The 57176-nt window shown below is 66.5% G+C and carries 50 protein-coding genes (2 of these 50 cut by a window edge); 29 read left to right on the top strand and 21 right to left on the bottom strand.

What is annotated here, in order from left to right:
• From ACZ522_RS15835 to ACZ522_RS15810, 6 genes are all read left to right on the top strand, one after another.
• Nucleotides 1-133 carry the 3' portion of a VNG_1110C family protein gene (locus ACZ522_RS15835; RefSeq protein WP_379697473.1) on the top strand. 68 nt of this gene lie to the left of the window's left edge, so only the last 133 of its 201 coding nucleotides appear in the window; its start codon lies off the left edge, out of view; it ends in the stop codon at nucleotides 131-133.
• Between the two features lie 43 nt (nucleotides 134-176).
• Nucleotides 177-542, top strand: a complete 366-nt coding sequence (locus ACZ522_RS15830; protein WP_379697476.1) for a DUF7541 family protein — start codon at nucleotides 177-179, stop codon at nucleotides 540-542.
• Between the two features lie 73 nt (nucleotides 543-615).
• On the top strand, nucleotides 616-999 hold the full coding sequence (locus tag ACZ522_RS15825; RefSeq protein WP_379697479.1) for a DUF6684 family protein: 384 nt from the start codon (nucleotides 616-618) through the stop codon (nucleotides 997-999).
• Nucleotides 1000-1058: 59 nt separating this feature from the next.
• Complete coding sequence (locus tag ACZ522_RS15820; RefSeq protein ID WP_379697482.1) at nucleotides 1059-2828, top strand: cbb3-type cytochrome c oxidase subunit I; 1770 nt, start codon at nucleotides 1059-1061, stop codon at nucleotides 2826-2828.
• A gap of 326 nt (nucleotides 2829-3154) precedes the next feature.
• A complete protein-coding gene (locus tag ACZ522_RS15815) occupies nucleotides 3155-3430 on the top strand; it encodes a DUF7520 family protein (RefSeq protein ID WP_379697485.1) in 276 nt (91 codons plus the stop codon).
• A 99-nt stretch (nucleotides 3431-3529) separates the two neighbouring features.
• On the top strand, nucleotides 3530-3922 hold the full coding sequence (locus ACZ522_RS15810) for a universal stress protein (protein ID WP_379697488.1): 393 nt from the start codon (nucleotides 3530-3532) through the stop codon (nucleotides 3920-3922).
• Nucleotides 3923-4011: 89 nt separating this feature from the next.
• Here the strand turns inward: ACZ522_RS15810 and ACZ522_RS15805 are convergent, their stop codons facing one another.
• The gene (locus ACZ522_RS15805; protein WP_379697491.1) at nucleotides 4012-4161 is read right to left on the bottom strand and encodes a YbbN family protein; all 150 of its coding nucleotides are present in this window, start codon (nucleotides 4159-4161) and stop codon (nucleotides 4012-4014) included.
• Between the two features lie 93 nt (nucleotides 4162-4254).
• On the opposite strand from ACZ522_RS15805, the gene ACZ522_RS15800 reads away from it, so the two are divergent.
• Complete coding sequence (locus ACZ522_RS15800) at nucleotides 4255-5001, top strand: GNAT family N-acetyltransferase (protein WP_379697494.1); 747 nt, start codon at nucleotides 4255-4257, stop codon at nucleotides 4999-5001.
• Here the strand turns inward: ACZ522_RS15800 and ACZ522_RS15795 are convergent.
• Nucleotides 4998-6611 (bottom strand): long-chain-fatty-acid--CoA ligase, encoded by a 1614-nt coding sequence (locus ACZ522_RS15795; RefSeq protein WP_379697497.1) that lies wholly within the window; start codon nucleotides 6609-6611, stop codon nucleotides 4998-5000. The two genes, ACZ522_RS15800 and ACZ522_RS15795, sit on opposite strands and share 4 nt — an antisense overlap.
• A 173-nt stretch (nucleotides 6612-6784) precedes the next feature.
• Here ACZ522_RS15795 and ACZ522_RS15790 point away from each other — a divergent pair, with 173 nt between their 5' ends.
• Nucleotides 6785-7027 carry a hypothetical protein gene (locus ACZ522_RS15790; protein ID WP_379697500.1) on the top strand — a complete coding sequence of 81 codons (243 nt, stop codon included), beginning with the start codon at nucleotides 6785-6787 and terminating at the stop codon, nucleotides 7025-7027.
• A 120-nt stretch (nucleotides 7028-7147) separates the two neighbouring features.
• Here ACZ522_RS15790 and acs read toward each other — a convergent pair whose 3' ends face one another.
• A complete protein-coding gene (gene acs / locus ACZ522_RS15785) occupies nucleotides 7148-9127 on the bottom strand; it encodes an acetate--CoA ligase (protein WP_379697503.1) in 1980 nt (659 codons plus the stop codon).
• Between the two features lie 130 nt (nucleotides 9128-9257).
• Nucleotides 9258-10070 carry a mycofactocin-coupled SDR family oxidoreductase gene (locus tag ACZ522_RS15780; RefSeq protein ID WP_379697505.1) on the bottom strand — a complete coding sequence of 271 codons (813 nt, stop codon included), beginning with the start codon at nucleotides 10068-10070 and terminating at the stop codon, nucleotides 9258-9260.
• 128 nt (nucleotides 10071-10198) lie between these two features.
• Between ACZ522_RS15780 and ACZ522_RS15775 the strand changes: the two genes are divergently transcribed.
• The 5 genes from ACZ522_RS15775 to ACZ522_RS15755 all read left to right on the top strand — a co-directional run bounded on the left by ACZ522_RS15775 (nucleotide 10199) and on the right by ACZ522_RS15755 (nucleotide 14855).
• Nucleotides 10199-11407, top strand: coding sequence for a glycosyltransferase family 4 protein (locus tag ACZ522_RS15775; RefSeq protein ID WP_379697507.1), 1209 nt, complete (start codon nucleotides 10199-10201; stop codon nucleotides 11405-11407).
• 76 nt (nucleotides 11408-11483) lie between these two features.
• A complete protein-coding gene (locus ACZ522_RS15770; protein ID WP_379697509.1) occupies nucleotides 11484-11828 on the top strand; it encodes a hypothetical protein in 345 nt (114 codons plus the stop codon).
• On the top strand, nucleotides 11825-11965 hold the full coding sequence (locus ACZ522_RS15765) for a hypothetical protein (protein ID WP_379697512.1): 141 nt from the start codon (nucleotides 11825-11827) through the stop codon (nucleotides 11963-11965). The genes ACZ522_RS15770 and ACZ522_RS15765 overlap by 4 nt, the downstream gene beginning before the upstream one ends.
• Nucleotides 11966-12058: 93 nt before the next feature.
• Nucleotides 12059-13495, top strand: coding sequence for a glycosyltransferase family protein (locus tag ACZ522_RS15760; protein WP_379697514.1), 1437 nt, complete (start codon nucleotides 12059-12061; stop codon nucleotides 13493-13495).
• Between the two features lie 76 nt (nucleotides 13496-13571).
• Complete coding sequence (locus tag ACZ522_RS15755; RefSeq protein WP_379697517.1) at nucleotides 13572-14855, top strand: glycosyltransferase family 4 protein; 1284 nt, start codon at nucleotides 13572-13574, stop codon at nucleotides 14853-14855.
• Nucleotides 14856-14878: 23 nt separating this feature from the next.
• Here ACZ522_RS15755 and ACZ522_RS15750 read toward each other — a convergent pair whose 3' ends face one another.
• The 3 genes from ACZ522_RS15750 to ACZ522_RS15740 all read right to left on the bottom strand — a co-directional run bounded on the left by ACZ522_RS15750 (nucleotide 14879) and on the right by ACZ522_RS15740 (nucleotide 18515).
• On the bottom strand, nucleotides 14879-16024 hold the full coding sequence (locus ACZ522_RS15750) for an acyl-CoA dehydrogenase family protein (protein WP_379697520.1): 1146 nt from the start codon (nucleotides 16022-16024) through the stop codon (nucleotides 14879-14881).
• Between the two features lie 52 nt (nucleotides 16025-16076).
• Nucleotides 16077-17777: an acyl-CoA mutase large subunit family protein gene (locus ACZ522_RS15745; RefSeq protein ID WP_379697523.1), complete on the bottom strand. Its 1701-nt coding sequence runs from the start codon at nucleotides 17775-17777 to the stop codon at nucleotides 16077-16079.
• A 99-nt stretch (nucleotides 17778-17876) separates the two neighbouring features.
• Nucleotides 17877-18515 (bottom strand): FAD-dependent oxidoreductase, encoded by a 639-nt coding sequence (locus tag ACZ522_RS15740; RefSeq protein WP_379697526.1) that lies wholly within the window; start codon nucleotides 18513-18515, stop codon nucleotides 17877-17879.
• 281 nt (nucleotides 18516-18796) lie between these two features.
• Here ACZ522_RS15740 and ACZ522_RS15735 point away from each other — a divergent pair, with 281 nt between their 5' ends.
• Both ACZ522_RS15735 and ACZ522_RS15730 read left to right on the top strand, forming a co-directional pair.
• Nucleotides 18797-20554: a 2-oxoacid:acceptor oxidoreductase subunit alpha gene (locus ACZ522_RS15735; RefSeq protein ID WP_379697529.1), complete on the top strand. Its 1758-nt coding sequence runs from the start codon at nucleotides 18797-18799 to the stop codon at nucleotides 20552-20554.
• Between the two features lie 3 nt (nucleotides 20555-20557).
• Nucleotides 20558-21421, top strand: a complete 864-nt coding sequence (locus ACZ522_RS15730) for a 2-oxoacid:ferredoxin oxidoreductase subunit beta (protein WP_379697532.1) — start codon at nucleotides 20558-20560, stop codon at nucleotides 21419-21421.
• A gap of 114 nt (nucleotides 21422-21535) precedes the next feature.
• On the opposite strand, the gene ACZ522_RS15725 is transcribed toward ACZ522_RS15730, so the two are convergent.
• Nucleotides 21536-21736 carry a hypothetical protein gene (locus ACZ522_RS15725; RefSeq protein ID WP_379697534.1) on the bottom strand — a complete coding sequence of 67 codons (201 nt, stop codon included), beginning with the start codon at nucleotides 21734-21736 and terminating at the stop codon, nucleotides 21536-21538.
• A gap of 147 nt (nucleotides 21737-21883) precedes the next feature.
• Here ACZ522_RS15725 and ACZ522_RS15720 point away from each other — a divergent pair, with 147 nt between their 5' ends.
• The 3 genes from ACZ522_RS15720 to ACZ522_RS15710 all read left to right on the top strand — a co-directional run bounded on the left by ACZ522_RS15720 (nucleotide 21884) and on the right by ACZ522_RS15710 (nucleotide 24486).
• Complete coding sequence (locus ACZ522_RS15720) at nucleotides 21884-23251, top strand: geranylgeranyl reductase family protein (RefSeq protein ID WP_379697537.1); 1368 nt, start codon at nucleotides 21884-21886, stop codon at nucleotides 23249-23251.
• 132 nt (nucleotides 23252-23383) lie between these two features.
• On the top strand, nucleotides 23384-24166 hold the full coding sequence (locus ACZ522_RS15715; RefSeq protein ID WP_379699892.1) for an aldo/keto reductase: 783 nt from the start codon (nucleotides 23384-23386) through the stop codon (nucleotides 24164-24166).
• Nucleotides 24167-24288: 122 nt separating this feature from the next.
• Entirely contained in the window at nucleotides 24289-24486 is a 198-nt protein-coding gene (locus ACZ522_RS15710) for a DUF7333 family protein (RefSeq protein ID WP_379697540.1), read from the top strand.
• A 9-nt stretch (nucleotides 24487-24495) separates the two neighbouring features.
• Here ACZ522_RS15710 and ACZ522_RS15705 read toward each other — a convergent pair whose 3' ends face one another.
• Complete coding sequence (locus tag ACZ522_RS15705) at nucleotides 24496-25605, bottom strand: DUF373 family protein (protein ID WP_379697542.1); 1110 nt, start codon at nucleotides 25603-25605, stop codon at nucleotides 24496-24498.
• 83 nt (nucleotides 25606-25688) lie between these two features.
• Between ACZ522_RS15705 and ACZ522_RS15700 the strand changes: the two genes are divergently transcribed.
• Nucleotides 25689-26093: a RidA family protein gene (locus ACZ522_RS15700; RefSeq protein ID WP_379697545.1), complete on the top strand. Its 405-nt coding sequence runs from the start codon at nucleotides 25689-25691 to the stop codon at nucleotides 26091-26093.
• A 6-nt stretch (nucleotides 26094-26099) separates the two neighbouring features.
• Here ACZ522_RS15700 and sppA read toward each other — a convergent pair whose 3' ends face one another.
• Both sppA and ACZ522_RS15690 read right to left on the bottom strand, forming a co-directional pair.
• The gene (gene sppA / locus ACZ522_RS15695; RefSeq protein WP_379697548.1) at nucleotides 26100-27110 is read right to left on the bottom strand and encodes a signal peptide peptidase SppA; all 1011 of its coding nucleotides are present in this window, start codon (nucleotides 27108-27110) and stop codon (nucleotides 26100-26102) included.
• 90 nt (nucleotides 27111-27200) lie between these two features.
• On the bottom strand, nucleotides 27201-28124 hold the full coding sequence (locus ACZ522_RS15690) for a coiled-coil protein (RefSeq protein ID WP_379697551.1): 924 nt from the start codon (nucleotides 28122-28124) through the stop codon (nucleotides 27201-27203).
• Nucleotides 28125-28525: 401 nt separating this feature from the next.
• Here ACZ522_RS15690 and ACZ522_RS15685 point away from each other — a divergent pair, with 401 nt between their 5' ends.
• The 3 genes from ACZ522_RS15685 (at nucleotide 28526) to ACZ522_RS15675 (ending at nucleotide 30561) form a co-directional block, all read left to right on the top strand.
• Entirely contained in the window at nucleotides 28526-28963 is a 438-nt protein-coding gene (locus ACZ522_RS15685; protein ID WP_379697554.1) for a DUF371 domain-containing protein, read from the top strand.
• Between the two features lie 213 nt (nucleotides 28964-29176).
• On the top strand, nucleotides 29177-29986 hold the full coding sequence (locus ACZ522_RS15680) for an endonuclease III domain-containing protein (RefSeq protein WP_379697556.1): 810 nt from the start codon (nucleotides 29177-29179) through the stop codon (nucleotides 29984-29986).
• Between the two features lie 251 nt (nucleotides 29987-30237).
• Entirely contained in the window at nucleotides 30238-30561 is a 324-nt protein-coding gene (locus ACZ522_RS15675; RefSeq protein WP_379697559.1) for a HalOD1 output domain-containing protein, read from the top strand.
• 10 nt (nucleotides 30562-30571) lie between these two features.
• On the opposite strand, the gene ACZ522_RS15670 is transcribed toward ACZ522_RS15675, so the two are convergent.
• From ACZ522_RS15670 to ACZ522_RS15660, 3 genes are all read right to left on the bottom strand, one after another.
• The gene (locus ACZ522_RS15670; RefSeq protein ID WP_379697562.1) at nucleotides 30572-31039 is read right to left on the bottom strand and encodes a DUF7332 family protein; all 468 of its coding nucleotides are present in this window, start codon (nucleotides 31037-31039) and stop codon (nucleotides 30572-30574) included.
• A 45-nt stretch (nucleotides 31040-31084) separates the two neighbouring features.
• Nucleotides 31085-31480 (bottom strand): methylglyoxal synthase, encoded by a 396-nt coding sequence (locus tag ACZ522_RS15665; RefSeq protein WP_379697565.1) that lies wholly within the window; start codon nucleotides 31478-31480, stop codon nucleotides 31085-31087.
• Between the two features lie 112 nt (nucleotides 31481-31592).
• Nucleotides 31593-33515: a beta-CASP ribonuclease aCPSF1 gene (locus ACZ522_RS15660; protein ID WP_379697568.1), complete on the bottom strand. Its 1923-nt coding sequence runs from the start codon at nucleotides 33513-33515 to the stop codon at nucleotides 31593-31595.
• A 261-nt stretch (nucleotides 33516-33776) separates the two neighbouring features.
• Here ACZ522_RS15660 and ACZ522_RS15655 point away from each other — a divergent pair, with 261 nt between their 5' ends.
• The 4 genes from ACZ522_RS15655 (at nucleotide 33777) to ACZ522_RS15640 (ending at nucleotide 41614) form a co-directional block, all read left to right on the top strand.
• Nucleotides 33777-34259, top strand: a complete 483-nt coding sequence (locus ACZ522_RS15655) for a hypothetical protein (protein WP_379697571.1) — start codon at nucleotides 33777-33779, stop codon at nucleotides 34257-34259.
• A 117-nt stretch (nucleotides 34260-34376) separates the two neighbouring features.
• The gene (proS, locus tag ACZ522_RS15650) at nucleotides 34377-35843 is read left to right on the top strand and encodes a proline--tRNA ligase (RefSeq protein ID WP_379697573.1); all 1467 of its coding nucleotides are present in this window, start codon (nucleotides 34377-34379) and stop codon (nucleotides 35841-35843) included.
• Between the two features lie 180 nt (nucleotides 35844-36023).
• The gene (gltB, locus tag ACZ522_RS15645; protein ID WP_379697576.1) at nucleotides 36024-40553 is read left to right on the top strand and encodes a glutamate synthase large subunit; all 4530 of its coding nucleotides are present in this window, start codon (nucleotides 36024-36026) and stop codon (nucleotides 40551-40553) included.
• Between the two features lie 71 nt (nucleotides 40554-40624).
• On the top strand, nucleotides 40625-41614 hold the full coding sequence (locus ACZ522_RS15640) for an NAD-dependent epimerase/dehydratase family protein (RefSeq protein ID WP_379697579.1): 990 nt from the start codon (nucleotides 40625-40627) through the stop codon (nucleotides 41612-41614).
• A 67-nt stretch (nucleotides 41615-41681) separates the two neighbouring features.
• Here ACZ522_RS15640 and ACZ522_RS15635 read toward each other — a convergent pair whose 3' ends face one another.
• Nucleotides 41682-42371 carry an HD domain-containing protein gene (locus tag ACZ522_RS15635; RefSeq protein ID WP_379697581.1) on the bottom strand — a complete coding sequence of 230 codons (690 nt, stop codon included), beginning with the start codon at nucleotides 42369-42371 and terminating at the stop codon, nucleotides 41682-41684.
• Nucleotides 42372-42590: 219 nt separating this feature from the next.
• Here ACZ522_RS15635 and ACZ522_RS15630 point away from each other — a divergent pair, with 219 nt between their 5' ends.
• Entirely contained in the window at nucleotides 42591-43538 is a 948-nt protein-coding gene (locus ACZ522_RS15630) for an ADP-ribosylglycohydrolase family protein (protein WP_379697584.1), read from the top strand.
• A 159-nt stretch (nucleotides 43539-43697) separates the two neighbouring features.
• Nucleotides 43698-44588: an esterase/lipase family protein gene (locus tag ACZ522_RS15625; protein ID WP_379697587.1), complete on the top strand. Its 891-nt coding sequence runs from the start codon at nucleotides 43698-43700 to the stop codon at nucleotides 44586-44588.
• 137 nt (nucleotides 44589-44725) lie between these two features.
• Here the strand turns inward: ACZ522_RS15625 and ACZ522_RS15620 are convergent, their stop codons facing one another.
• Nucleotides 44726-45040 (bottom strand): hypothetical protein, encoded by a 315-nt coding sequence (locus ACZ522_RS15620; RefSeq protein ID WP_379697590.1) that lies wholly within the window; start codon nucleotides 45038-45040, stop codon nucleotides 44726-44728.
• 691 nt (nucleotides 45041-45731) lie between these two features.
• Entirely contained in the window at nucleotides 45732-46046 is a 315-nt protein-coding gene (locus ACZ522_RS15615; RefSeq protein ID WP_379697593.1) for a DUF7344 domain-containing protein, read from the bottom strand.
• Nucleotides 46047-46296: 250 nt separating this feature from the next.
• Between ACZ522_RS15615 and ACZ522_RS15610 the strand changes: the two genes are divergently transcribed.
• Nucleotides 46297-50226 carry a PAS domain S-box protein gene (locus ACZ522_RS15610; protein WP_379697595.1) on the top strand — a complete coding sequence of 1310 codons (3930 nt, stop codon included), beginning with the start codon at nucleotides 46297-46299 and terminating at the stop codon, nucleotides 50224-50226.
• A 19-nt stretch (nucleotides 50227-50245) separates the two neighbouring features.
• On the opposite strand, the gene ACZ522_RS15605 is transcribed toward ACZ522_RS15610, so the two are convergent.
• The 4 genes from ACZ522_RS15605 to ACZ522_RS15590 form a co-directional block, all read right to left on the bottom strand.
• The gene (locus ACZ522_RS15605; protein WP_379697597.1) at nucleotides 50246-53614 is read right to left on the bottom strand and encodes an MEDS domain-containing protein; all 3369 of its coding nucleotides are present in this window, start codon (nucleotides 53612-53614) and stop codon (nucleotides 50246-50248) included.
• Nucleotides 53615-53800: 186 nt separating this feature from the next.
• The gene (locus tag ACZ522_RS15600) at nucleotides 53801-55639 is read right to left on the bottom strand and encodes an IucA/IucC family protein (RefSeq protein ID WP_379697599.1); all 1839 of its coding nucleotides are present in this window, start codon (nucleotides 55637-55639) and stop codon (nucleotides 53801-53803) included.
• Nucleotide 55640: 1 nt separating this feature from the next.
• Entirely contained in the window at nucleotides 55641-57011 is a 1371-nt protein-coding gene (locus ACZ522_RS15595; protein WP_379697602.1) for a lysine N(6)-hydroxylase/L-ornithine N(5)-oxygenase family protein, read from the bottom strand.
• A protein-coding gene (locus ACZ522_RS15590; RefSeq protein ID WP_379697604.1) for a GNAT family N-acetyltransferase crosses the window boundary here: on the bottom strand, nucleotides 57008-57176 show its 3' portion. The gene runs 467 nt beyond the window's last position; 169 of the gene's 636 nt are visible here — the last part of the coding sequence; its start codon lies beyond the right edge, outside the window — the gene reads right to left on this strand; its stop codon occupies nucleotides 57008-57010. The genes ACZ522_RS15595 and ACZ522_RS15590 overlap by 4 nt, the downstream gene beginning before the upstream one ends.

Genomic DNA, 57176 nt, shown 5'->3' with positions numbered 1-57176 from the left:
TCGGAACGAACTCGAATCGGAGTTCACCGTCACCGTCTTCCCGAGGGACGGCGTCTGCCGCATCATCGCCAGCCCGGTGGAGATTCGGGCGGTCGAGCAGTTTCTCACGAACCACGGCGTCACCGTCCCCTGATCCGTTCCGAAGCGCTTTGTACCCCGCGCGACCAACCTCCGGTATGGACGAAACGCCGGGACTCTCCGACCAGTACCGGATGGCCAGCCCGTGGCCCCTGTTCGTTGCGCTCGGAATTCCCATCTCCGAAATCGGCATCCTGTTCGACCTCTTCCCCGTGGCGGTCGGCGGACTGCTCCTCTTCTCCGGGAGCGTCGCCGGGATGTCCCACGAGTCGGGGTACGCGAAGACGCCGTGGCGGGCGCTGGTCGTCCTCGCGGCGATTCTGCTCGTCTCCGGCGGCGTACTGGCGTTCGCCGGCGTGGGCCTCGTCACCCGCGGGTACGCCATCGCCGTCGCGGGAGCGATACTCCTCGTCGCCGGCGTCGTCGGCGAACTGGTCGCGGACGAGGGCACGGAACCGTACTGAGGGCGCGACGTTCGCCCGTTCCGACCGGTAGCGAACCAACAACCTATTTGATTCCGGCCGAGAAGACACTACCATGGCGAACAAGATCTTCGACAGGGACACGGTGTTGGACCTGACGGTCAACGTCATCCCGTTGTTCATCATCGTCTTCTTCATCGTCGGATTCGCGGTGTACCCGGCGTTCGGAACCGACCTGCTCCCGTCCGCGATTCAGTTCGGCCTGCTCGTCGTGCCGTTCGTGATGCTGACGGTGCTGACGTACCTCTCGGGGAAGGCCGTCTCCTCCGCCGAAAAGACGGCGACCGTCTTCCCGCCCGGACAGGCGACCGTCCCGGGAACGAAGCCGCTTCACGAGGCGGAGCACGAGGCCGAAGCGGTCCCGGCGGAACCCGACGCTTCGACCGGCGAAGAATCCGTCGCGGCGGGCGCCGAAGCGGCCGAGTCCGACAGACAGTAGCGACCTCGCGTCGACCCATACCCGCACCTTTCATTACCCTCCGTTCCTGAGAAGCACGCATGGAGATCAACGGACAGTTGGCGCTGACGGTCCTCATGGGGGTCTTCCTCGTGGCCGTCGCCGCGTGGCTCGCGCGGATCGAAAACTGGCGCTCCTACACGCCGCTTGCCGGCGGCGGTGGCGTCGGCGGGCACGAGCAGCACGTCCACCAGGAGAAACCGTCCGGGCTCATCCGATGGTTGACCACGGTAGACCACAAGGACATCGGCATCCTGTACGGCACCTACGGACTCATCGCGTTCGCCGTCGGCGGGTTGATGGTCGTCCTCATGCGGGCCGAACTCGCGGACCCGAACGCGACCCTGATGTCGAACACCTTCTACAACTCGCTGATGACGAGCCACGGCATCACGATGCTGTTCCTGTTCGGGACGCCGATCATCGCGGCGTTCGCGAACTACTTCATCCCGCTTCTCATCGGCGCGGACGACATGGCGTTCCCGCGCATCAACGCCATCGCGTTCTGGTTACTGCCGCCGGGTGCGCTCCTCATCTGGGCCGGCTTCTTCCCCATCCCGGAGGTCATCCCGGCGCAGACGGGGTGGACGATGTACACGCCGCTTTCTGCGGGCGTCGGAAACGGCAATCAGGCCAACGCCGGTACTGACCTGATGCTCCTCGGCCTGCACCTCACCGGCGTCTCCGCGACGATGGGCGCTATCAACTTCATCGCGACCATCTTCACGGAACGCGCCAAGGAGGTCACGTGGGCGAACCTCGACATCTTCTCGTGGACGATACTCACCCAGTCGGGGCTCATCCTCTTCGCGTTCCCCCTGCTGGGGAGCGCGCTCATGATGCTGATTTTCGACCGTAACTTCGGAACGTCGTTCTTCGTCAACGGCGGCGGGCCGATACTCTGGCAGCACATCTTCTGGTTCTTCGGCCACCCGGAGGTGTACGTGTTGGTGCTGCCGCCGATGGGCATCGTCAGCCTCGTGTTGCCGCGCTTCACGGGCCGTCGGCTGTTCGGCTTCAAGTTCGTCGTCTACTCGACGCTGGCCATCGGCGTCCTCTCGTTCGGCGTCTGGGCGCACCACATGTTCGCGACGGGTATCGACCCGCGCCTCCGCGCCTCGTTCATGGCCGTCTCGTTGGCGATCGCCATCCCCTCTGCGGTGAAGACGTTCAACTGGATAACGACGATGTGGAACGGCAACGTTCGGCTCACCACGCCGATGCTGTTCTGCATCGGATTCGTCTCCAACTTCATCATCGGCGGCGTCACCGGCGTCTTCCTCGCGTCGATTCCGGTCGACCTCGTCCTCCACGACACCTACTACGTCGTGGGTCACTTCCACTACATCGTCATGGGCGCCATCGCCTTCGCGGGCTTCGCGGGCATCTACTACTGGTTCCCCCTCTACACGGGGCGGATGTACCAGCGCACCCTCGGGAAGGCGCACTTCTGGCTCTCGATGGTCGGGACGAACCTGACGTTCTTTGCGATGATTCTGCTCGGCTACGGCGGCATGCCGCGCCGGTACGCGACGTACCTGCCGCAGTTCACCGACCTGCACCTTCTGGCGACGGCCGGGGCGTTCACCCTGCTCGTTGGTCAGATAATCTTCGTCGGAAACATCGTCCAGTCGTGGCTCGAAGGTCCCCACATCACGGACGGCGACCCGTGGAACCTCAAGGAGAACAACCTTTACACCTCCGAGTGGGACTGGTTCAGCCGCAAACTCGAAACCGCAATCGCCGACGGCGGCGAGGAGGAGGAGACTCCCCTCACCGACGGCGGCTGTCCGTCCGACGCGGACGAGTAATTCCGGTCGCGCAGTTCGCTTTTCGTTCTTTTTCGCGTCTCAGCGTCGTCTCTCACCGCTCGCCGAAATCGAAGAGTCGGGCGCGGCGTCGCACGGGCGCGTGCGGTCGCTCAGGCGCCGTTCGTCGGAGGGTGCGGCCGAGACGGCCGCCGGTCAGAACACGAGGACGATACCGGTCAGGAACATCAGCGCCGCCACCGCGGCGAGAACGATGCCGAGGAGGTCCTTGTCGGACATATCCGAACGTTGGCGTCGAGGGACAAAGACTCGTCGGTGTCGCGAGGGGAGAGCGGAACCCCTAACCCGAACCGGTCGTAGGTTCGAACGTGAGTCAGTCCGTCTCCCAGTCCGACGGTTCGGGCGTCGACGGTCCGCGGTTCGTCGGCTACCTCTACGTGCTTCTCGTCTGTTTCGCCGGCACCGCCGGATTCCTGCTCGGTACGTTCGTCGAGAACCTCCAAGCGCCGCGCTTTCTCTTCGTGATACCGTTCCCGCCGACGCCGTTCGGCTTCGCGGCCTACGGCGCGTTGACCATCGCCGTCGCGTTGGGGATTCCGCTGCTCCTCGTGGTCTACGTCTCCGAGAACGTGGTCGAGGAGTGACTCCGACTCCGAAGCGAGTCGGCGCGTCGGGAGGTGTGTGGGCCGAATCCCGCCGCCGTCCCCCAAAAGACTAAGCCTCGGGGGCAGTCATCTGTGCCTATGTATCACGTGGTAGTCGGCGTCGACGACGAGGAGGAACACGCGCTCCGGTGCGTGGAAGAGGTCGTCGAACTCCCCGGCGGACCCGAGGAGAAGAGGGTGACGCTCATCCACACGTTCGTCGACAACCCCAGCGGTGCGTCGGCGACGCAGGTCCAGTCGGTTCGGGAGGCGGCGGACTACCTCGAGGAACGCGGCGTCGAGTACCAAATCGAGGAGTCGAGCGGCGACCCCGCGGACGCCATCGTGACCACCGCCGACCGGGAGGAGGCGAACCTCATCGTCGTCGGCGGGCGGAAGCGGTCGCCCGCGGGGAAGGCGTTGTTCGGGAGCGTCACGCAGTCGGTCATCCTCGGCGCGGAGCGACCGGTGATGGTCACCGGCGTCGAGTAGTCGGCGTTCGGCGTCGCGGCGTCGTTTCTCGGGGAGCACTCGTACCGAGCGACGGCAACACAAAAGGAGACGACTGCGACGAGCGGAGCCTACGCGCTCCCGCCGAACGCCTCGTCGAACCGTTCTGCGAGCGTCTCCGGACGGCAGCGTCCCGTCAGCGTCTCCCGCAGTTCGCCGCCGCGGAAGACGAGCACCGCCGGGGCGCTATCGACGCCGAACTCGCGGCGGGCGGCGTCCACACCGACGCCGTCGGAGCGTCGCAGTCACCGATAACCGAATTCACCCCGTGCGAACCCCACGAGCGTGAAGTGAGGAACTCCCGTAGGGAACCCATGGACGTGAGGGATGCTAACAAGGATGACGCCGAACAGATACGCTCCGTCGCCCGCCAGTCGCTTCTGGCCTCGTACGGGCACGCCTTCGACGAGGAGACGCTATCGGAGGCGGTATCGGAGTGGTACGACCGAGAGCAGGTGACCGCCACAGTGAGCGACGACGACGCGGTGTTGGTCGTCGGAGAAGACGACGGCGACGTCGTGGCGTTCGCCGAGAGTTACATCGCCGAGAGCGAGGTGGCCGTCGGCGAGATAGACTGGCTCCACGTCCTCCCCGACTACCGGGGGGAGGGCCACGGGACGCGGTTGCTCCGACACGTCGAGCAACGACTGGTGGACGAGGGGGTCGAGCGAATCCAGGGCCGCGTGCTGACCGAGAACGAGGCGGGGACGACGTTCTACGAGGACCACGGGTTCTCGGAGGGGCACGAACGGGAACTCGACATCGGCGACGAGACGTTCGTCGAGCGGATATACACGAAGCCGATCGACGACAGTCCGGCGCTGGAACCGCACGAGACGCCCGACGGCGAACGCCTCTTCGTCGCCTACGACGAGGCGTCTCGGGGGTCGAAGTCGCCGTTCGTGGCGGCCTACGCCGACGAGAACCGCGAGAACCTGCACGGGTGGATGTGCTCGAACGACGATAGCTTCGACTTGGCGATGGACACGATGGGACGAATCGAGTGCAACACCTGCGGCAACAAGCGGAAGGCCACGCGGTGGGACGCCTCGTACCTCTAACCCTGCCCGACCATCCGGTCTTCGTCCTCCCACTCCTTCTCCCGCAGTTCGTACTTCTGGACCTTCCCGGTGGCCGTCTTCGGCAGTTCGGCGACGAACTCTATCTCCTTCGGTACTTTGAACGTCGCGATGCGCTCCCTGCAGTAGTCGAGCAAGTCGGACTCGGTGACGCCCGGGTCCGCGGGGTCGCCGTTCGCGGGCACGACGAACGCCTTCGGCGACTCGCCCCATTCCTCCGAGGGCGCCGGGATGACCGCCACGTCGCCCACCGCCTCGTGGTCGAACAGGGTGTCCTCCAACTCGATGCTGGAGATGTTCTCGCCGCCGGAGATGATGATGTCCTTCTTCCTGTCCTGAATCGTCACGAAGCCGTTCTCGTCCACGACGGCCAGATCGCCCATGTGGTAGTAGCCCTCCAGACGCTCCGAGAACGCCTCTTCCGTCTCCTCGGGTTTGTTCCAGTAGCGGTCCATCACCTGGTTGCCGCGGACGACTATCTCGCCGATGGTCTGGCCGTCTCGCGGCACGTCCTCGCCGTTCTCGTCCACGACGCGGACGTCCGTCCCGACGTAGCCGATGCCCTGTCGCTTCTTCAGGTCGAACCGCGCCGGGTCGTCGTCGTCGAAGAAGCGGCGGGCGTGCGACGTGGTGATGAGGGGCCCCGTCTCCGTCGCGCCGTAGACGTGCATGAGGTACCAGCCGAACTCCTCCTCGACGGTCCTGATGGTCGCCTCCGGCGGGGCCGCGCCCGCGGTGGCGACGCGAACCGGGTTCGCGCCCGTCGTCTCCACGCCGCCCTCCCGGTCGTAGTGGTCCATCAGCAGGTTCAGCACCGTCGGCGCGGCGCACATGTAGGAGACGCCCTCCCCGCGCACGGCGTCGAAGATGTCCGCCGCGTCCACGCCGCGGGTGCAGACGTGCTTCGCGCCGTGTCCCGTCACGGAGTAGATGTGACCCCACCCGTTGACGTGGAACATCGGGAGCGTCCAGAGGTACACGTCGTCGTCCGCGAGTTCCTGATGCATCGAGACGAGGTAGGCGTGGAGCGTCTCCGTCCGGTGGGTCCGGCAGACGCCCTTCGGGTCGCCCGTCGTCCCGGAGGTGTAGTTGATGGTGACGACGTCGCCCTCGTCCATCTCCGGGCGGTCGTACGCCGCGGAGTCCGCTAGTTCCTCGTCGAACGAGAGCCACTCGCCCTCGACGGCGTCGGCGTCGTTCGTCACGAACGTCTCCGTCGGCACATCGTCGCGTATCGCCTCTATCTTCTCGGCGTACTCGTAGTCGGCGTAGACGACGTCCACGCCCGCGTCGTTCAGGATGTACTCGTAGTCCGCGGGGACGAGTCGGTAGTTCAACGGCGTGTGGACCGCCCCCACCTGCATCGACCCGTAGGCGGCTTCGAGGTGGTAATGCGTGTTCGGGTCGAGGACGGCGACCCTGTCGCCCTTCTCCACCCCGTATCGCTGCAACGCCGCCGAGAACCGGTCCGCCCTGTCCCCCAGTTCGTCGTACGTGTAGCGCTCTCTGGTCGTCGCCACGACGGCCTCTTTCGACCCGTAGTACCGCCGCGCGCGGTCCAAGAAGTCGGTGACGAGGAGTGGTTTCTCCATACCGACCGTACATAATCATCTATCAGTATAAAATTGCGGTTCGCCGGGCTCTCCGTGCGGCTATTGATGTCACGGCAGCGAGAGGTACCGCTCTTTCACTCCCCCCGGACACGGGTTACCTACCTATCAGTTCGCAGAAAGTAACTTACCCGCTCGCCCCGTTAAACCCGGCAATGGCTCTCTCAGACTACGCCGGTCGTTCGCCGAACGGGCGGGACGACGCGACGGTGTTGCGCGTCGCCCCGCACCGCCTGTGGCGGCCGGGAGACGAACGAGTCGAAGCGTGCGCCTACAGCGGCGAGGAGATTCCGCTCTCGGAGAGACACCTCCTCGTCGTCCTCGACGTCGGCGGGAACCGGGTCCGAAAGTACGTCAGGGACGAGTCGTCCCTGGAGGCGTGGCTGAACGGCGAGTGACCGGGCGACGGGCGGACGGAGGCGGCGAATCCGCTCGGCGTTCGGTTCGTCGCGCGAAAAAAGCGTTCGGGGAGTCGAATCACCGCCGTCGGACGACGCCGCGGCGGGCGCGTCGCGCCGTCAGTCGCCCTGCACCTTCGTTTGGATGTCGGTGACGATTTCGGGGTTGCGGAGCGTCGTCGTGTCGCCGATTTCCTCCTCGTTCGCGATCTCCTCCAGCAGACGGCGCATTATCTTGCCGGACCGCGTCTTCGGCAGTTCGGGCGTGAACACGACCTGTTCGGGGCGGGCGATGGGGCCGATGGCGTCCTCGACGCCCTCGACGATTCGCCCGCGCATCTCGTCGTCGCCCTCGTAGCCGTCCTCGGTGATGACGTAGGCGTACACCGCCTCGCCCTTCACCTCGTGGTTGCCGCCGACGACGGCCGCCTCCGCGACGCCCTCGACGCCGACGATGGCGGACTCTATCTCCATCGTGCCGAGGCGGTGCCCGGAGACGTTGATGACGTCGTCCACGCGGCCGAGGATGGTCATGTAGCCGTCCTCGTCTATCTTCGCGCCGTCCTCGGGGAAGTACACCCACTCGTCGGCGTCCTCGTCGGAGTACTCGGCCCAGTACTCGTTGATGAACCGCTCGTCGTTCTTGTAGAGGGTGCGGAGCATCCCGGGCCACGGCTTGTTCACCGTGAGGTAGCCCGCGCGGCCGGGCTCTATCTGCTCGCCCTCGGTGTCGACGATGCGGGCGTCGATGCCCGGAAGCGGCGGGCCGGCGGACCCGGGCTTCATGTTCTTCACGCCGGGCAGGGTCGTTATCATCATCCCGCCCGTCTCGGTCTGCCACCACGTGTCCACGACGGGGCACTCCTCGCTGCCGATGTGCTTGTAGTACCACTTCCACGCGCGGGGGTTGATGGGTTCGCCCACCGTCCCCAGGAGGCGGAGCGACGACAGGTCGCGGCGTTCGGGGAACTTCGAGCCCCACTTCATGAACGCGCGGATGGCCGTCGGCGCGGTGTAGAACACGTCGACCGCGTACTTCTCGACGATGTCCCACAGGCGGTCGCGCTCGGGGAAGTCAGGCGTGCCCTCGTACATCACCGTCGTGGTTCCGAGCGCCAGCGGTCCGTAGACGATGTAGGAGTGGCCCGTGATCCAGCCGATGTCGGCCGAGCACCAGTAGGTGTCCTCGGGCTTCAGGTCGAGGACGGCGTGTGAGGTCCACGCCGTGTACGCGAGGTAGCCGCCGGTGGTGTGTTTGACGCCCTTCGGCTCTCCGGTCGTCCCGGAGGTGTACATGAGAAACAGCATGTCCTCGGCGTCGCGTTCGACGGGGTCGACGCGCTCGCCCCGCTGTTCGTCCATCAGGTCGTCCCAGTCGTGCTGGTTCTCCGCCAACTCGTGGCCGAAGCCGTCGTCGCCGAGGCGGTTCACGACGACGGTGGCTTCGACGTCGTGGTCGACGCCTTCGAGCCCCTCGTTGGCCTTCTCCAAGTGGTCGAGGGCGTCGCCGCGGCGGTAGTATCCGTCGCAGGTGACGAGGTAGTCGGAGTTCGCAGAGTTCATCCGCGTCGCGAGGGCGTCCGCGGAGAACCCGGCGAAGACGACGGAGTGGGGCGCGCCGATGCGGGCGCACGCGAGCATGGCGATGGGGAGTTCGGGCACCATCGGCATGTACAGCGTGACGACTTCGTCCTCCTCGACGCCCATGTCGCGGAGCGCCGCCGCGAACTCGTTGACCTCGCGGTAGAGGTCCTGATAGGTGTACGTCCGCGTCTCGCCGTACTCGCCCTCCCACTTGATGGCGACGCGGTTCTTGTCGCCGTTCTCGACGTGGCGGTCGACGCAGTTGTACGACGCGTTGAGCGTCCCGTCCGAGAACCACTCGTAGAACGGTTCGTTCGAGTCATCCAGAACCGTCTCGTACTCCTCGTCCCAGTCGAGCAAGTCGGCGGCCCGTTCCCAACAGTCGGGCCAGTTCTCCTCGAACTCCTCGTAGATGTCGGGGTCCGAAACGTTCGCCTGCTCGACGAACTCGTCAGAGGGCTCGAATTCTTCCTGTTCAACCAGCCGTGCCTCTAATTCACCGTCACCATCTGACATAGGTCATGGTAATAAACCGAATCCTGCATGATAAATCTATGCCAACCCGCAGCGGGTGGATTCCCGACCCGTCTGCGAATTTTGCCGCTGGCGATACGTAGGCTCGGGGGTCGGTTCCATCGATCCGACCTCAGACGGCGGTCGCACCGGCGGCGACCGGAAGCGCGACGCCGGTGACGAAGCGAGCGTCGTCGCTGGAGAGCCACATGAACGCCGCGCTCACGTCCTCGGGTTGGAGGATGTCCTCGAAGAGGTTGTCCGGCCCCGTCTGCTCCGCGATTTCGGCGATGTCCTCGTCGATGGTCTCGACGATGCCGGAGGTCATCTCCGTGTCCACGGCCGTCGGGCAGACGGCGTTGACGGTGATGTCGTGCGGCGCTAACTCCATCGCCAGCGTCTTCGTGAGGCCGATGACGCCGTGCTTCGCGGCGGTGTAGTGGCCGAGGCCGGGCGACGCGCCGAGGCCGGCGGTCGAGGAGGTGTTGACGATTCGTCCCCCGTCGCCGCGCTCTATCATGTGGCCGCCGACGTGCTTCGCGCAGAGCCACATCCCCTTGAGGTTCACGTCGAGCGCGAGGTCCCACGTCCGTTCGTCCAGTTCCATCAGCCCGGAGACGGGCGCGACGCCTGCGTTGTTCGCCAAGATGTCGATGCGGCCGAACTCCTCGACCGCCTCCCCGACGGCGCTCTCCACGTCGCCCTCGTCCGAGACGTCCATCTCGACGCCGAGGGCGTCCTGCCCGCGTTCCTCGACGAGTTCGACCGTCTTCTCCATCTGCTCTCGGCCGGAGAGTTCGTACTTCGACTCCTCTTTCGTCTCGCAGATGTCCGTCACGACGACGTCCGCGCCGTTCTCGGCGTAGTGGAGCGCGTGCGACCGACCCTGCCCGCGGGCCGCACCCGTGACGAACGCTACCTTCCCGTCGAAGTCGTACGTGGCCATACGGCCGACGACCGACGGCTACGTTATCACCCCTCTGCCTGCACGTTCGGCGTCGCGCGCCGAGACGCGGCGACGGTCGCCGAGAACGGCAACAGCCCTTTTCTCCGTCGGCGGAGGACGGTAGGATAATGCGAATCCTCGTCGCCGCTCACGACTTCTACCCCGACCCGGGGTCCGGCGGAAGCGGTCGCTACGTCTACGAGACGGCGCGGCGACTCGTCAGCCGGGGCCACGAGGTGTCCGTCGTCACCCGACGGCGCGGAGACGTCCCCGCGCGCGAGACGGTGGACGGCGTGGACGTCCGCCGCTACGACCTCTCCGTGGCGAACCGGTCCGCCCCCGAGATCCTCCGGCAGTTACCGGACGCCGCCGGGGCGGTGAACGCCGCCTGCAAGGGAATCGACCCGGACGTGCTGAGCCTCCAAGGCCCCGTCACGGGCGTCCTCTCGGACCGCGCCGTGCCCGACGACGTCCCCCGGTCCTGCACCTTCCACAGCCCGTGGCCGACGGAGTACCTCCTCAGAACGCGGGACGGCGACCTCCCTCGGTGGCGGCGGGAACTGAACGCGAGCCTGCGCCGGCAACTCGAACGCCGCCTCCTCGAACGCGCCGACGACGTGGTCACCCTCAGTCGGTTCATGGACGACCAGCTGTGCGGCGTCTACGGCCCGGTCCACGACGCCTCCGTCGTCCCGGGCGGGGTGGACACCGAGACGTACCGCCCGGACGCGGGAACGTACGACCGCATGGAGGGGGGAGCCGACGCCGACGGCACCGCGTTCCTCACGGTGCGGCGGTTGTCCCCCCGGATGGGCCACGAACTCCTCTTGGACGCCTTCGCCGACCACGCCCCCGACCACCCCGACGACCGCCTGTACGTCGCGGGCGACGGCCCACTCCGCGAGGAGTTGGAGGCGCGGGCGGCGCGTCTCGGTATCGACGACCGGGTGACCTTCCTCGGGTACGTCCCCGACGCCGACCTGCCGTCCGTGTACGCCACCGCCGACGCGTTCGTCCTCCCGACGACGCGACTGGAGGGGTTCGGACTCGCCACGTTGGAGGCGCTCTCGTCGGGGACGCCCGCCGTCGGGACGCCCGTCGGCGGCACCGTCGAGATACTCTCGGAGTGCGAACGCTCGCCGGAGATACCCGAACGGATGCTTCTGGCGGGCGTGGACGAGGACGAACTCGCCGCGGCCCTCGGTCGGTGGTCCGCGCTGTCGCCCGCCGAACTGGAACGCGCCGGCGAGGCGTGCCGGCGGCACGTCCGCGAGCGGTACACGTGGGACCGGACGGTGGAGAAGCGGGAGAAGCGGTACGCGGAGCGAGTGGCCTGAGGGCGTCCGACGCGAACGCGGCGGCACCGCCCGCGTTCGCACCTCACTTTTTGCACGCTCCCGGCGATAGCGCCCCATGGGAGAGTTCGACCCGGTCTCGTGGGAGACGAGAGACGCGGTGTTCGGCCGTTTCGGTGCGGAAATCGAGGAGTACGTCGAAGAGATAGACCCGCGAGCACGCGGAGAGGACCCCTACGAGGCGGTGAAAGCCGTCCACGACGCGTTGAGTTCGACCCTCGGAGAGGAGGGCCGGACCGTCTCGGGCCTCGGGGAGGTGTTCGTCACCGCGTACCTGCTGGAGAGGCGGGGCGTCGTCGCGCCCGGGGACGCCGAACGCGAGTACCGTTCGCTGGCGGACCGCCGTCCGACCGACGAACGCCTCGCGGAACTGTTCTGGGAACGAGAGCGGACCCTCTGGTGATAGGCGTCCTATGCGGGGTTCATCCGTCGCTGGTGTCGTACTGGCTCTCCGAGGGCGACATCCCCCTGATGGAGCGGAACTTCACCGAGGAGTCGATGCGGCGGATACGCACGTATCGGGCGGGAAGCGAGGGGTGAGTCGGCGCGGTACGCTCGCGACGGCCCGACGGTGATAAACTGCAGTCGCCTGCAAGCAGGCCCGTTAGTGGCGGAACGGGAGTATCTGACTTCGTGCGCGTACTCGTCGTCCCGGAGGTGTACCGCGCGGACGCCGGGGCGTGCGGAACGCTCCGCGACGCGGCGACGTGGGTCCGCGAGTGGTTGGACCGCGACCCGACCCTGCACGTCTACTGGTTGCTCCCGCCGCGCGAGGAGGCCGGGTACGACCGCAAGGACGTTCTCGCCGACCGGCGGCGCGTCACTCTCCTCGAAGCGCGGACGCTCGGCGGGGTCGAGGACCGCGAGGTGCTGACGGACTGCGGGTACTCGACGGCGCAACTGGCGGTCCTGCGCGACGAGATATTCGCCGAGGGCGCGTACCTCGACGCCGTCGTGGACCAACTCCGCGGCGGTCGGTTCGCGCTCTACGAGTGGTTGCTCGACCACGTGGAGCAGTGGGCGGCGTCCGTCCGCCCGTTCGACGTTATCGCCAACGTCCACGACCTGCAGGTGCCGTTCAAGTACCGGTACTGCTCGCACCGCAACGACTTCCAGATGGTCCACGAACTGTGCGCGGCGACGTTCGCCGACGGCCGGTGGTTCACCGCGGGCGTTGACCGCCGCCAGTTCCGCGAACGCGCGGCGGAGTTCCTCGACTCGGGCGCGGTCGAAGACGCCCTCGAAGACGCCGTGACGACCGGGAGCCCGATTCGCGTCGGGCGGTTCGAGGAGTCCTACGCCGAGGAACCGCGGACGCTCCACCTCGCGGGATCGCTCTGGGACAAGAAGAACGCCGACCGACTGCTCGCCGTCGGAGAGCGGTTGCACGAGGAGTTCGGAATCGAGACTGCGCTGACGAGCATGGAGGAGATACCCGAACGCTACCGCGCCCCCGAGTGGGTGCGGGCGTTCCCGAACGCCGACCGGGAGACGTACGAGCGAATCCTCCGTGAGGGCGACCTGACGGTGTGCGCGAGCGAGTACGAGACGATGGCGCGGACGTGGTTCGAACAGGCCGCCAGCGGACAGGTCCTCGTCGCGCGCGACGAACCGTGGGTCCGCGAGTGCGTCCCCGACGGCTACCGCCTCCTCGCAGACGTGGACGGCCTCGCCGACCGCGCGGCGCGGGCCGTCGAGGACTGGGCCGAAGCCGTCGCGGAGAACCGCCGCCTCGTCGAACACGTCCGGGAGACGCGGAGTCCCGGCGCCGTCGGCGACCGGACGTACGCCGACTTGCGCCGCCGCGTCGACGCGAAGTGCGACGCCTACGAGTCGGACGCCGGCCCCGAACGGGCGGCCGTCGCGGCCGTACTGGACGGAGCGGACGGCCCTCTCTCGCTCGACGCCCTCGTCGAACGCACCGCGGCGTTCACGGACGACGGCAGACCGGTGACCGCGAACTCCGACGTCGCCCGGACGGACGTGCGCTACGCCCTCCGTTCGCTCGGGTACGCCGACACGGGGGACCCCGGGACGCCGGCGTTCGCGTCGACGGAAGAACTGTGGTAATTTATCGCATAGGTACTTAATGCGCCTGCAAAAGTAGCCTGTCGGGTTAGACCGTCACCGTTCGAACGGAGACGGTATGAGCCCCGGAGAGACTGACGCGAGTGTAGCGAGATACGACGAGACGACGTCGGAACCGGGCGATTCGGGATCTGCCTCCGTCGCGGTGATTCACATGGACCTGATGTCGAAGGGCGGCGGAGAGGCCGTGGCGATGAACGCCTTAGAGGCGTTGCAAGCAGAGTACGACGTGACGCTCATCACGCTGACCGACCCCGACATCCCGGCGCTCAACGACTTCTTCAACACCGAGGTGGACGCCGAGGCGTTGACGGTGCGTCGGGCGGGCGTCCTCGCGCCGACGATGCACGAGACGTTCGGGCTGAAGTACTACATCCTCCAGAACGCCCTGCTGGGACGGTACGCCCGCCGTCACGCCGACGAGTTCGATCTCCTCGTGAGCACGATAAACGAGCTCGGCTTGGAGACGGACTCCGTGCAGTACGTCCACTTCCCGTTCGACTGGACGGTGAGTTGCGCCGACAGGGACCACATCTTCCACCCCACCGTCGAGGACGACTCGTGGTACGAACGCCTCTGCACTCGGGTGGCGGGCGTCAGTCGCCGCGACATCCGGGCGAACACGCTGTTCGCGAACTCTCAGTGGACCGCCGACGTCGTCGAGGACGCCTACGGGACCAAACCCGAGGTGCTCCACCCGCCCATCGACACGAGCGAGTTCGTCAACCTGCCGTGGGAGGAACGCGAGGACGGGTTCGTCACCGTCGGCCGCATCGAACGGAGCAAGCGCATCGTCGAGATGATACGCGTCGTGGACGGCGTGCGCGAACGCGGCCACGACGTCCACTTCCACGTCATCGGGCCGACGGTGGACGAGGAGTACCGCGAGGAGGTGGCCGCGATGGCCGCCGAGAGAGAGTACGTCGAACTCGAAGGCGAGGTGCCGCGGAGCGAACTCGTCGAGCGAATCTGCACCCACAAGTACGGCATCCACGGCAAGGAGTACGAGCACTTCGGCATGGCCGTCGCGGAACTCGCCGCGGGCGGCACCGTCCCCTTCATCCCCTCGAACGGCGGGCAACACGCCATCGTCCGCGACGAGGAACTGCTGATGTACGACTCGCCCGAGGACGCCGTCGAGAAGATAGTACACGTCCTCGAAGACGAGTCGCTCCAGCGAGAACTGCGGATGAGCACCCGCGAGATAGAGCGTCGCTTCGGCCGGCGGCGGTTCAAGCGGGAGTTCCGCGGCGCCGTCGCGGGCGCACTCGCGCAGTCCCGCGCGGGCGAACGGGAACGGACGGCCGCCGTCGTCTCGAACCCGGCGTCGAACGAGAACTGACGGCGTTCGCGCCCCGCGCCGCCTCACCCCTCGTTCTCGAACACGGCGTCCGCGAGTGCGTTTTTGTGCGTCTCGTTCGGACCGCCGGCGATGGTGAGCAGTCGGGCGTCGCGGAGGTAGCGTTCGACGCGTCGCTCCGTCGTGTAGCCGACGCCACCGTGCAACTGCACCGCGTCGTTGGCGTTGTCCACCGCGGCCTGCGTCGCGCGTATCTTCGCCATGCTCGTCTCCCGGCGGACGTCCGCGCCCGTCTCCGCTCTCTCGGCCCTGTCCGCGGCCCGGAGCGTCAGGAGTCGGGCGGCGTCGACCCGTTCGGCCATCTTCGCCACCTCCCAGCGGACGCCCTGAAAGTCGGAGATGGTCCCGCCGTGTTGCTCCCGTTCGCTCGTGTACGCCACGGTGTCTTCGAGTGCCGCCCGCGCGATGCCGACGCCGCGCGCGGGGACGTTGACGCTGGTGTGGACCTCCCCCCGCCGGACGTACGCCTCGCCCTCCTCGCCGACCATCCGGTCGTCGCCGACGCGAACGTCCGAGAGCGTCACGCGCGGGGACTTGACGCTCTTGGCCCCGAGCGTCTCCCACACCGTCTCCACCTCGAACTCCTCGGCGGGGACCAGAAACGCGCTGACGTTGTGCGGGGCGTCCCCCTCGGGTCCGGTCTTCGCGTACGTCAGCACCACGTCGGCGTCGAAGAAGTTCGTCACCCACTGCTTGTGGCCGTTCAGCACCCACTCGTCTCCGTCTCTCTCCGCGCGCGTCTCCATCGCGAGTTTGTCGGTGCCGGCGTCCGCCTCGCTGAGACCCAACGCGCCGACGGTGTCGTACGTCGCCATCTCGGGGAGGAAGCGCTCTCTCTGTTCGTCGGTTCCGAACCGTTCGACGACGGCGGCGACGCCGAGGTGCAGGCCGAGTGCGCTGGCGACGGACATCAGCGCCGCCGACAGTTCCTCGACGACGAGTGCCAACTCCACGAGTCCCTCGCCGCGCCCGCCGTACTCCTCGGGGAGGGTGAGTCCGGCGTACCGGCGTTCGCCGAGTTCGGCGAGAATCTCCTCGGGGGACGACTCGCTCTCGTCTAACTCCCCCGCGCGCGGTTCGATTTCCGTCCGCGCGAACTCCCGCGCCTCCTCGCGCAGGGTCCGTTGCGCCGCCGTGAGTTCGAAATCCATGCGCCCCCTACAGAGAGGGCCGACAAAACAGTTCACCGCGCGCCGGGGTCGGTCACATGACGCCGATCTCCTCGCGGTACGTCCCCCACTCGTCGGCGAAGACGTCCATTATCTCGCCCATGGTGGCGTACGCCTTCACCGCCTCGACGAGTGCGGGCATCACGTTCTCGTCGCTCTCGACGGCCTCGCGGACGCGTTCGAGCGATTCGGTCACCGCCTCGTCGTCGCGTTCTTCCTTCACCGACTCCAGTCGGGCGAGTTGTCGGTCCTGCGTCCCCTCGTCCACGTGCAGGAGGTCCGGCTTGGTGTCCTCGTCCATCACGTACTTGTTGACGCCGACGACGACTTCCTCGCCCTCCTCGACGCGTTCTTGGTACTCGTAGGACGCGCCCTGTATCTCGCGGTGGAAGTACCCCTGTTCGATGCCCGCGAGGATGCCGTCCCGAACCGACCCCTCGCCCATCTCGCGGAGTTCCTCGATGTAGGCCGTCGCTTCCGCCTCCACCTCGTCGGTGAGGGCTTCGACGAAGAAACTCCCGCCGAGGGGGTCGATGACGTCCGCCGCGCCGGACTCCTCGGCGATTATCTGCTGGGTGCGGAGGGCGACGCGGACTGCCTCCTCGCCGGGGAGGGCGAACGCCTCGTCGTAGCTGTTCGTGTGGAGGCTCTGCGTCCCGCCGAGGACGCCCGCGAGGGCCTGAATCGTCACGCGGACGACGTTGTTGAGGGGTTGCTGGGCGGTCAGCGACTGCCCGGCGGTCTGGGTGTGGAACTTCAGTCGGGTGGACGCCTCGTCCTCGGCGTCGTACCACTCCCGCATCACGCGCGCGTAGATGCGCCGCGCGGCGCGGAACTTCGCCACCTCCTCGAAGATGGAGTTGTGCGAGTTGAAGAAGAACGACAGGAGGGGACCGACGGTGTCCACGTCCATCCCGCGTTCGAGGGCGTCCTCGACGTACGCGAACCCGTCCGCGAGGGTGAACGCGAGTTCCTGCACCGCCGTCGAACCCGCCTCGCGGATGTGGTAGCCCGACACGGAGATGGGGTGGAACTTCGGCGTCTCCTCGGCGCAGAACTCCACCGTGTCGGTGACGAGTTTCAGGGATGGTTCCGGCGGGACGACCCACTCCTTCTGCGCGATGAACTCCTTCAGCATGTCGTTCTGGAGGGTCCCCCTGAGTTCCTCGCGGGGGACGCCCTGTTGGTCCGCGATGGCGACGTACATCGCGTAGACGACGGGCGCGGAGGGGTTGATGGTGAAGGAGGTGGACACCTCGCCCACGTCGATGCCGTCGAACAGAATCTCCATGTCCCGCAGGGTGTCGACGGCGACGCCTTCCTTTCCGACTTCGCCGTCCGAGAGGGGGTCGTCGGAGTCTTTACCCATCAGGGAGGGCATGTCGAACGCCGTCGAGAGGCCGGTCTGGCCGTGTTCGATGAGGTAGTGGAAGCGCTCGTTCGTCTCCTCGGCGGTGCCGAACCCGGCGAACTGCCGCATCGTCCACGTCCGACCGCGGTACATCGTCGGGTAGACGCCGCGGGTGTAGGGGTACTCGCCGGGGAACCCGAGGTCCTCCTCGTAGTCGATGTCGGCCACGTCCGCGGGCGTGTACAGGTCCTCGACTTCGAGATTCGAGACGGTGGCGAACCGGTCTTTCCGTTCGCCGTGTCGTTCGCGCACCGGGTCGCGCGTCTCCGCCTCCCACTCCTCGCGGGCCTCGCGTATCGCCGCGAGGTCGTCCTCGTCGTACATGGCGCAAGTTTTGCCGGGCTAATGATTAAGGATTCGGGTGAGTCCGGCGACAGTTCGAGGCGAGTCTAAGAGACGGGTGTCCGCGCGCGGACGACCGACTCAGCCGAAGTTCTCGACTTTCGCGTCGTCGGCGTCGCCGCCCGCGGCCTCCACCGCGTCCGTCGCCTCCGCCACGAAGTCGGCGAAGCCGTAGACGAACACCTGTTCGCCCTCCTCGGCGGTCACCGCGTCCGCGACTGCCTCCTCGATATCGCCGTCGGTGACGACGACGGACGCGCCCGACTCGCGGAGGGCGTCGAGTCTCTCCTCGTGCGCGGGCGCGTCCGTCTGGTAGACGATGGCCACCTCGTTTCCGTCCTCGGCGGCCAACTCGCCGATCGCGACGGCGGGGCCGACGCCCGGTCCGCCGGCGAGGACGACGACGCGCGACTCGCCCTCGTAGTGGTCGTCGCCGAACGGACCGGTCATCTCCAGTTCGTCGCCCGCAGAGAGGTCCACGAGGCGTCGGCTGAACGGCCCCGCCTCCTCGGGGTCCGCGCCGACGGTCACCTCGAACGTCTCGGCCACGCCGGGAGAGGAGAGCGTGTAGAACCGGGAGTACTCCTCGCCCTCGACGGTCCCGGAGAGCTTCACGAACTGGCCGGGTTCGGCCTCGAACCCCTCGGGCGACTCGAACTCGATGGCCACCGTGTTCGGTCCGACGTCTCGAACGGCGGTGACGGCGACGGTTGCGTCCATGGGCGACGATTCGGCGGCCCCGGATAAATGACCTTGCTCTCTCGGACGAGCGAACTCCGGTCGGGGGCACTTACTGTCACCGTAATATCTACTGCCGCCGGGCGAACTGTCGGTGGACGGTCGGTCGATTCTGATCCGAATATCGGAGCCATTTCTACTATGTGGGCGATTGATGCCCGATTTTATTGGCTGTACGTCCAGATTTGCCCGCATCTAATTCTTCACCGTTTTCAATGGCTTTCAGAAGGCTTTTCAGCACTCCATGGCAACTCGTTACCCACATGCCTGCGGACTTCAACTGGGCCATCGGCGGCGAAGCCGGCGATGGTATCGATTCGACGGGGAAGATATTCGCTCAGGCACTCTCTCGGGCTGGACGGCACGTGTTCACCTCCAAGGACTTCGCGTCCCGTATCCGCGGCGGATACACGGCGTACAAGGTCCGCACGTCGGTCGACCCGGTGCAGAGCGTCGTCGATAGACTCGACGTGCTCATCGCGCTGACGCCTCGTACCATCGAGGAGAACCTCGAAGAGCTCCACGAGGGTTCCGTCATCGTCTACGATGGCGAGCGAACCACGATGGAGAACATCGAGATACCCGAGGGGATGATTGGGCTGGACGTTCCCCTCAAGCGCCTCGCGGAGGAGGCCGGCGGTGCCATCATGCGAAACGTCGTCGCACTCGGCGCCGCCTGCGAAGTAACGAATTTCCCCATCGAGAACCTCGACAGCGCACTCGAGAAGCGCTTCGGCTCGAAGGGACAGTCGCTCGTCGACAACAACAAGGAGGCCGCCCGTAGCGGCCAAGACTACGTCAAGGAGAACTTCGACCACGAGTTCGAGTACGACCTCGACACCACGGACAACGACTACGTCCTCCTGAACGGCGACGAAGCCATCGGGATGGGCGCGATCGCCGCCGGTTGTAAGTTCTACGCCGGCTACCCCATCACGCCCGCGACGGACGTGATGGAGTACCTCAAGGGCCGCATCGAGCAGTTCGGCGGTCACGTCCTCCAAGCGGAGGACGAACTCTCCGCCATCAACATCGCACTCGGCGCGGCGCGCGCCGGCGCGCGGTCGATGACGGCGACGTCCGGTCCGGGTATCGACCTGATGACCGAGACGTTCGGCCTCGTCGCCCAGTCGGAGACGCCCCTCGTCATCGTGGACGTGATGCGCTCCGGTCCCTCGACGGGGATGCCGACGAAACAGGAGCAGGGCGACCTGAACATGCTGCTTTACGGCGGCCACGGCGAGATTCCGCGCTTCGTCTTCGCGCCGACGACGATTTCGGAGTGCTTCTGGAAGACCGTCGAGGCGTTCAACATGGCCGAGAAGTACCAGACGCCGGTGTACCTCACCGCGGACCTCTCGATGGCGGTCACCGAGCAGACGTTCTCGCCGGAGGAGTTCGACATGGACGACGTCGAAATCGACCGCGGGAAGGTCGTGGACGACGACACCATCGGCGAGTGGCAGAACGAGAAGGGGCAGTTCCAGCCCCACGCTCTCACCGACGACGGCGTCTCGCCGCGCGCGTTCCCCGGCACTGAGGGCGGCGCGCACATGTCCACCGGTCTCGAACACGACGAACTCGGCCGCCGGACCGAGGACACCGACATGCGCGTCAAGCAGGTGGACAAGCGCGAACAGAAGGTCCAGACGGCGCGCGACGAGGAAGACTGGAATCCGCGCGAGTTCGGCGACGAAGACGCCGACACGCTCGTCATCTCGTGGGGGTCCACCGAGGGCGCGATGCGGGAGGCGATAGAGTTCCTCGACGACGACGGCGTCGACGTGCGATTCCTCTCCGTCCCCTACATCTTCCCGCGACCGGACCTCACCGAGGATGTCGAAGCGGCGGACGACGTCATCGTCGTCGAGTGTAACGCGACCGGTCAGTTCGCCGACGTCATCGAGCACGACACACTTACACGCGTCAAGCGCCTCAACAAGTACAACGGTGTCCGGTTCAACGCGGACGAACTGGCAGCGGACATCAAGGAACTCCTCGCAGAGGAGGCTACCGCATAACCAATGAGCTCCGACATTCGCTTCACCGACTTCAAGTCCGACAAACAGCCCACGTGGTGCCCCGGTTGCGGGGACTTCGGGACGATGAACGGCATGATGAAGGCACTCGCGAACACGGGGAACGACCCCGACAACACCTTCGTCGTCGCCGGTATCGGCTGTTCCGGGAAGATAGGTACGTACATGCACTCGTACGCCCTCCACGGCGTCCACGGGCGCGCACTCCCCGTCGGCACGGGCGTCAAACTCGCCAACCCCGACCTCGAAGTGATGGTCGCGGGCGGCGACGGCGACGGCTACTCCATCGGCGCGGGCCACTTCGTCCACGCCGTGCGGCGGAACGTCGACATGACGTACGTCGTCATGGACAACCGCATCTACGGCCTCACGAAGGGGCAGGCCTCGCCCACCTCCCGCGAGGACTTCGAGACGTCCACGACGCCGGACGGTCCGCAGCAACCGCCGGTGAACCCCCTCGCACTCGCACTCGCCGCGGGCGGGACGTTCATCGCGCAGTCGTTCTCGACGGACGCCCAGCGTCACGCCGAAATCGTCCAGAAGGCCATCGAACACGACGGCTTCGGCTTCGTCAACGTGTTCAGCCCGTGCGTCACCTTCAACGACGTGGACACGTACGACTACTTCCGCGACAACCTCGTGGACCTCGCCGACGAGGACCACGACCCCTCCGACTACGACTCCGCGAAGGACAAGATCCTCGACGCGGGCAAGGAGTATCAGGGGATCATCTGGCAGGACGACGAGTCGGTGCCGTACGACCAGAAACACGGCCTCGACTCCAACATGTCCGAAATCGACGAGGGCGCGCCCGAGGGCGCAATGGACCTCGTCCGCGAGTTCTACTAACTCCGGACGGCGGTCGCTCGTCTCCGTTCTTTCCGCCCGCTACCGCCGAGACGGCCACGTCCGACCGGCGGCGTTCGGGCGTCGCGGGTCGCGGACGGCCGAGACGGCCCGGGGTCAGGCGTCGCCGTCGCCGTCGGCCCGTTCGACGTACAGGCGGAACGGAGTGCCGCAGTCGAGACACCGAGACGTGTCGGATTCGATGAGTTCGGTGATGACGACTTCGCCGTACTCGCAGTCCGGACAGTCGTAGACCAACGTGTCCCCGGCGATTCGGTGGGCGAACGCGTTCGTGTTCTCCGTGGAGAGCTCAGGCATATATTGCCACCAGTACTACGCCAACGGCTACCACGGTAAAGCTGACGGCGGGTCGGAGTCCAGCGGGCGACTCGATTTGCCACCGGTGCCCAAAGTTCGGGTGCAGATACGGTTTATTTTTATGACGGGCGACGAAATCAGTAGAGTATGCCTGCGGAAGCCTACGACATGGTCGTCGTCGGGGGGGGAACGGCGGGAGCCTTTGCGGCGGCGACCGGGGCGTCGGAAGGCCTCGACGTCGTCCTCCTCGAACGGAAGTCCGAGGAGGAGGCCGGCCACATCGCCTGTGGGGACGCCATCAAGGGGAAGAGCACGTTTCCGGACGTCATCGACCTCGACCGCCTCAAGGAGGAATCGTTCACCAACCAGAACATCCGTCGCGCCGTCTTCGAGAACCCTCGCGGCGAGACGCTCGACATCCCGTTCGGCAGTTCCGGGGCCGTCATCGACCGGCGACGCTACGGAGAGATAATCTTAGAGGAGGCCGAACGCATCGGCGCGGAACTCCACTTCGACACCGTCGTCCAAGACGTGACGCAGGCCGACGACGGCACCGTCACCGGCGTCCGCGCGAAGCGCAACGGGAGCGTCGTCGAGTACGAGGCGGAGGTCACCATCGACGGCGCGGGAGCGCTGTCGATTCTGCAGGACAAGACCGACTTCACGGGGACGTACTTCGATACGAACGTCTCGTACTCGCAGTTCTGTTCGGCCTACCGCGAGGTCATCGACGTCCCCGACCCCGTCGAGTACGACGACGCCATCGTGTTCAAACCGACCGAGGAACTGGGGTACCTCTGGTACTTCCCCCGGTCTTCGACCGAGATAAACGCCGGACTGGGCTTTCAGATGACCGAGAAACCGATGGAGTTGGTGGACGCGCTGAAACGCGACCTTCGGAATCGCCCGGAGTTCGCGAACGCCACCGTCAAGGACAAACTCGGCGCGGCCCTGCCGACGCGTCGCCCCTACGACTCGGCGGTGGCGAACGGCTTCATCGCCGCGGGCGACTCGGCGGGGCACGTCAACCCCACCACCGGCGGCGGCATCCCCGGCGCGGCGAAGTCCGCCCACTGGGCGGCGAAACGCGCCGTGAAGGCCATCTCCGAGGGCGACGTGAGCGAGGCGAACCTCTGGGAGTACAACCGCGACGTGATGACCGACTTCGGCAGGCGGTTCGCCGCGGTGGACCTGTACAACATCTGGGGCACCGCCCACGAGGTGAACGAACTCGTCGATATCGTCTCGTCGCTCCCGGGTCAGCAACTGGTCGACGCCCTCAGTAGCGGCACCTCCGAGATGAGCCTCAAGCTCAAACTGGAGACGCTCGTGAAGACGTTCGGCCACTGGGACGCCCTCTACGGGCTCTACAAGGTGAGTCGGAAGGCGTCGGAGATTTCGACGCTGTACAACGCCTATCCCTCCTCGCCGCGCGGGTTCGAGACGTGGCAGGAAGGGCGCGACGACATCATGGACGACCTGTACGAGATCAGCGGCGCGGACCCGAAGTACTGACGATAACGGTTCGCACGCTTTCCGGCACGCCGTTCTCCCTTTCACAACGTCTTTCCCGCCGACGCCCCTTCGTTCTTACAACGTATGTCCCACCAAGTACCCGATAGTGACGACGTCCCCGAGACCGACGGGATGCCGATGCTCGGACTCGGCACGTGGCAGAACGACGACCCGGACGACTGCGCCGACGCGGTGGAGACGGCGCTGAACACGGGGTACCGTCACATCGACACGGCGCAGGCGTACGGCAACGAGGAGGCCGTCGGCCGCGGCATCAAGAACGCCGACGTCGACCGCGAGGACATGTTCCTCGCCACCAAGGTGTGGATTGACAATCTCTCGTACGACGACGTCCTCTCGACGACCGAGGAGAGCCTCGATAAACTCGGCGTCGACTACGTGGACCTGCTCTACGTCCACTGGCCCTCCCGGGAGTACGACCCCGAGGAGACGTTCCGCGCGTTCGACGAACTCGTCGAGGACGGGTCGATAGAGCGCATCGGCATCAGCAACTTCGAACCCGAACAGGTGGGCGAGGCCGTCGAGACGGCCGACAACGCCATCTTCGCGAACCAGGTAGAGCTCCACCCCCTCCTCCCGCAGGAGGAACTCCGCGAGCACTGCGCCGACCGGGACATCGAGATCGTCGCGTACTCCCCCCTCGCCCGCGGCGAGGTATTCGACGTGCCCGAACTGTCCGAAGTCGCCGAGAAACACGACGCCAGCGAGGCGCAGGTGTCGCTCGCGTGGCTTCGCGAGAAGGGCGTCACCGCCATCCCGAAGGCGACGGGCGAAGACCACATCCGCGACAACTGGGAGTCGCTGGGCGTCGAACTCGACGACGAGGACGTCGAGAAGATAGACGCCATCGACCGAACCGAGCGTCAGGTGGACCCCGGGTTCGCCCCCTGGTAACGGGGACGTTTCGCGCCGCCGTCTCCCCACCGTTTCCGTTTCCGCTTCTCGCCGTTTTTCGCCGCGTCGGACGCCGAACCGAGAGTAAGCGATTAGTCCCGCCCGTCCGAACGACCCCGCGTATGGAGTTCGACATCACGCGAACGGCCGTGCTGTTTCTCGTCCTCGTCGCCGCGGGCGTCGCCGCCCTCCTCGCGATGGGCGTGATGGCGACGAGTACGGTCCTGATGATGGTCGCCCCCGCGATGTTGGTGTTCGGGGCGGTGTGCCTCGGAATCGGCATCAAACACGGCGAGTACCGCGCCGGGGGAACCCGCTGAGGGGCCGACTCACTGCTCGACGGCGTCTTCCACCGTCTCGTCGCTCACGCTCGCGGCGATTCGGACGCCGACGATGCTGACGACGATGCCGCCGACGATGAAGAGGGCGAGTCGCTGGCGGGCCGACAGAACCACGTCGAACAGCACCGCGTTCCCCAGGACGCCCTCGCGTTGGAGGAACCACCCGGAGAACCCGCGGACGACGAGTCCGAGGGCGACGACGCCGAACGGGAGGTTGAGGTACGGCGTCCGGACGCCGTCGGAGCCGATGAGCTCGTCGATGAGTCGGCCGGCGCTGGCGGTCAACGCGGCGAGCGCCAACCACGGCACCGCGTTGTAGACGAGCTGCATCGCGGGCAGCACCACTCGCTCCGAGCCCGTCGGCGTCGTCACCGAGAGCGCGCCGAGGAAGAGACCGACGAGCGACAACCCCCCGGCGGCGGCGTACGTGACGACGGACACCTGTCCGGAGTACAGCGCGTCCCGGACCATGTCGGGCACGTCCGCGACGAACTCGTCGATGGCGAACCCCTTGTACAGGAGCACCGCCCCGAGGACCGCCGCCAGACCCGCGAGCGCGACGGCGGGCGAAAACTGCGTGAGCAGGAGCGGCATCAGAACCAGCGTCGCCCCGAGGGGGACCAACACCGTCGTCCGAAGCTCCTCGTCCGCGAGGAACTGCTTGAGCAGGTAGTACGTCGATTCGATGTCGTGCGCCTGCCTGACGACCACGCGGTCCACGGAGTCGATTCGGAGGCGACTCTCTATCACCGGCACCACGCGTTCGTCGCCGGCGCTGTCGATGACGACGATGGTCGATTCGGGGTCGTACTCCTCGACGAGGCGGTCAACCTGCGCGGCGAGCGACCGGTCCGCACCGACGAGCGAGTCGCTCCCGCCGGAGACGACGGCGACGACGGCGTCCTCGTCGCCGTCCCGCAGGTCCCTGACGACGCGAAGCGACTCCAGAAGGCAGTTCACGCTCGAATCCTCCGGGTCGGCGAGACCCACCTCCGTCACGAGCGATTGGACGGCCTCCCACCCGACCACGGGCGTCCGGAGACCGGCCTTCCGCCCGATGTCGTTCGACCGGTCGACACAGAGGACGAGCGTGGTCACAACCGTGCGAACGACTCACTTAGTTAAAACGCTCCCGGTCGTCGCGGCCGAACCGTTATCGGCCGGGGGTCCGTGGGTCGGCCATGCGACGAGAGGCGATTTCGAGCGGTACCGAGTGGGAACCGAGAGTCGGCTACTCCCGCGCCGTCCGCACCGGCGACGTGATTCGCGTCTCGGGAACCACGGCGACGGACGAGGAGGGGAACGCGGTGGGGGCCGACGACGCGGGCGCGCAGGCGAAGCGAGCGCTCTCGAACGTGGTTTCCGCGGTGGAGGAACTCGGCGGGGAGAAGGAGGACGTGGTTCGGACGCGGATGTACGTCGCGGATATCGACGACTGGGAGGCCGTCGGCGAGGCGCACGGGTCGTTCTTCCGCGACGTTCCCGTCCGCCCCGCCTCGACGATGGTGGAGGTGAGCCGACTCATCGACCCGAACTTACTGGTCGAAATCGAAGCCGAGGCGGTGGTCGAACCGGACGAAGGCTGAGAGCGGTCAGAACCGGAATCGGAAGTCGGCGGCGTCGTCGGCGTCGAACGCCGAGGCGACGCCCGCGCCGAACGCGTACGCGACGTGCGCCGCGCCGCCGCGGAGGCGAGAGGCGACACCCCGGCGGGGCGTGAACTCCCGGACGCTCACCTCGTCGACGCCGAGAAGCGTCGCGACGCGGTCCTCCACGTCGTCCCGCGTCCCCACCCGGTCCACCAGACCGAGTTCGACGGCGTCCTCGCCGAGGTAGACGCGCGCTTCGGTGTCTCGCACCGTCTGGGGGTCCATCCCTCGGCCGGCCGCGACCCGTTCGACGAAGTCCTCGTAGTAGTCGTCCACGATGCCCTGGAGGTAGTCGCGTTCGTCCTCCGAGACGTCTTTCAGCGCCGTCCCGGCGTCTTTGTACTTGCCCGCGGCGAATCGCTCGTAGGAGACGCCGAGTCGGTCGGCGAGCTCCGAGACGTTCACGGACGACCCGATGACGCCGATGCTCCCGACGACGCTCACGTCGTGCGCCCACAGTTCGTCGCACCCGGTGGCTATCCAGTACCCCCCGCTGGCGCAGACGTCGGTGGCGTACGCCACGGTGGGGCCGTCGAACTCCTCGACCGCCCGCCTGATGTCCTCGCTCGGCAGTACCTCGCCGCCCGGCGTGTTCAGCTTCACCACGAGGGCGTCCACGCCGCCGTCGTCGTCCGCCGCGCGGACGCCGTCCACGATGTCGTCCGCCGGCGTACCGACGCTTCCGCCGGGCGCGGGGCCGGGGCCGCCGTCGCGGGTTATGGGCCCCTCGACGGCCACCTCCGCCACGTCGTAGTCGGGGTGCGTCCTGTCCGCCAGACGCGCCCCGAGGCGGACGCCGACGCCGACAACGCAGACGACGAGGACCGTCCCGAGGAGGTCGGCGAGGTCGTCCGGCGCCGCGACGAAGAGATACCATCCGACCGCGGCGACCACCGCCGCGACGAGGAGAACGACGGCCGCGCGAGCGACCGCGGTCCGTCGGCCGGCCGTCACGATCCGTCACCCGTCAGAGACATACCGACGCCTCTCTCGGGTGAGGTGAAAAACGTATCCGAAACGGAGAGAGAGAAAGAACCGGTCGGCTTAGAGAAGCCCCGTCTTCTGGAGCTTCATCAGGTCCTCGGTGTCGAGGGTCTCGCCTTCCTTGAACTTCTGGTAGATCTCCTCGGCCTCCTCTTTGGCCGCTTCGCGCTCCTCGGCGCGTTCGGCGTCGCGCTCCTGCTCTTCCTGCTTGTCGAGCTCGCGGAGGCGCTTCTGCACGCGGACGAAGTCCTCGTGGTGGCGGTCGGCCGCCTCTTGGGCTTCGACGAAGAGCTCGTGCATCGCGTCGGCCTTGTCGCGGATGTCGTCGGCCTCGCGGTAGGCCTCGATCATCTGGTTGTGGTGCTCTTGGGCCTTGTCGGCGAGCTCCGTCACCTTCTGGTGGTGCTGGGACGCCTCGGAGCGGACCTCCTCGGCCTCCTCGATGAGCTCTTCGAGTTCACCGCTCTCTTCGACCTTGTCCTTCTTCTGACGGAGCTGCTCGCGCTTGTCCTCGATCTTCTCGATGAGTTCGCGCTCGTCTTCCGTCGAGAGAACTTCGGTCTGCTGTCGGAACTCGAGCTGCTCTATCTCCTCTTTGAGCTCGTCGATGTCCTTCCCGTCGTTGAGCTCGAGGTCCTGCTTCATCTCTTCGACCTTGTCGAAGAGTTCGTTGGCCTCGGCGTTGAGCTCGTTGCGCTTGTTCTTGTGCTCCTGAACCTGCTCGTTGAGCGAGTCTCGCTGCTCTCGGTGTTCTTGTGCCTCGTCGACCTTCTCGCGAGTCTTCGCGTTCAGGTCGTCGCGCTTGGACGCGCGCTCGGAGGCCATCTGATTCAGGTCGTTACGACGGTCGCGGAGCTGCCCCGCGAGTTTGATAAGCTCGCCTTTCGAACCGTCTTCGAGCTTGTCGTCTGTGAGTTCGACGTTGTTGGATTCGTCGAGCTCTTGTACGTCGTATTCTTGGAGAACGTCTTGCTTTGTCACCATGCGTAATCAAACCTCGATACCATCACCGCTCCGGACAAGGCGGCCGCTCCTTGTGATGCTGCCGACCGTGGATAAGAATTCCCGATCATTCTGCGTGCGGTTCCGCCGGAACGCCGGAGGCGCTCTGGTACTCTCTACTTGACCCTATCCGGATATAAATCCTTCGGTGGTTGCGGGCGTGAAAAGAGGTACCATACTCCTCGAATACGCCGTGCTACGACGTATCAACCGATGGGGAGACGTACATAAAATACGGAGCGCACCGTACTCGGCCGCCCGCCGTTCCGTCGGCGGAACGATCGCCCCATCGGCGGAACGGTCGTCCCGTCCCGGCGGGTCGGACGCGCCTCGTTCCGCGCCGAACCGTACGCGCTTTACCGCGGCGACGGCGACGGGGAACCATGACCGAACGACGCGAAGTCGTCCGCGCGCGCGGACACGAGAACGTCGCGGCCGAACACGCCAGCACGTTCGAGGTGACGTCGGACGATTGGCTCACGCCCGCGGGAGACTGTATTCTCGCGGTCGAAGCCGACAGGGTGCCCGCCGACTTCGACGAGGAGTTCGTCGAGGCGTGCCGCGACGAAGACGCGACGATTACGGCGGAGATAGCGGTGGAGACGGACGAGGGGGAGACGTTCGCGCAGACGGTCGCGGGGCGCGGCCACCCCGACCTGACGTTCGAGGACGACCGAAGTCACGTCGGGCGGACCAGCGACTACGTGGACGACCGAACCGTCCTCGTCGGCGCCGAGGGTGCCGCCGCGGACTTCGACCGCGAACTCGTCGCCGCCCTCGCTGACGGGGCGTCCCTGACGCTGACGCTCACCGTCGAGTAGGCGGACGCCGCCGGAGAAAGGACTGAGCGACGGTGTTCCGTCGGGGCGGTTATGTCCGACCAAACGGGGTCCCCGGTCGCGTTGTACCTCCTCGTCTTCTGCGGCTTCGTCCTCCTGTCGGGGGTCGTCGGCTTCATCGCCGTCTACGTCCGACTGTTCGAGACCGACTGAGAGACCGGGCGGTTTTTCGCCGCGGCGGTCGAACCCCCACCCATGCCCGAGGAACCCGCAGAGAACATTAGCGGCGGCGAGGCCGGCGGCGGCACGGCCGCGATGTTCGAGGAGGGGGACGCGGAGACGCGCGCGGAGGCGGTCGTAGACGAGTTAGGGAGACTGTACTGGCGGAAGGCCTACGGCGGACAGGACGCCTTCGAGTGCCTCGTCCGAACGATACTCAGCCAGAACACCAGCGACAAGGCGAGTCAACCGGCGCACGACGAACTGATGACCCGGTACGGCCCGGCCAAGGACCTCGCGGAGACCCTCGCGGCGGCCGACCGGGAGGCGATAGCCGACGCCATCTCCGCGGCGGGACTGTACAACCAGAAGTCGAAGATGATACGCGGCGCGGCCCGGGAAGTCGTCTCCGAGTTCGGCGGGTCTGAGGGGTTCGACGCCTACGTCCGCGAGGAGGACCCCGCCGCCGTCCGCGACCGGTTGCTGGAGATTCACGGCGTCGGCCCGAAGACGGCCGACTGCGTCCTCCTGTTCGCCGGCGGCCGGGGCGGCGTCTTCCCCGTGGACACGCACGTCCACCGAATCTCGCGGCGGTTAGGCGTCGCGTCACCCGACGCTGACCACGAGGAGGTGCGCCGATCGCTCGAACGCGACGTTCCGGCGGCGAAGTGCGGGTTCGGACACACCGCGATGATCCAGTTCGGACGCGAGTACTGCACGGCGCGGACGCCCGCCTGCCTCGACGGACTCGACGCCTGCCCGGTGTCGGCGCTGTGCGACAGGGTGGGCGTCGACCCCGAGTCCGGCGAGGTGGTGGACCCCGTAGAGGCGACATCCGGCCCGTAACGCCCGGAAGTCGACGCCTTACTCGGCTGACGGACCCGCTAACGTCATACTTTATCGCGTCGGCGCGCGCCGCGGAAGCCCGACGCCGCAATAATCGGGCGGTTAACCGTTGGAGCGTACTGACAGTAAGGGATTTTCTCATATTAACAGTCATCGCACTTTATGTGGGGATAGAGAGTAGCGAGTCGGTGAGAATACAATGGTATTCGGAGACAGGAGTCCGAACCGAGCACGCTCCCGGGGGGGAGACGATGGTTGAGGACGGAGTCGGCGGCAGAGACCCGTCGGCACCGGCGGAGGAGTACCACGCGATGCACGACTGGTCGGACGACGAACCGCTCAGTTTCAGCGTCGTCCGAGCGGTGTCGATGTTCGCGGGGAAGGAACCGGAGGCGTTACCACCGCTGTACGACGTCATCGACCCCGACGCGCTCGACTCGTTGTTCACCGACAAGGCTGGTCGCAACGGGACTCTCTCGTTTTCGCTCGACGGCTACGACGTGACTATCCACGCGGACGGGAGCATCGTCGTCCAACGCGCCGACGCGAACTACCCCTCCGGACCGTCGCCCTGACGGTTCGAGCTTAACACGCTCTCGTCTCGACGCCGGACACCGGCGACTCCTCGGAAGCGTACGACGACCGATCCCCGCCGAGAGACGAGAACATCGGAAGATCGAACGAGTAGTCGTAGACTATCGCGAACCGGGAGAACGGGTTCGAGAGGAACGCCCCGGCGTCGCCGACGCCGTTGAAGACGACGCCCGTCCGAAGCGAGACGATGGTCGCGTTCAACGCGGTGCCGCGGGCTTCGAGACCGAGTGCCCCTTCGCCGCCGAGGTTCGAGAACAGCGACGTGTGGACGGTCATCCCGATGCCCGGACCTTCCGTACCGACGCTGAGTTCGTGACCGCCGGGCGGGAAGCACCGCTTTTCGCCGCCGTCCGCCGCCGCCGAGTCGGACGACTGGGCGGCGACCGGACCGACGACGGGCGCTCCCAACGTCGCCAGTAGAACGACTACCGTGGCAACAGTTCGTATCGAGCGTCGCATACACCGGTGTTCGGCGGGGAGGTGTTAAGCGTCGGGATACGATTCTCAGCGGTGAGACCGGGTCTCGGATTCGAGCTGTCTGACGAGTTCGTCGAGGATGGCGTCGGCGCTGGAGAGGTTCGTCGCGAGGGGGATGGAGTGGACGTCGGCGATGCGCAACAACGCCGTGATGTCGGGTTCGTGCGGTTGCGCGGTCAGGGGGTCCCGCAGGAAGAAGACGCCCGCGCAGTTCTCGTCGGCGATCTCGGCGCCGATCTGCATGTCGCCGCCGATGGGGCCGGACTGCTTGCGTTCGACGTCGAGGCCGGTCTCCTCTTGGAGTCGCTTCCCGGTCGTCCCCGTGGCCATCAGGTCGAACCGTTCGAGGTCCGCCTTGCGGTTCTTCGCGAACTCGATGAGCTCCGGCTTCTTCTCGTCGTGAGCGATAAGCGCGAGACGCATGGCTCAGTCTGCGTGGAGAACGGGCTTGAATGTTGGCCGCGGGCGCGGGCGGCGAAAACCGGAACGAAACGCGAACGCGGGTCGGGCGCGGACGACGCGGAAGCTTACGCGGTCACTTGAAGCGGAACGTTTCGAGGTTCTTCGGCGCGAACGTCCGCATGTTGTAGTTATGATAGAGGGCCGACGAGAGGTCCTGCACGGAGCGTTCGTCGCCGTGGACGCACAGCACCTTCTCGGGTCGGGGGTTCATCGTCTTCACGAAGTTCTCCAGTCCCTGCCGGTCGGCGTGGCCGGAGAACCCGTCCACCGTCTCGACGTCCATCTTCAGTTGGAGCGTGTCCGAACGGCCCATGCCGTCGCGGCCGTTGACGGGAATCTCGTCCCACCCGTTCTGGATGCGGCGGCCGAGGGTTCCCTGCGCCTGGTAGCCGACGAACACGAGTCGGGAGTCCGGTTCCGTACCGATGTGGCGGAGCCACGACATGATGGGGCCGCCGGTGACCATCCCCGAGGTCGAGAGGATGATGCATTGGTCGCCGTCGGCGACTTCCTGCCGTTCCTCCTCGCCGCCGTCGATGTGGTTGAACTCGTCGGCGAGGAACGGGTTCTCGTCCTCGTGGAAGATTCGGTCGCGGAGTTCGTCCCGCAGGTACTCGGGGTACGTGGTGTGGATGGCCGTCGCCTCCCAGATCATCCCGTCGAGGTGGACGGGCATGGAGGGAATCTTGCCGCTCCGCATCGCCTCTTCGAGGACGAGCATTATCTCCTGGGACCGACCGACGGCGAACGCGGGGATGAGTATCTTCCCGCCCTTGTCGTACGTCTCGTTGATTATCTCGATGAGGTTCTCCTCGGAGTCCTCCTGGTCGGTCTGGTAGTCGTTCCGGCCGCCGTAGGTGGATTCGAGGACGAGGGTCTCCACGCGCGGGAAGTCGTTGACCGCGCCGTTGAACAGGCGCGTGTCGTCGTAGTGGATGTCCCCGGAGAACGCGACGTTGTAGAGGCCGTCGCCGATGTGGAAGTGCGAGACGGCGGAGCCGAGGATGTGACCCGCGTTGTGGAACGTGAGCTTCACGTCCGGCGCAATGTCCGTCACGTCGCCGTATTCGAGCGGGATGCAGTGTTTGATGGCCTCGCGGACCATCTCGGACTCGTACGGCGGCGTCCGGCCCTCCTTGGCCGCCACGTCGAGGTAGTCGAGTGTCAGGAGACCCATCAGGTCGCGGGTCGGTTCGGTCGTGTAGATGGGGCCGTCGTACCCGTACTTGAACAGGAGGGGGATGAGCGCCGAGTGGTCGAGGTGGGCGTGCGTCAGGACGACGGCGTCCAGCGAGTTCGCGCCCGCCCCGAGGGCCTCCGGCACCTGCAGGTACGGCACGTCGTCGGACCCCGGCTTGTCGCCGCAGTCCACGAGGATGCGCGTCTCGGGCGTCGAGACGACGAACGAGGCGCGACCGACCTCCCGACAGCATCCGAGCGTCGAGATGCGGACCCACTCGTCGTCGGAGAGCTGTTCGCGGTGAATCTGCCGCCCGACCCGTTCGAGAATCTGCCGCCGGTCGTCGCGTTCCTGCTTCAGGAAGTTCCGGACGTTCGAGACGGTCGACGACTCGATGGGCGGGGTGCGGACGACTTCGGGCGTCCACCCGACCTGCTGGGTTATCTTCCGGAGCGTCGACCCGTGGCGGCCGATGACCATCCCCGGCTTCGACGCCTCGATGACGACTTCGCCGGTGTCGGCGTGGAAGTCGAGGTCGGTGACGCCCGCTTCCTCGGGGATGACGTCAAGGATCTGTTCCTCCGCGTTACGGGGACTCGAAAGCGCCTCTGGGTCGGGCCTGACCGTGATGCGCTTCCGCAGTTTGCTGGCGAGTTTCCGGATGAGGTCGCCGTTCTGCGCGAACCGCTTCGGGTCCCGAGTGTAGACGACGAGTTCCGGCCCCTCGTATTTCACGTCCGACACGGAGATGTCGGACGGCAGTTCGTTCGTAATCTCTGCTTTCAATTCCTCAAGTTGCTTATCTACTGAACTCATAACTGAGTGGCCTCGCCCGGTGCGTTACGGGCGGTGTCGGAGAATCGCTGCCTCGAAAGCTGCCGACCGGTGCCGATACGCCTATCGGGGGACGGTCTGACCCGGTCGTCGATTGAGAGAGCATAGTCAACGAGTACGGTGGTATCTCTGGCTATCCTGACTGCGGGAAGAGGCAGGGAAAACCCGCTTACTCGGAGGTACTTTCTCGTCGGTATAAAAGCCTTCGCAAAGTGGAAGCCCTCGGACGCGCAGATGGGCGGTATGGAGCTGACACCGGAGGCCGTCGAACGCGAGGCGGAGTGGGTGCGAAACCGCGGCGACGCGGTGGTTCCGCTGATAAACGACACGCGCGCGCGGTTGGGCGAGCTGTTCGAAACCGACGTGGACGAGGTGACGCCCGCGGCGTACCGCGAGGAGGTGGACGCCGTCTTCGCCGACGGCGAGGTGGCGGTGAACGTCGCCGGGTTCGTCCGCATCCTCCGCGAACTCGACGTGGAGGGCGACTACCCCGGGTTCGTCGTCGACGAGATTCTCGGGCGCGAACTCGCCGCCACCGTCGCGGGCGGGCACCCCCTCTCGCTTCTCGCGCAGGCGACGTTCCACTTCGCGGACGTCCGCACCCACACCGAGGGGCGCGCGGGCGCGGACGACTTGGACGCCGCACTCGCGGCGGGCTTTCAGACGCGGTTGCCGGGGTGGTCGTGGCGCGACGGCGACAGTCCGTTCGCCGTCCGGCGCGACTGACGCGGGCGCGAACGGGAGCGGCGTCGCCGCCGCGCCGGCCGCGCGGCCCCTCCGCCGGGACGCGCGGAGTCGCGCGCTTCGGGGTCTTTAAGAGTTCGCTGGGGTAAAGCGAGGGTAATGAGCGACGATCAGGAACTCGGGATAACCGAGTCCAAGGAGTACAACACCGGCGAGTGGTACGCCGAAGTCGTCCAGAAGGCGGGGTTGGCGAACTACGGCCCGGAGGGGATGAGCGGATTCATCGTCACGCGGCCGCGCGCCTACGCAGTCTGGGAGCGCATCCAGAGCTACCTCGACGGGCTGTTCAAGGAGACCGGCGTCCAGAACGCCTACTTCCCGATGTTCATCCCCGAGAGCTACCTCGAACGGGAGAAGGACATCGTCGAGGGGTTCGACCCCGAAGTCGCGTGGGTCACCCACGCCGGCCGCGACGAACTGGAGGAACGACTCGCCGTCCGGCCCACCTCCGAGTCCATCATCGCGCCATACCTGTCCCGGTGGGTCCGCAGTCACCGCGACTTGCCCCTCCGCGTGAACCAGTGGGCGTCCGTCGTCCGATGGGAGGCGACGGAGACGAAGCCGTTCTTCCGCACGAAGGAGTTCCTTTGGCAGGAGGGCCACACCGCGCACGCGACGGACGAGGACGCGTGGGACGAGACGCTCACCCGCCTCGACCAGTACCAGTCCGTCTTCGAGGACCTGCTCGCCATCCCCGTCCTCCGCGGCGCGAAGCCCGAACACGACAAGTTCCCCGGCGCGGACACGACGACGACGGTGGAGGCGCTCATGCCCGACGGCAAGTCCGTCCAAAGCGGCACCTCCCACCACCTCGGCACCTCCTTCGCGGAGGCGTTCGACATCACCTACACCGACGAGGACGAGGAGAGCCAGATCGCTCACACCACCTCGTGGGGCCTCTCGTGGCGGTCGATGGGCGCGCTCATCATGACCCACTCCGACGACCAAGGGTTGGTCCTGCCGCCGACCGTCGCGCCCGAACAGGTCGTCGTCGTCCCCATCTGGCAGTCCGACACGAAGGAGAAGGTGCTCGAGTACGCCGAGGGAATCACCGAGGAACTGGAGGAGGCGGGCGTCCGCGTCGAACTCGACGACCGGGACGAGCGCAATCCGGGCTTCAAGTTCAACGAGTGGGAGCTGAAGGGCGTCCCCGTCCGCTTCGAGATCGGCCCGAACGAGGTGGACGACGACGTGATAACCGTCGTCCACCGCCCCGACGGCGAGAGCAAGGAGGTGGACCGCGAGAACGTCGCCGAGACGGTGCGCGAGGAGTTCGACGAGGTGTACGCCAAACTCTACGCGAAGGCGGAGGATAACCTCGAAGAGAACGTCCGGGAGGCGGACTCCCGCGCGGACATCCTCGGCACCATCGGCCAGCACGGCGGGTACGTGAAAGCGCCGTGGTGCGGCGACGAGGAGTGCGAAACCGAGATCAAAGAGCAGATAGCCGCCGAAATCGTGATGGTCCCCCTCGACGACGAGGAGGCCGAGATTCACGAGGGCGACTCCTGCGCCATCTGCGACGGCGACGCCGTCGAGACGGCCTACTTCGCGAAGACGTACTGAGCGACGCTCGTTCCCGCCCCGCCCCTTTTCTGCGCTGCTGTTCGCACACTTCGCGCTGCCGTCCGTATCCTAGATGAACATTCGATAAAGTAGAAATAGACCATATATCCTTATATGTAATAGTATTTCCCTTATGCTTTCAGGATAAATGCCTTATGGGAGTTCGGTGTCTGGTCACACATGACCAAGCCACAGAGAGACACCCCTGACGTTTCGGAGGGGCTCGCCGACCCCACCGACCAGCGCTCGAACTGCGGCGTAGGCGCCGTCATCGACCTCGACGGCGGTCGAACTCACCGGACCGTCGCGGACGGCGTGGAACTGTTAGCGAACCTCGAACACCGCGGCACGACGGGTGCCGAGGAGAACACCGGCGACGGCGCCGGCATCATGATTCAACGGCCCGACGAGTTCTTCGAGGCCGTCGTGGACGCCGACCTGCCGGAGACGTACGCCGTCGGTTCGGTGTTCATGCCGCAGGACGACGCCGCGCGCGAGGGACTGTTCTCGATATTCGAACGCTCCGTGGCGGCCCACGGGCTGGAGGTGTTCCACTGGCGGGACGTGCCGACGGACAACTCCGACCTCGGGAAGACCGCGCTCGAATCCGAACCCGACGTCTGGCAGGCGTTCGTCCGCCCCGACGCGGAGATGGACGCCGAGGCGTTCGACCGGAAGCTGTACGTCGCCCGCCGCGAGGCCGAGAACCGCGTCGGCGAACTGGAGTCCGCGGGCGCGGCGCGCTTCTACGTCTGTTCGCTCTCGCGGAAGACGCTCGTCTACAAGGGACTGCTCAAGGGCGACCAACTGCTCGATTACTTCCCCGACCTCGCGGACGAACGCGTGAAGACGACGCTGACGCTCGTTCACGCGCGCTTCTCGACGAACACGCTCGGAGCGTGGCACCTCGCGCACCCGTACCGCCACATCGTACACAACGGCGAGATAAACACCATCCGCGGCAACATCAACTGGATGCGCGCCCGGGAGACGGACCTCGAACACCCGGCGTTCGGCGACGACTTAGAGACCATCAAGCCGGTCACGAAGGCCGACCAGTCCGACACGGCGGTGGTGGACGACGCCGTCGAACTCCTGCTTCACTCGGACCGCGAACTCCCGCACGTCCTCCGGATGCTCATCCCCGAGGCGTACCGCGGCGACGACGCGATGCCGCGGGAGAAGCGCGACTGGTACGACTACCACGCATCGCTGGTCGAACCGTGGGACGGCCCCGCCCTCGTGGCGGCGACGGACGGCGACCGGGTGGCGGCGGTGCTGGACCGCAACGGCCTCCGTCCGTGTCGCTACGACGTGACCGCCGACAACAGGGTCGTCATGGCCTCGGAAGTCGGGGCACTCGACACCGAACCGAGCGAAATCAGGGAACGCGGCCGCCTCCAACCGGGGCAGCTGTTCATGGCCGACCCGACGGAGGGGCGTGTCATCCCCGACGAGGAGGTGTTCGACTCCCTCACCGACGAGAAGTACGGCGAGTGGGTCGAAACGGAACAGCGACACCTCGACGATATCGCGGACGAGAGCGACTACGAACCCCGCGGCGAGGTGGACCACCTCCGCGCATACCAGGCGGCGTTCGGCTACACCCACGACCAGGTGAACCACCTCATCGAACCGATGGCGAGAGACGGGAAGGACCCCGTCGGGTCGATGGGCGACGACACCCCTCTCTCCGTCCTCTCGGACTTCAACCGGCCGCTCTTCACCTACTTCAAGCAGCTGTTCGCGCAGGTGACGAACCCGCCGCTGGACTACATCCGCGAGGAACTCGTCACCTCCCTCGAATCTCGACTCGGCCACCAGCGGAACCTCTTGGACGAGACGCCGGAGCACGCGCGGCAACTCGTCTTGGACTCGCCCGTCCTGACGGACGCCCAGACCGAGGCCATCGAGGACTTAGACGGAGACATCTCCTCGGCCGTGGTGGACATCACCTACGAGACGGACGAGGAGATGCGCGACGCCGTCGAACGCGTCCGCGAGGAGGCGAAGGCGGCCATCGAAGCGGGGGCGAGCATCGTCGTCCTCTCGGACCGCACCCTCGGCCCCGACCGCGTGGCGATTCCGAGTCTGCTGGCGACGGGCGCGGTCCACCACAGTCTCGTCCGGAACGGCCTGCGGAACCACGCCGGACTCGTCGTCGAGTCGGGCGACCCCCGCGAGGTCCACCACCTCGCCGCCCTCGTCGGGTACGGCGCGGGCGCGGTGAACCCGTACCTCGCCTACCAGACCATCGGCGACCTCGTCGCCGGCCCGGACGGCGCGGAGGAGTCCGAGGCCGTCGCGGCGTACAAGAAAGCGCTCGAAGACGGCCTGCTGAAGACGATGGCCAAGATGGGCATCTCCACGGTGGAGTCCTACCAGGGCGCCCAGATCTTCGAGGCCGTCGGCCTCGACTCGAAGTTCGTCGCCGAGTACTTCGAGGGGACGGAGATTCGCACCGAGGGCATCGGCATCGACGTGGTGGAGGATGACGCCCTCACCCGCCACGCCGTCGGGTTCGGCGCGGACCCCGACTTAGAACGGCAGGGCGAGTACGAACACCGCTCCGACGGAATCCACCACCAGTGGAACCCCAAGACCGTCGGAACGCTCCAACAGGCGGTCCGCTCCGGCAGTTACGAGAAGTACCGGGAGTTCGCCGAACTCGTCAACGACCAGTCGGAGGAACTGCAGACGCTCCGCGGCCTCTTGGAGTTCGACTCCGACCGCGACCCGGTCTCTATCGAAGAGGTCGAACCCGTCGAGGACATCGTCGAACGGTTCTCGACGGCGGCGATGTCGCTCGGCAGTCTGTCGCCGGAGGCCCACGAGAACAACTCCGTCGCGATGAACCGCATCGGCGGGAAGTCCAACTCCGGCGAGGGCGGCGAACCGCCGGAGCGGTTCGGCACGGAGAAGGAGTGCAACGTCAAGCAGGTCGCCTCCGGCCGGTTCGGCGTCACCTCCCACTACCTCTCCAGCGCCGACGAGCTTCAGATAAAGATGGCGCAAGGGTCGAAGCCCGGCGAGGGCGGCCACCTCCCCGGCAAGAAGGTAAACGAGATGATAGCGCACGTCCGCTACGCGACGCCGGGCGTCGGCCTCATCTCGCCGCCGCCCCTCCACGACATCTACTCCATCGAGGACCTCAAACAGCTCATCCACGACCTGAAGGCGGCGAACTCGGACGCCGACATCAACGTGAAGCTCGTCTCCGAGGCGGGCATCGGAACCATCGCCGCGGGCGTGGCGAAAGCCAACGCCGACGTCGTCCACATCTCCGGGCACGACGGCGGGACGGGCGCGTCGCCGAAGACGTCCATCAAGAACGCCGGTCTGCCGTGGGAGCTCGGCCTCGCGGAGGCGAACCAGATGCTCCGCGCGACGAACCTCCGGTCGCGCATCCGCGTGACCGCCGACGGCGGCATGAAGACCGGCCGCGACATCGCCGTCGCCGCCTTGCTGGGCGCGGAGGAGTACGTCTTCGGGACGGCGTCGCTCGTCACGTCGGGCTGCGTGATGGCCCGCCAGTGCCACGAGAACACCTGCCCCGTCGGCGTCGCCACCCAGCGCGAGGACCTCCGAAAGCGCTTCCCCGGCCAACCCGAGCACGTCATCAACTACATGACGTTCATGGCGCAGGAACTGCGCGAGATACTGGCCGAACTCGGCTTCCGCACGGTGGACGAGATGATCGGTCGTCCCTCGCTGCTCCGCCAGCGAGAGACCGACCACGAGAAGGCCAAGCACCTCGACCTCGCGTCGGTCATCGCCAAACCCGCCGAGGGCGCGCGCTACAAGACCGAAGAGCAGGCCCACGCAGACTTGGAGACGCAACTCGACCACAAGCTCATCGAACAGGCGCGACCCGCACTCGAACGCGGCGAACCGGTCCAGATTCGGGAGGACGTCTCGAACGTGGACCGCGCCGTCGGCGCGATGCTGTCGAACCGCATCTCCGACGAGTACGGCGGCGAGGGCCTCCCGGACGGCACCATCGACTGCGAGTTTTCCGGCATCGCCGGACAGTCGTTCGGCGCGTTCCTCGCGAGCGGCGTGACGATGCGCCTGACCGGCGCGTCGAACGACTACGTCGGAAAGGGACTCTCCGGCGGTCGAATCGTAGTAAAGACGCCCGAGGACGCCGCCTACGACGCCGCCGAGAACGTCCTCGTCGGCAACGTCGCCCTCTACGGCGCGACGCAGGGCGAGGCGTACGTCAACGGCGTCGCGGGCGAGCGATTCGCCGTCCGCAACTCGGGCGTGAAGGCCGTCGTCGAAGGCGTCGGCGACCACGGCTGTGAGTACATGACCGGCGGCGTCGTCGCCGTCCTCGGCGAGACGGGGCGCAACTTCGCCGCGGGGATGTCCGGCGGCGTCGCGTACGTCTACGACTCCGACGACGAACTCGAAGCGAAGGCTAACACCGGCATGGTGTCGCTCTCCGACGAACTCGAAGAGGGCGACGAGGCGATGCTCCGCCGCCTCGTGGAGAACCACGCCGAGTACACCGACAGCGACCGCGCGAAGTCGCTCCTCGCCGACTGGGAGAGCGTCCTCGGCGACTTCGTGAAGGTGATGCCCGACGCGTACGCCGCGGTCATCGCGGAGAACGCGGACGCCGACGTGCGGACCGACGTTCCGGACCCGGTGAAGTCGGTTCCCTCCGACGCGGACTCCGGACTCGCACAGACCAGCGACGACTGACTCGGCCGTCGCTACCGGAATCGGCCGCCGCATCTCCCACGCTTTTCTCCGGCCCACCCCTCGGGTAGCGTATGGACTCGGCACTCGTCGTCGGCGGCACCCGATTCATCGGTCGCCACCTCGTCTCCGACCTCGTAGAGAACGGCTACGACGTGACCATCTTCAACCGCGGGAACCACGAGAACCCCTTCAAGGAGGACGATTCCGTCCGACGAATCGAGGGCGACAGGAAGGACGACGGCGCCCTTAGGCGGGCGAAGGCCGCCGCCGAACCGGACGCCGTCTTCGACTGCGTGGCGTACCAGCCCAGAGACGTGGTGTCCGCGACGGAGATATTCGCGGACGCGGACGCCTACATCTACGTCTCCAGCGGTGCGGCCTACGGCGCGGAGGAGATTCCAAAGCGAGAGGGCGTCACGGAACTGTGCCCCTGTTCGGACGACCAGTTGACCGACGACTCCTCGGAGAGCTACGGCCCCCGGAAGGCCGAGGGCGACAGGGTGGTCTTCGACGCGGCGACCCGCGGCGTGAACGCGATGTCCGTCCGGCCCACCATCGTCTACGGCCCGTACGACTACACGGAACGCCTCGACTACTGGCTGAACCGCGTCGAGAACTACGACCGGGTGGTCGTCCCCGGCGACGGGACGAACATCTGGCACCGCGCGTACGTCGAGGACGTGGCGTCCGCGATGCGCGTCGTCGCCGAGGAGGGCGAGGCCGGCGAGGCGTACAACGTCGGCGACAGGCGGGTGCTCACCCTCGAAGAGACGGTCCGAACGATAGCCGACGCGATGGGGATCGACGTGGAGGTGGTCCACGCGGGCGAACGCGAACTCGCCGCCGCGGAACTCTCACCGGACGATTTTATCCTCTACCGGGACTACCCGCACGTCCTCGATACGAACAAACTCGCCGCCCTCGGGTGGGACTCGACGCCCGTCGAGGAGGCGATGGCCCGAACCGTCGAGGAACACCGCGAGTCCGACAGAGACGGGTCCGAACACGACCCCGGCCGCGACGCCGAGGAGTCGGTCCTCTCGATACTCGACACGCTCTGAACCGCGGGTCCGAAAAAGCGGGGACCGGGCGTCGGTCGCCGTCGTCAGTCTGGCCGAGGCGGCCGACTCAGGCGCCGAACTCCTCGTGGTCCATGCCGGGGACCTCCTGCTCTAACCACTCGCGGAACCACTTGACGCGCTTGAGTCGTTGGTGGGCGATGCTCTCGGCGGCGTCGCTCTCGATGCGGTCCGTGGCGTCGCGCCCCCGTTCGAGGACTCGTTCGACCATCTCGGAGGCCTCCATGTGGGTGCGCGCCTCGTACCCCATCCGCAGGAGCATCAACGCCGTGCCGTTGGCCCCGACCTTATCGAGGATGTCCGCCTCGATGAGACACCGCGTCTCCAAGGAGACGTCCGTCAACGGGCCCTGATAGGAGTGCGTCGAGACGACGTCGCACACCTGCTCGACGAATGACTGGGGAAACTCCGCGCGCGCCTCCAGATACTCGCGGGCGACGCGCGCGCCCTCCTCGGCGTGGACCTCCTGTTCGGCCTCCAACTTCGAGATGTCGTGAAAGAGCGCTGCGACGCGGACGACGTCCACGTCGGCCCCCTCGCGGCGGGCGATGTCCGAGGCGAGTTCGACCACGTTGAGGATGTGGTTGAAGCGGTACTCTGAACTGTGCCACGGGTACCAGCGCATCCGGCCGCCGTCGTCCTCGTTCTCGACGCTGGCGGAGAGGTAATCTCTGACGAACCGCTTCATCTCCCCGAACTCCTCGTCGGAGACCGAGGACTCCTTTATCTCAACGCCCACGGTGCCACCTCCACGTTCGTGGAGAGGGGGGCGTTCGAACGTTCGCGTTTGAGTTCATTACCCGAATTAATGGCTGTTCCGCTCTTAGGCGTTACGACGTTTAGAACCGGTCGGGAGCGGAAAACGACGCAGGGAGTGCCACTGAGTCCCACAGTTCGAACGCGAACGCCGGACCGGACGGACCGAGGGTTGATGTGTCACGGGAGACGAACGAGACGTATGATCGACCACTCCGTCCGTTCGCGGGCGCGGGGGACGCTCCTCGGCCTCGCGTGCGGGGACGCCCTCGGCAGACCGGTCGAGTTCCGAACGTCCGCGGGAATCGAGTCCGAGCACGGCCGCGTGACGGAGATGCTCGGACACGGGACCCACGACCGACCGCCGGGGACGATAACCGACGACACGGAGATGGCGCTGTGCATCGCGCGGAGTTTGGTCGAACGCGGCGGGTTCGACGGCGCGGACGTGGCGCGGCGGTTCGTCGGGTGGTACGAGTCCGGCCCGTTCGACATCGGCCTCATGACCGCGGATTCGCTCGCGCAGGTGCGCGAGGGGGTCGCGTGGACCGACGCCGGGCGGAAGGCTTGGGAGGGCCGGACGGAGGGGAGCAACGCCGGCAACGGGAGCGTGATGCGCTGTGCGCCGTACGCGCTGGCGTACCTCGACCGGCCGGGCGTCCTCGCGGAGGTGAGTCGCGCCTCGTCGGAGATTACGCACGCCGACCCGCGGTGTACCGCCGGGTGCGCCCTGTTGAACGAGGTTGTGCGCCGCCTCGTCTGCGGCGAGTCCGACCCCGACTCCGTCGTCGGCGATGCGTTGACCCTCGTCGACGGGAGCGGTGCGGTCCCGGACGAACTGTGGACGCGCGTGGCGGGCCTCCCCGAGGAGACGGACACCGAGACGCTCGGATACAGCGGCTACGTGTTGGCGACGCTCGAATCCGGACTGTACCACGGCCTCTCCGCCGACTCGTTCGAGGAGGCGGTCGTCGAGGCGGTGAACCACGGCGACGACGCCGACACCGTCGGCGCGGTGACGGGTGCCGTCGCGGGCGCGCGGTTCGGCCTCGACGCGGTGCCGGAACGCTGGCGGGACGAACTCGCCGAACGCGGCGAACTGCGCCGACTGGCGGACGAACTCCTCGAACTCGCGCCGGCGGAGGACTGACCGCGCTTCGCGTCGGACGGGACCTCTTTCTCGCGGATACGTGATTTCTCCCGCGGCGATTCTCTCCCGGAATTGATACTCAATTTAAGTAAAGTAAAAATAGCAGTGACACGAGTAGTCACCGTGACATCCGAAAGTCGGCATCGACGTTTCGGGGTGATGCCGTTACATCGGCTCTCCGTCGCCCCGTTGTACACCGCATCGTTCGGGATGCGGATGTTCACCCACGCCGTGGGGGCGTTGAACCCGCCGAGCGAACGGAGAAAGCGGGAACGCCGCGAGCGTCGGACGGACGACGAGGGCCTCCCGTGGTCGTCTCGGGGGCGGTACGGCGGCGTCGGCGGCCACGAGTGGTTCGACACGGACCCGGGCGCGTCGCGGACGCCGGTCGTGTTCGTCCACGGGAACGGCCGGACGCACGCGGACTGGTCCGACCACGCCGACGCGCTTCTGGAGGAGGGGTTCGCCGGCGACGAACTGTGGGCGATAACGTTCGCGCACCCCAACTCGACGCACCGCGAGATGTCCGACCAACTCGACGAGTTCGTCCGTAACGTGCGCAAGTACACCGGGTCGGACGCGGTTTCGGTGGTCGCCCACAGCCTCGGCGTCACCGGCGTTCGCTTCTGGTTGGAGCGTCGGAACCGCTACGAGTGGGTCGATACCGTCGTCTCCATCGCGGGGGCGAACCACGGCGTCTCGGTGTGTAGCGGCGAGGAGGACCCGGGGACGCTCGGCGAGTACGCGCGGCCGAGTCGCTTCGTCGGCTACCGGTACCGCGAACGGCCGAACCACCCGCTCAAGCGGTTGAACGCCGGCACCGAGACGCCGGGCGACGTGACGTACTACACGATTCGCGGGGCGTACGACCACTACTACTGGCGCGACCCGGCGAGCCCGAAACTCGACGGCGCGGCCGAGAACGTCCTGTTGTGGACGAACCACATCGGGACGCTACGGTCTGCGCGAACCCGCGCCCTCCTCGCCGAGTGGTTGCGGGAGGAACCAGACGACGGCGCGGCGGACGGGAGCGGTCGGACGGCCGCGTAACCCGCCGTTCGACCGGAGAGTACTGCGAGGAGAGCGTTAGACGGAGAGCGAAGACGAACCGCAGAGAGAGGAGAACGTCGAGAGACGAGCCCGGAAGAACCGAGAGACGAATCGCAGAGAGGAGAGAGCGGTACCGTTCAGTCGGCGTTCTGCGGAGCCGAGTGAGTCGCTTGTTTGCCGTGGCTGTGGTCGTCCGACCCGATAACGTCGTCGAAGGGGTGCGGCGAGCGGAGGATGGCGATGACGCTCCACATGAGACCGGTGAGTATCGACCCCGCCGCGGACATCGTCATCCCGAGGGTGAAGAACGTCGTCCCGTAGACGATGCCGATGGTGGCGGAGGGCACCGAGGTGCCCAGCGGAATGTTCGTCGTCGCGTCGCGGAGGGCAGGCACCAGCACGAACAGCGAGAATACGCTTCCGGCCAGGAAGATTAGGTCCTGCCAAATCATCGTGTTTCCCCCGTCGTAGCGAGCCCCAGAGAGATTGTCCCAGTCATCAAACAATACGAGGACGCCCGACCATATAACTTACTCGGTTTAGAGTAAACTTGTTTAACGAAAGATAACGGCACTCAGAACGTCGTTCGTGAGGAATTATGGTACTCCATAATCGCTCCCTACGACGTCTCTGTGGTCGGTATCGGCCGAAACAGTCCGTTAACTGATACTGTCCGTCGGCCGTCCGGGGCGTCCCTCGATGCGGGGGTATATGTCCTCGTTTATCGACCCGAGGCGGCCACCTCCGGCGGGCGAAACCGAGAACGACGGCGGGGAGGGCGGGGCGATGACGGGGACGGAGAGGACAACGGCGGGACGAGACGGACACCGGCGGTGGGGGAGGAGTATCGACAGCGAACGGAGGAGTAGCGACGGGGGAAGATGTGAGCACCGGCGGAGCGACGAGGCGGGCTCCGCGGAGAGGCTAGGCGAGTGCCGACGGAGAAGCGGAGTGGAGCGGCCGAATGGACGAACGGACGACGGCGAGAGAAGGAGGAACCGACGGCAGGAGAGGGAAGACCACGGCGGAAGGAAGCGGGACCGAGGACGGGACGACGCGGATGCTCCGCGCTCTGCGGGATATGGAAGACGGAGAACGAGAAGAGGTGAGGAGAGACGAGGCGGACGACGTGCTACCGAGCGACTACGACCGGAAGATACGGTTCGCCTGCCAGTCGTACTCGACGATTCCGTGGTCGTCTAACAGGGGGAGGTGCACGTGGTGGAGGTCGGTTTCGACGCCCTGCGTCGCCGGGACGGACGCGTCGGCGCCGATCCCCGTCTCGCGTTCGGCGACTTCCTCGGCCAACTCGCCTACCGTGAGGGGGAGTTCGAGTTCGGTGAGCGTCTGGAGGACGATTCGTCGTCGTTCGTCCGAGAGGAGGCGGTAGTACTCGTCCTCGGTCAGGCCGGCGGGCGATATCAGTTCCTCCGTCACCCGCTGCGTCGGTACGGACATTATCGACTCCCCTCCTCGGCGGCGTTCCGCGTCATCTCGTTCACACCGGAAAGAGAGGTTCTTCCCGGTTAACGCCACCCCCTAACTCGTTAGGACCTTCGTCGCCGGTAAACTGTCAATTATCGCCCTCGTTCCGGTCGACGCCCGTCGTGTTATCGGCTGAATAGATCTTCGTTCGAATGAACGTAAGGTGTTACGGCCACCTTCCGACAACGGAGGCTTAATGAATCGAAGAGGCGTTACGGAGGGTATGACTTCTGGCTCGTTGAGCGACGCCCTGCGGGAGACGCTCGCCGTCTTCGAGTCGGTTGGCGACCCGGGGGAGCCGATGACGACGGCCGAGGTGACCGGACACCTCGACGTGTCTCGTCGGAGTACGTACACGCGACTGGAGAAGTTGGCCGACCGGGGGTTTCTCGGCACGAAGAAGGCGGGGGCGAAGGGGCGAGTGTGGTGGCGTCCCCGGGACGGCGAGGGGGCGGACGGTCTCGCCGCACTCGTCGACGACCTTCCGGGCGTCGTCTACCGGCGACGAGACGAACCGGGACGGCCCGCGGAGTTCGTCGGTGGGGAGTGCGAGCGTCTGACCGGATACGCCGCGGAGTCGCTACGCTCCGGCGCGGTCAGTTGGGAAGACGACGTTATCCACCCCGATGACGTCGCTCGCGTGCGCGAAACCGTCCGAACGGGACTCGACGGCGACGGGCGGTTCTCGGTTCGGTACCGGATTCGGACGGCGGGCGACGACGTGCGCTGGGTGTCGGAACGCGGACACGTCGCCGCGCGCGACGCCGACGGGGAGACACAGACGCTCGTGGAGGGGTTGGTAACCGATATCTCGGAGGTGAAAGCGGAGAGCCGGCGTTTCGAACGCGAGATCGACGAGGTGTTCGAGCGAATCGACGACGCCTTCTACGCAGTGGACGAGGAGTTCCGGTTCACCCACGTCAACGAACGCGCCGAGGAACTGCTCCAACACCCCGAGGAGGAACTGCTCGGCAGGAGCGTCTGGGAGGTGTTCCCGTCGGCGACGGAGACCGACGCGTGGGAGAGTTTCCACGAGGCGCTCGAGATGCAGACGCCGACGAGTTACGAGGTGGACTACGACCGGCTGGGCTTCTGGGTCGAGGCCAACGTCTACCCTTCCGAGACCGGCCTCTCGGTGTACTTCCGGGACGTGACGGAACGGAAGGAGCGCGAACGCGAACTCGAACAGTACGAGACGCTCGCGAAGACGGCGTCCGACGTCATCGTGACGATGGACGAGCGCAGCGTCGTCCGAGACGTGAACGCGGCGGTCGAAGACGTGTTCGGCTACGAATCCGACGAACTCGTGGGCGAGTCGCTGACGAAACTGATGCCCGACCGATTATCTGACGTCCACCGAACCGCCGTCCGGCGCTACCTCGACGGGGAGGGACGCCACCTCGATTGGGACTACCTCGAACTCCCGGGCGTCCGCGCCGACGGGAGCGAGATTCCGCTGGCGATTTCGTTCAGCGAGTACGAACACGACGGCGAGCGCTACTTCACCGGCATCGTCCGCGACGTGACGGACCGCAGGGAGATGGAGTCCGACCTCCGCGAGAGCGAGCGGAAGTTCCGAACGCTCGCGGAGAACTTAGCGCAGGTCGTCTGGATGACCTCGGAGGACCCCACGGAGTTTCTCTACGTCAACCCCGCCTACGAGGAGGTGTGGGGCCGCGACCGAGAACACCTCTACGAGGACGGCCTCGACTTCCTCTCTTCGGTCCACCCGGAGGACCGAGAGCGGGTTCGGGAGGCGTACACCGGCCTCCCCGAGGAGGACTACGAGGAGGAGTACCGCATCGTCCGCCCCGACGGGTCGGTTCGGTGGCTTCGCGCGCGCGGGGTCGTGGTCGGTGACGACGGCGGCGACGACGTCCGCATCGTCGGAATCGTCGAAGACGCGACCGAGCGCATACGGCGAAACCGCGAACTCCAGCGGCGGGTCCGCCAACAGGAGGTGATAACCGACTTCGGTCGACGAGCGCTCGGAGACCGGGAACTCGACGACCTCGCGTCCGAGGCGGCCGCCCTCGTCGCGGAAACGCTCGACAACGACTACTGCGCAGTCCTCGACTTCGACGCCGACGCCGACGAACTGCGCCTCAGTCGGGGCGTCGGGTGGGACGAGGGCGCGGTCGGGTCCACGCTCTCGGCCGTCGAAGAGGGGTCGCAGGCGGCGTACACGCTAACGTCCGAGCGACCCGTCGTCGTGGAGGACCTCGACGCCGAATCCCGGTTCGACGGTCCGTCCCTCCTCACTGACCACGGCGTGAAGAGCGGAATCAGCGTGGTCGTCGGGTCGTCCGCCGAACCGTGGGGCGTCCTCGGCACGTACGACGCCGACGGCAACCGCTTTTCTGAACACGACGTGAACTTCGTCCGGTCGGTAGCGAACATCCTCGCGACGGCCATCAACCGCCGGGAGTACGAACGGGAGTTGGTCACCCGGCGGACGGAACTGCAGGAGCGCGAACGAACCTTGCGCGGGGCGTACGAGATAATCGCCGACCCCTCGCTTTCGCTCTCGGAGCGAATCGACCGACTGCTGAGCGTCGTCCGGGAGACGGTGGGGACCGACTACGCGACGCTCTCGCGGGTGCAGGACGGCGAGTACGTCTTCGAGGCGATAGACGCGCCCCCGGACGCCGACATCCGGCCGGGCGACTCCGTCCCGCTGACCGCGACGAACTGCGAACGCGTCGTCGAGACGGAGCGAACGCTCGTCCTCAGGGACGTGGACGCGGACGCCCCCGAGTTGGCCGACCGCGTCGGGAACGCCGAGTGGGGCATCTCCTGTTACCTCGGCGCGCCGGTGTTCGTCGACGGCGAGGTGTACGGCACCTTCTGTTTCTACGACATGGACGCGCGCGCCGAGGCGTTCAGCGACTGGGAGGTGACGTTCATCGACATCCTCAGCAACTGGGTGGGTAACGAACTCGAACGCGAACGCGACACCGACCGCCTCACGGCGCTGAACAGCCTCAACGCGGTCGTCCGAGAGACGACGGAGGCGATCATCGAACAGTCCACCCGCGAGGAGATAGAAAAGACCGTCTGCGAACGCCTCGCCGGCACGGACTCGTACCTGTTCGCGTGGATAGGCGACATCAACCTGCCGTCTCAGACGGTGAGCCTCCGAACCGAGGCCGGCGTCGAGGGGTTCCTCGACGGGAACGCCGCGCCCCTCGGTCCAGGCGACGAACGCGGCGAAGACCCCACGAGCGAGGTGCTTCGGACGGGAGAGGTGCAGACAGTCCAGAACGTCCAGAACGACCCGAAGTACCGACCGTGGCGCGAAACCGCCGAGAGACACGGCTTTCACTCATCGGCGGCGATACCGGTCGTCCACGAGGACACGGTGTACGGGGTGTTGAACGTCTACGCCGCCCGTCCGCGGGCGTTCGAGGGCGAGGAACGGGAGGTCATCGCCCAACTCGGCGAGATCGTCGGCCACGCCATCGCCGCCGTCGAACGCAAGCGGGCGCTGATGAGCAACGAAGTCGTCGAGCTCAAGTTCAGCGTCCCGGCCATCCTCGACGGCTACGATGTCTCGACCGACTGTAGGTTCACGTTGGACGAGACGGTCCCCCTGCAGGACGGCGCGTACCTCCTCTACGGAACCGCCGACGAGGGCGCGACCGACGCGGTGTCGGCGTTCGTCGACGCGCACCGCCACTGGGAGGACCTGACGTTCCGCGACGACGGCCGCTTCGAGATACGCCTGTCGGACCCGCCGATACTCTCCACGCTCGCGTCCCTCGGCGGGTCCATCGAGGAGGCCGCCTTCGAGGACGGGACGCTGAATCTGACGCTCCACCTCTCTCCGAGCGTCGACGCTCGCCGACTCATCGAAGTCGTCCGCGACGGCTACCCCGCCGCGGAGATGGTGACGCGAAAGCAGGTCGAACTGGGGGACGGCGACGCGGAACGGATCCACGAGACGTTCGTCGAGGCGTTGACCGACCGCCAACGCGCCGCCCTCCGTGCGGCCTACCACGCGGGCTTCTTCGAGTGGCCGCGCGAGGCGTCCGGCCAGGAGATGGCCGAGGCCCTCGGCGTCACGCCGCCGACGTTCCACCAGCACCTCCGAACCGCCGAGCGGAAAGTGTTCGACTCGCTGCTGTCGTCTTCGGTTCGGAGCGTCGAGTGAGTCGGCGGCGGGGCGGTCCTTACCGGTCCTCCGGAACGGGGAGCGTAAAGGAGAACGTCGACCCCTCGCCGGGTTCCGACTCGACCCAGATGTCGCCGCCGTGACGCTCGACGATTCGCTCGCAGAGCGCCAATCCGATTCCGGTACCCTCGTACTCCTCTCGGCTGTGAAGCCGGTCGAAGACGTCGAACACGCGGTCCTGATTCTTCGGCTCGATGCCGATTCCCTCGTCGCGGACGGATATCACCAACTCCTGCCCCCGCCGTTCGGCGCCGACGTGGACCCGCGGCGGTTCGTCCCCGCTGTAGGTGATGGCGTTCTCGAGCAGGTTCTGGAACACGTGCCGGAGTTGGCTGGCGTCGCCCTCGACGGTGGGGAGTCGTTCGGACTCGACGTCGGCGTCGCTCTCCGCTATCTGAATCTGGAGGTCGGCGAGAACGTCGTCGAGCACCGCGTCCAACGCGACCGGTTCGAAGGGGTCACCTTTCGTCTCGATGCGCGAGTACTCCAGGAGGCAGTCTATCATCTCACGCATCCGCTCTGCGCCGTCGACGGCGAACTCGAGGAACTCCTCGCCGTCCTCGTCCAGTTCGTCGCCGTACCGCTTTTCGAGCAGCTGGAGGTAGCTCGTGACCATCCGAAGCGGCTCTTGGAGGTCGTGAGACGCCGCGTAGGCGAACTGCTCTAACCGCTCGTTCGACTCTTCGAGCGCGCGTTCGCGCTGCTTCTGTTTGAGTTCGTACTTGACCCACTCGCTCATGAGGTGGTGGAACGTCCGTTCGGTCTCGGTGAACTCCCGGTCGCGGGAGTCGGTGGAGACGAAGAAGAACGTCCGGTCGGGCTCGTTGTCCAGGGCGATGTGCGTTCCGAGGTACGTCTCGACGCCGAACTCCTCGTGGGCGATGGCACTCCCGTAGCCGTACTTTTCGGGGTCGTTGAGGCCGGCGGTTCCGCCCTCGACGGCCAGCTGGCAGTACGTCTCCGAGAGCGGTGCCTCCGCGCCGGGTACGAGATGCTCGTGGTCGCCGCTGACGGCCTCGACCTCAAACGTGTCGGTCGCCGGGTCGACGCGAGCCAGTCCGCCCAACTCCAGGTCGAACCGCTCGCGACCCAACTCGAAGATGTCTCCGAGCTTCTCGTCGAACGAGTGCTCGGGTTCGGCCATTATCTCGCACAACCGCTGTTGGTAGTGCTCCCGCCGTTCGCGTTCGAGTTCGTAGCTCACCCACTGGCCGATCATGTCGAGGAGCGTGCGTTCGGCGTCGGAGAACTCCCGGCCGCGGGGGTCCGTGTCGCCGAACCAGAGCGTCCCGTACGCCGCGGCACCGCTCGTGACCTTCGTCCCGACGTAGCTCCGCAACTCGAACTCCCGGTAGACCTGGTCGTCGGTCCAGTCGGTTTCGCGCACGTCCGGCACGCAGACGGGGTCGTCCTCCTCGACGGTCCGCCGGCAGAAACAGCCGTCGCCCGGGTCGGTCCACAGCACCTCGTCCTCGGCGACGCCGAGGCCGACGCCCCTCTCCAACCGGAACGCCCCGTCCCACGTCGGGAGGTGGTTGAGTCCGCCCATCTGGAGGTCGAACCAGTCACAGCCCATCTCCAGCAACCGCTCGATCTTCTCGTCGAACGAGAGGGTCGGGTCGGACGTTATCTCGTAGCTCCGCTGGAGGAACGCCTCGCGTTGCCGGCGTTCGAGTTCGTACTTCGCCCACTGCGCCATCAGTCGCAGGAACGTGCGCTCGTCGTCCGAGAACGCCTCGTCCCGCGAGCGCTCTGAGACGAAGAAGAACGTCCGATCGGCGTCGCCCTCGACTTCGATGCACGTTCCGAGGTACGTCTCGATGCCGAACTCGTCGCGGACGGTGATACCGTCGTACCCGGCTTCGACGGGGTTCTCGACGCTCTCGACGCCGCCGGCGTCGATAGCCGCGGTGCAGTACGTCTCCGACAGCGGAAGCTCGACTCCGGGCGCGAAGTGCTCGTGGTCGTCGCTGACGTACTCGACTTCGAACCGGTTCTCGCCGGGGTCGACCTTGGCCATCGCACCGAGTTCGAGGCCGAACTGCTCGCACCCGAGGTCGAACAGCGCACGCAACTTCTCCTCGAAGTCGAGCGCCGGGTCGGACGTTATCTCGTAGCTCTCGCGGAGGTACTCCTCGCGGTTCCGTCGCTCCAGTTCGTACCCGAGCCACTGGCCCATCAGGTCGAGGAACGTCCGCTCGGCGTCGGTGTACGGGGCCTCCCGCGGCGTCTCGGAGGCGAAACAGAGCGTTCCGTACTCGGTGCCGTCGACTTGGACGGTCGTCGCGAAGTACGCGTCTAGTCCGAAGCGCTCGTAGGCGGGGTCGTCCGTCCACCCGACGTCGGCGGCGTCCGTCACGGAGATGGGACCGGGCGACGCGAGCAGCTTCTCGCAGTACGTATCGCACAGCGAGTCCGTGACGCCCGTCTCGATCACGTCGTGGTCGCCGACCGCTTCGACGATTTCGAACGTGGTGTCGCGGGTCCGCGTGAAGTACCCGATTTCGAGGCCGAAGCGCTCGCGCCCCAGTCTGAGGAGGCGCTGAATCTTCGTTTCGAACGACGCGTCGGGGTCGGCCAGCGTCTCGTACAGTCTGCGCTGGTACTCCTCGCGCGTTTCGAGCGCTATCTTCGCCGTGGTCCGGTCCACCAGCGTCCGCAGTTTCCGCTCGTTGTCGTTTTCGGGTCGCTCTGGGCCGAAGTACTCCTCGGGCGGGGTGTAGTAGACGTTCCGGCAGACGGTGTTGTCGTAGACGAGAAGCGGGTGCGTCTCGATGACGTCCTCGATGACCGCCGGCGGAAGCGCCTTGCGATTGTACTGACAGAGCGCCATCGCGTCCCCGTCGAGGAGTTCGTTGATGTGCGCTTCGCACGTCATGAACGCCTCCTGCGCGCCTTCGTCGCCGACGAGCCACGTCTCCTCGGCGGCGACGCGGAACCCCTCGTACTCGGCGAGTCCCCCCTCCATCTCGGTGCGGAGGAGGTCACGCGTCGCGTCGAGGTTGAACTCGCCGCCTCGGAGGTACGTCTCCTCGGCGGTGCGAATCGAGAGTTGCCCCGACTCGAACGCGGCGTCCACGTCGACGCCGCCGTCGCGCAACGCGGCGGCGATGTCCGCCGGCGAGTTCTCGTCTGCGACGTAGAGGCAGCGCTCGCCGGCCTCGATTCCCTCCCGGACGAACGGGACGACCGTCTCGAACTGCTCGGCTCGACTCTCGTAGACGAGCGCGAAGTGGTCGGCGTCGTCCCGCCTCTCGCCGGAATGCGCGGGGCCGCGGAGGCTGGCGCTCGACCGGAGAGCGTCGCGCTCACCGCCGAGTTCGGACGCGGCGCGCCGGTCGGTGTCGTTCGGGATGTGCTTGCTCATCTCCACCCCGCGCCCTCCGAACGCCCGGAAACCGTAGGCGCGTCCCCCTCGTCGCTGCGTACGGAAGAGAAGATTCGTATCCGGGATTGATTCATTACCACGACGAAGGCCTGCATCGGTGAAAAGAGCATCGTGGGTCGCACTCCCACCCGCTCGAAACCGCCGACTCGGAGCCTCGTCGCCCCGTCAGTCGTCGGCGGGGTTCCGCGGATTCGCGTCGTCGGGGCGTTCGTCCGCGACTTCGGAGAGCGCGTTCGCGACCGTCCCGTGTTCGGACGCGTGCGGACGGCCGGGGGCGTCGTCGTAGCCGTAGTCGAAGATGCGGTTGCGATTGAGGCTGAGCTTCGTGAACTCCGGCTGGAGCAGGTCGAACAGCTCGAACCGGTCTTCGAGTTCGGGGAACCGCGCCTGATAGTCGAGGACGGCCGTCCGCGCGTGGGTCCAGAACTCCTCTTCGGAGTAGTCTTCGTGCTCTTCGAGCACGTCCGCGACGTACCTGAGGACGCAGACGAACAGCCCGCAGAATACGAACTGACAGAGCCCCTCCGGCGGTTCCTTCCGCAGCACCTCGTGCATCTCGTCGGGGAGCGCCTCCAGTTCGGGGAGCGGCCGGTCGCTCACGTTCACGTCGTCCACGAAGTCCTTGACCGCGAGGCGCGTCGGAACCCCGTCCTCGACGACGAGGATGGTGTTCTGGCCGTGCGGGGAGAACACCGTCCCGTACCGGTAGAGGAAGTGCAGGAGCGGCGGGAGCACGGTGTCGAAGAACTCCGCCAGCCACTCATCGAGCGTGAGCCCGGACCGTTCGACGAGGCGCGAGAGGTACGGTTCGCCGTCGCCGTCGACGTGCATCAGCGAGGAGAGCGTTATCGCCCGCTCGTCGTCTTCGAGGAAGGAGTAGATGGACTCCCGCCAGACGACGCCCATCAGTTCGTGGTACTGGTAGGGGGAGCCGTCGATGTCGGTGAAGTCCGAGTGGTCGTAGTTGATGCCGGCTATCTCGCCCGGGAGGACGAGTCCCTGTTCTTGGAGGAAGTCGTCGCGCCCGTAGATCCCCTTGATGTACTCGGTGACCGTCGGCGCGAGCTCCGTCCGTTCGCCCGGCAGGCCGCGCCAGACGAGCGTGTTGAGGATGCGCATCGGCACCTTCACGTGGTGTTTCTCGTCGTCGTCGACGTTGACGAAGGTGCGGACCGACTGCTGGGGGAGGTACTCGTCGGGGCCGTCGCCGAGGGGCACGACGTCGTCGGCGGCGATGTCGTCGGCGAACAGGGGGACGATGCTGTTCTCCCACTGCCAGTCGTGGACCGGCATGAGGTAGTAGTCATCCGGGTCGAGGCCGCGCGCGCCGAGTCGGTCGCGGAACTTCCCGTAGCGGTCGCCGAGTTCGCTCCGGACGAGCGGATCGTGCTCGACGTCCTCGGTGGCGACGAACGTCGCCTTCTCCCTTCGCACGGCGACCCACGAGAGCGTCACGGGCTCTTTCCGCTCCGGCGCGTACCGCTTGTAGTCGTCGTACCCCCACCCGAGGCGGCCCTTGTTGTAGGTTATCCACGGGTGGCCGTCCATCTCGCCTTCGAGGTGGGCGTAGTCGAGTTCCAGCGGGTCGAACTCCGCTCGCTCCCGCCGGCGGGCCTCGATGTGGGCGTCGGCCAGCAGCGTTCGCTTGTACTCGCGGACGAGGTTGCCCTCGGTGAGTCCGTCCAAGTCCGTCGCCTCGCCGACGTCGCGCAGGAGGGTGAGCGGGTCGCCGAGTTCCGCCCAGCCGTCGTCGTCGCGGCGTTCGACGGTCTCCCCGTACACGTGAAGGCTGTCCATCATCCGTTCCGCGGCCTCGAAGCGGTACGCCGCCTCTCCGAGGTCGAAGCGGTAGGTGGCCCGTTCGTCGCCGGGCGTCACCTTCCGCGGCGCGACTATCTCCTCGTAGGCGAACTCTTCGAGCATCTTCGTCAGGAGGCGGCGCTCGACCGTCTCCCAGACGTCCGCGTCCAGTGCGTCCTGCAGCGTCGTGTCGTTCGGGTTCATGTTAATCGTCCTGCGTCGGTGTGTGGGTCGGTTCGCTCCCGCGCTCGCGGGAGGCGCCGGGCGCGCGTTCGACGAACTGTTCGACGGAGAAGTCCTGATAAACCGTATCGGTGTCCTCGGGGTAGGCGTCGCGTCCGACGAGCCGATTGACGAACGCCGCGTTGCGGTAACAGCCGAGGCCGAGGTCGGGGACGCCGACGCCGTGCGTGTGGAGTTCGGCGTTCTGGAGGAACACGTCCCCCGGGACGTCGATGTCCAAGCGGTGGTCCTCGGTCACCTCGTACCGACCCCGCTCGTCCCAGTTGATGGCGTCGTCGAGCGGTTCGAGGAACTCCGGGACGAACCGCTCGTAGCCCGTCCCGAGGACGACGACTTCGCTCTCGTGGACGAACGACTCCTCGGCCTGCCACTGGCGGCAGTCGAGCGCGTACGCCCCGCCCGCGGGCGCGATATCCCGCACCTCGGTCATGGCGAAGAGACCGACGTCGGGCTCCCTGTCGCCGATGGAGCGCCGGTAGAGCAGGTCGTATATCTCGGCGCTCGTCTCCGGGTCGACGCCCTTGTACAGCAGGTCCTGATTCGGGATGAGGTCGTCTTTGACTGCCTGCGGGAGGTCGTAGACGTACCGGTCGTACTCGGGCGTGAAGTGCTGGAGGCCGAGCTTCGAGTACTCCATCGGGAAGAACCCCTCCGACCGGGTCAGCCAGTCGAGGCGGTAGCTGTGGTCCGACTGGCGCTCCAGGAGGTCTTGAAACACCTCGGCGGCGCTCTGTCCCGACCCGACGACGGTGACCGAGTCGGCCGCGAGCGCTCGCTCGCGGTTGTGGCGGTACTTCGACGTGTGGAACACGTCCTCCTCCGGGTGGCCACGGAGGTGTTCGGGGACGGACGGTCGGGAGCCGATTCCGAGAGCGAGGCTCTCGCCGCGGTACTCGAACCGTTCGCCGGTATCGGGGTGGCGGGCGGTGACGACGTAGTGGTCGCGGTCGGCGTCCCACCGAACCTCGGTGACCTCGCGATTGAACCGACAGCTGTCGAGGTTCGCTACGACCCACCGGAGGTAGTCGTTGTACTCCCGCCGGGGGATCTGGAACGTCTCGTAGAAGTAGAACTCGTAGATGCGGCCCGTCTCCCGGAGGTAGTTGAGGTAGCTGTGGGGGTTCGTCGGGTCCGCGAGCGTGACCAGATCCGCGAGGAACGGCACTTCGAGCGTCGTCCCCTCCAGCAGCATCCCCTCGTGCCAGTTGAACTCGGCGTCGCGTTCGAGGAAGGCGGCCTCGACGTCCTCCTCGACGCCGTCTATCATGGCCGCGAGGCCGAGGTTGAACGGTCCGAGGCCGACGCCGACGACGTCGTACGCCTCGTCGGTCATTCGGCGCTCACCCCCCGCGTCCGCGCAGTCGTCGGGTCGGCGAGCACCTCGGACTCGAACCGATCGCGCTCGCAGACCAGCAACAGCGCGTCCTTCTCGGCTTCGTCGAAGCGGAACTCCGTCCGCGGTTCGAACCCGCACTCCTCGAAGACGTGGACGACGCGT

The sequence above is a fragment of the Halopelagius fulvigenes genome, from assembly GCF_055398025.1.
The sequence above is the reverse complement of the archived record's forward strand: the minus strand, read 5'-3'. Positions and strand labels throughout refer to the sequence as shown.

Bases quoted from the DNA above. Each gene is read 5' to 3' on its own strand.
- ACZ522_RS15615 (WP_379697593.1), bottom strand. From the start codon at position 46,046: ATGTCCGTACCGACGCAGCGGGTGACGGAGGAACTGATATCGCCCGCC.
- gltB (WP_379697576.1), top strand. From the start codon at position 36,024: ATGACCAAGCCACAGAGAGACACCCCTGACGTTTCGGAGGGGCTCGCC.
- ACZ522_RS15625 (WP_379697587.1), top strand. From the start codon at position 43,698: ATGCCGTTACATCGGCTCTCCGTCGCCCCGTTGTACACCGCATCGTTC.
- proS (WP_379697573.1), top strand. From the start codon at position 34,377: ATGAGCGACGATCAGGAACTCGGGATAACCGAGTCCAAGGAGTACAAC.
- ACZ522_RS15680 (WP_379697556.1), top strand. From the start codon at position 29,177: ATGCCCGAGGAACCCGCAGAGAACATTAGCGGCGGCGAGGCCGGCGGC.
- ACZ522_RS15675 (WP_379697559.1), top strand. From the start codon at position 30,238: ATGGTTGAGGACGGAGTCGGCGGCAGAGACCCGTCGGCACCGGCGGAG.
- ACZ522_RS15730 (WP_379697532.1), top strand. From the start codon at position 20,558: ATGAGCTCCGACATTCGCTTCACCGACTTCAAGTCCGACAAACAGCCC.
- ACZ522_RS15830 (WP_379697476.1), top strand. From the start codon at position 177: ATGGACGAAACGCCGGGACTCTCCGACCAGTACCGGATGGCCAGCCCG.
- ACZ522_RS15715 (WP_379699892.1), top strand. From the start codon at position 23,384: ATGCCGATGCTCGGACTCGGCACGTGGCAGAACGACGACCCGGACGAC.
- ACZ522_RS15740 (WP_379697526.1), bottom strand. From the start codon at position 18,515: ATGGACGCAACCGTCGCCGTCACCGCCGTTCGAGACGTCGGACCGAAC.
- ACZ522_RS15735 (WP_379697529.1), top strand. From the start codon at position 18,797: ATGCCTGCGGACTTCAACTGGGCCATCGGCGGCGAAGCCGGCGATGGT.
- ACZ522_RS15655 (WP_379697571.1), top strand. From the start codon at position 33,777: ATGGAGCTGACACCGGAGGCCGTCGAACGCGAGGCGGAGTGGGTGCGA.
- acs (WP_379697503.1), bottom strand. From the start codon at position 9,127: ATGTCAGATGGTGACGGTGAATTAGAGGCACGGCTGGTTGAACAGGAA.
- ACZ522_RS15725 (WP_379697534.1), bottom strand. From the start codon at position 21,736: ATGCCTGAGCTCTCCACGGAGAACACGAACGCGTTCGCCCACCGAATC.
- ACZ522_RS15745 (WP_379697523.1), bottom strand. From the start codon at position 17,777: ATGTACGACGAGGACGACCTCGCGGCGATACGCGAGGCCCGCGAGGAG.
- ACZ522_RS15770 (WP_379697509.1), top strand. From the start codon at position 11,484: ATGGGAGAGTTCGACCCGGTCTCGTGGGAGACGAGAGACGCGGTGTTC.
- ACZ522_RS15750 (WP_379697520.1), bottom strand. From the start codon at position 16,024: ATGGATTTCGAACTCACGGCGGCGCAACGGACCCTGCGCGAGGAGGCG.
- ACZ522_RS15720 (WP_379697537.1), top strand. From the start codon at position 21,884: ATGCCTGCGGAAGCCTACGACATGGTCGTCGTCGGGGGGGGAACGGCG.
- ACZ522_RS15610 (WP_379697595.1), top strand. From the start codon at position 46,297: ATGACTTCTGGCTCGTTGAGCGACGCCCTGCGGGAGACGCTCGCCGTC.
- ACZ522_RS15795 (WP_379697497.1), bottom strand. From the start codon at position 6,611: ATGGAGAAACCACTCCTCGTCACCGACTTCTTGGACCGCGCGCGGCGG.
- ACZ522_RS15670 (WP_379697562.1), bottom strand. From the start codon at position 31,039: ATGCGACGCTCGATACGAACTGTTGCCACGGTAGTCGTTCTACTGGCG.
- ACZ522_RS15755 (WP_379697517.1), top strand. From the start codon at position 13,572: ATGAGCCCCGGAGAGACTGACGCGAGTGTAGCGAGATACGACGAGACG.
- ACZ522_RS15660 (WP_379697568.1), bottom strand. From the start codon at position 33,515: ATGAGTTCAGTAGATAAGCAACTTGAGGAATTGAAAGCAGAGATTACG.
- ACZ522_RS15665 (WP_379697565.1), bottom strand. From the start codon at position 31,480: ATGCGTCTCGCGCTTATCGCTCACGACGAGAAGAAGCCGGAGCTCATC.
- ACZ522_RS15700 (WP_379697545.1), top strand. From the start codon at position 25,689: ATGCGACGAGAGGCGATTTCGAGCGGTACCGAGTGGGAACCGAGAGTC.
- ACZ522_RS15710 (WP_379697540.1), top strand. From the start codon at position 24,289: ATGGAGTTCGACATCACGCGAACGGCCGTGCTGTTTCTCGTCCTCGTC.
- ACZ522_RS15605 (WP_379697597.1), bottom strand. From the start codon at position 53,614: ATGAGCAAGCACATCCCGAACGACACCGACCGGCGCGCCGCGTCCGAA.
- ACZ522_RS15820 (WP_379697482.1), top strand. From the start codon at position 1,059: ATGGAGATCAACGGACAGTTGGCGCTGACGGTCCTCATGGGGGTCTTC.
- ACZ522_RS15640 (WP_379697579.1), top strand. From the start codon at position 40,625: ATGGACTCGGCACTCGTCGTCGGCGGCACCCGATTCATCGGTCGCCAC.
- ACZ522_RS15780 (WP_379697505.1), bottom strand. From the start codon at position 10,070: ATGGCCACGTACGACTTCGACGGGAAGGTAGCGTTCGTCACGGGTGCG.
- ACZ522_RS15685 (WP_379697554.1), top strand. From the start codon at position 28,526: ATGACCGAACGACGCGAAGTCGTCCGCGCGCGCGGACACGAGAACGTC.
- ACZ522_RS15630 (WP_379697584.1), top strand. From the start codon at position 42,591: ATGATCGACCACTCCGTCCGTTCGCGGGCGCGGGGGACGCTCCTCGGC.
- ACZ522_RS15775 (WP_379697507.1), top strand. From the start codon at position 10,199: ATGCGAATCCTCGTCGCCGCTCACGACTTCTACCCCGACCCGGGGTCC.
- ACZ522_RS15620 (WP_379697590.1), bottom strand. From the start codon at position 45,040: ATGATTTGGCAGGACCTAATCTTCCTGGCCGGAAGCGTATTCTCGCTG.
- ACZ522_RS15825 (WP_379697479.1), top strand. From the start codon at position 616: ATGGCGAACAAGATCTTCGACAGGGACACGGTGTTGGACCTGACGGTC.
- ACZ522_RS15600 (WP_379697599.1), bottom strand. From the start codon at position 55,639: ATGAACCCGAACGACACGACGCTGCAGGACGCACTGGACGCGGACGTC.
- ACZ522_RS15690 (WP_379697551.1), bottom strand. From the start codon at position 28,124: ATGGTGACAAAGCAAGACGTTCTCCAAGAATACGACGTACAAGAGCTC.
- ACZ522_RS15790 (WP_379697500.1), top strand. From the start codon at position 6,785: ATGGCTCTCTCAGACTACGCCGGTCGTTCGCCGAACGGGCGGGACGAC.
- ACZ522_RS15810 (WP_379697488.1), top strand. From the start codon at position 3,530: ATGTATCACGTGGTAGTCGGCGTCGACGACGAGGAGGAACACGCGCTC.
- ACZ522_RS15800 (WP_379697494.1), top strand. From the start codon at position 4,255: ATGGACGTGAGGGATGCTAACAAGGATGACGCCGAACAGATACGCTCC.
- ACZ522_RS15595 (WP_379697602.1), bottom strand. From the start codon at position 57,011: ATGACCGACGAGGCGTACGACGTCGTCGGCGTCGGCCTCGGACCGTTC.